General features: G+C 34.4%; 54 protein-coding genes (2 of these 54 cut by a window edge). 35 read left to right on the forward strand and 19 right to left on the reverse strand.

Features of this window, described 5'->3' with window-relative positions:
• On the reverse strand, window positions 1-755 hold the 5' portion of the coding sequence (locus tag AAEO57_RS03975; protein WP_341689707.1) for a polyprenyl synthetase family protein. 220 nt of this gene lie to the left of the window's left edge; the window shows 755 of its 975 coding nt (coding positions 1-755); it begins with the start codon at window positions 753-755; the stop codon falls past the left edge of the window.
• A gap of 247 nt (window positions 756-1002) precedes the next feature.
• Here AAEO57_RS03975 and AAEO57_RS03980 point away from each other — a divergent pair, with 247 nt between their 5' ends.
• The 8 genes from AAEO57_RS03980 (at window position 1003) to AAEO57_RS04015 (ending at window position 10302) form a co-directional block, all read left to right on the forward strand.
• The gene (locus tag AAEO57_RS03980; RefSeq protein WP_341689709.1) at window positions 1003-1524 is read left to right on the forward strand and encodes a YceI family protein; all 522 of its coding nucleotides are present in this window, start codon (window positions 1003-1005) and stop codon (window positions 1522-1524) included.
• A gap of 108 nt (window positions 1525-1632) precedes the next feature.
• Entirely contained in the window at window positions 1633-2232 is a 600-nt protein-coding gene (locus AAEO57_RS03985) for a TetR/AcrR family transcriptional regulator (protein ID WP_341689711.1), read from the forward strand.
• Between the two features lie 19 nt (window positions 2233-2251).
• Window positions 2252-3586: a TolC family protein gene (locus tag AAEO57_RS03990; RefSeq protein ID WP_341689713.1), complete on the forward strand. Its 1335-nt coding sequence runs from the start codon at window positions 2252-2254 to the stop codon at window positions 3584-3586.
• 8 nt (window positions 3587-3594) lie between these two features.
• Window positions 3595-4662: an efflux RND transporter periplasmic adaptor subunit gene (locus AAEO57_RS03995; protein ID WP_341689715.1), complete on the forward strand. Its 1068-nt coding sequence runs from the start codon at window positions 3595-3597 to the stop codon at window positions 4660-4662.
• A 112-nt stretch (window positions 4663-4774) separates the two neighbouring features.
• A complete protein-coding gene (locus tag AAEO57_RS04000; protein ID WP_341689717.1) occupies window positions 4775-7951 on the forward strand; it encodes an efflux RND transporter permease subunit in 3177 nt (1058 codons plus the stop codon).
• A 161-nt stretch (window positions 7952-8112) separates the two neighbouring features.
• Window positions 8113-8445 carry a hypothetical protein gene (locus tag AAEO57_RS04005; RefSeq protein ID WP_341689719.1) on the forward strand — a complete coding sequence of 111 codons (333 nt, stop codon included), beginning with the start codon at window positions 8113-8115 and terminating at the stop codon, window positions 8443-8445.
• Window positions 8446-8448: 3 nt separating this feature from the next.
• Window positions 8449-8751 carry a hypothetical protein gene (locus AAEO57_RS04010; protein WP_341689721.1) on the forward strand — a complete coding sequence of 101 codons (303 nt, stop codon included), beginning with the start codon at window positions 8449-8451 and terminating at the stop codon, window positions 8749-8751.
• A gap of 3 nt (window positions 8752-8754) precedes the next feature.
• Window positions 8755-10302 (forward strand): PepSY-associated TM helix domain-containing protein, encoded by a 1548-nt coding sequence (locus tag AAEO57_RS04015; protein ID WP_341689723.1) that lies wholly within the window; start codon window positions 8755-8757, stop codon window positions 10300-10302.
• A 68-nt stretch (window positions 10303-10370) separates the two neighbouring features.
• Here AAEO57_RS04015 and AAEO57_RS04020 read toward each other — a convergent pair whose 3' ends face one another.
• Window positions 10371-10718, reverse strand: coding sequence for a toxin-antitoxin system YwqK family antitoxin (locus tag AAEO57_RS04020; protein WP_341689725.1), 348 nt, complete (start codon window positions 10716-10718; stop codon window positions 10371-10373).
• Window positions 10719-10928: 210 nt separating this feature from the next.
• Window positions 10929-11924, reverse strand: a complete 996-nt coding sequence (locus tag AAEO57_RS04025; protein WP_341689727.1) for a TlpA family protein disulfide reductase — start codon at window positions 11922-11924, stop codon at window positions 10929-10931.
• 167 nt (window positions 11925-12091) lie between these two features.
• On the opposite strand from AAEO57_RS04025, the gene aspS reads away from it, so the two are divergent.
• From aspS to AAEO57_RS04110, 17 genes are all read left to right on the forward strand, one after another.
• Entirely contained in the window at window positions 12092-13843 is a 1752-nt protein-coding gene (aspS, locus tag AAEO57_RS04030; protein ID WP_341689729.1) for an aspartate--tRNA ligase, read from the forward strand.
• 305 nt (window positions 13844-14148) lie between these two features.
• Window positions 14149-14343 carry a cold-shock protein gene (locus tag AAEO57_RS04035; protein ID WP_007137066.1) on the forward strand — a complete coding sequence of 65 codons (195 nt, stop codon included), beginning with the start codon at window positions 14149-14151 and terminating at the stop codon, window positions 14341-14343.
• A gap of 238 nt (window positions 14344-14581) precedes the next feature.
• Window positions 14582-14947, forward strand: a complete 366-nt coding sequence (locus tag AAEO57_RS04040; RefSeq protein WP_341689760.1) for an NADH-quinone oxidoreductase subunit A — start codon at window positions 14582-14584, stop codon at window positions 14945-14947.
• 83 nt (window positions 14948-15030) lie between these two features.
• On the forward strand, window positions 15031-15579 hold the full coding sequence (locus tag AAEO57_RS04045; RefSeq protein WP_163391742.1) for an NADH-quinone oxidoreductase subunit B: 549 nt from the start codon (window positions 15031-15033) through the stop codon (window positions 15577-15579).
• A gap of 1 nt (window position 15580) precedes the next feature.
• Window positions 15581-16102 (forward strand): NADH-quinone oxidoreductase subunit C, encoded by a 522-nt coding sequence (locus tag AAEO57_RS04050; RefSeq protein ID WP_341689764.1) that lies wholly within the window; start codon window positions 15581-15583, stop codon window positions 16100-16102.
• A 25-nt stretch (window positions 16103-16127) separates the two neighbouring features.
• Window positions 16128-17366 (forward strand): NADH-quinone oxidoreductase subunit D, encoded by a 1239-nt coding sequence (locus tag AAEO57_RS04055; protein WP_341689766.1) that lies wholly within the window; start codon window positions 16128-16130, stop codon window positions 17364-17366.
• 52 nt (window positions 17367-17418) lie between these two features.
• A complete protein-coding gene (locus AAEO57_RS04060; protein ID WP_341689768.1) occupies window positions 17419-17949 on the forward strand; it encodes a complex I 24 kDa subunit family protein in 531 nt (176 codons plus the stop codon).
• Window position 17950: 1 nt separating this feature from the next.
• Entirely contained in the window at window positions 17951-19321 is a 1371-nt protein-coding gene (gene nuoF / locus AAEO57_RS04065) for an NADH-quinone oxidoreductase subunit NuoF (protein ID WP_341689770.1), read from the forward strand.
• Between the two features lie 159 nt (window positions 19322-19480).
• On the forward strand, window positions 19481-20512 hold the full coding sequence (locus tag AAEO57_RS04070; protein ID WP_341689772.1) for an NADH-quinone oxidoreductase subunit G: 1032 nt from the start codon (window positions 19481-19483) through the stop codon (window positions 20510-20512).
• Window positions 20513-20514: 2 nt separating this feature from the next.
• Window positions 20515-21570 carry an NADH-quinone oxidoreductase subunit NuoH gene (nuoH, locus tag AAEO57_RS04075; protein ID WP_341689774.1) on the forward strand — a complete coding sequence of 352 codons (1056 nt, stop codon included), beginning with the start codon at window positions 20515-20517 and terminating at the stop codon, window positions 21568-21570.
• Between the two features lie 155 nt (window positions 21571-21725).
• Window positions 21726-22271 carry a NuoI/complex I 23 kDa subunit family protein gene (locus AAEO57_RS04080; protein WP_341689776.1) on the forward strand — a complete coding sequence of 182 codons (546 nt, stop codon included), beginning with the start codon at window positions 21726-21728 and terminating at the stop codon, window positions 22269-22271.
• Window positions 22272-22811 (forward strand): NADH-quinone oxidoreductase subunit J family protein, encoded by a 540-nt coding sequence (locus AAEO57_RS04085; protein WP_341689778.1) that lies wholly within the window; start codon window positions 22272-22274, stop codon window positions 22809-22811.
• Window positions 22811-23131 (forward strand): NADH-quinone oxidoreductase subunit NuoK, encoded by a 321-nt coding sequence (nuoK, locus tag AAEO57_RS04090; RefSeq protein ID WP_110346628.1) that lies wholly within the window; start codon window positions 22811-22813, stop codon window positions 23129-23131. Before AAEO57_RS04085 ends, nuoK begins: the two co-directional genes overlap by 1 nt.
• 6 nt (window positions 23132-23137) lie before the next feature.
• The gene (gene nuoL, locus AAEO57_RS04095) at window positions 23138-25021 is read left to right on the forward strand and encodes an NADH-quinone oxidoreductase subunit L (RefSeq protein ID WP_341689779.1); all 1884 of its coding nucleotides are present in this window, start codon (window positions 23138-23140) and stop codon (window positions 25019-25021) included.
• A gap of 10 nt (window positions 25022-25031) precedes the next feature.
• A complete protein-coding gene (locus tag AAEO57_RS04100) occupies window positions 25032-26474 on the forward strand; it encodes a complex I subunit 4 family protein (RefSeq protein WP_341689780.1) in 1443 nt (480 codons plus the stop codon).
• 56 nt (window positions 26475-26530) lie between these two features.
• Window positions 26531-27922, forward strand: a complete 1392-nt coding sequence (locus AAEO57_RS04105; RefSeq protein ID WP_341689781.1) for an NADH-quinone oxidoreductase subunit N — start codon at window positions 26531-26533, stop codon at window positions 27920-27922.
• Window positions 27923-28085: 163 nt separating this feature from the next.
• On the forward strand, window positions 28086-28859 hold the full coding sequence (locus AAEO57_RS04110; protein WP_341689782.1) for a Bax inhibitor-1/YccA family protein: 774 nt from the start codon (window positions 28086-28088) through the stop codon (window positions 28857-28859).
• 77 nt (window positions 28860-28936) lie between these two features.
• Here the strand turns inward: AAEO57_RS04110 and dinB are convergent, their stop codons facing one another.
• From dinB to AAEO57_RS04125, 3 genes are all read right to left on the reverse strand, one after another.
• On the reverse strand, window positions 28937-30022 hold the full coding sequence (gene dinB / locus AAEO57_RS04115; protein WP_341689783.1) for a DNA polymerase IV: 1086 nt from the start codon (window positions 30020-30022) through the stop codon (window positions 28937-28939).
• 78 nt (window positions 30023-30100) lie between these two features.
• Complete coding sequence (mfd, locus tag AAEO57_RS04120; RefSeq protein ID WP_341689784.1) at window positions 30101-33466, reverse strand: transcription-repair coupling factor; 3366 nt, start codon at window positions 33464-33466, stop codon at window positions 30101-30103.
• Window positions 33459-34061, reverse strand: a complete 603-nt coding sequence (locus AAEO57_RS04125) for a hypothetical protein (protein ID WP_341689785.1) — start codon at window positions 34059-34061, stop codon at window positions 33459-33461. The genes mfd and AAEO57_RS04125 overlap by 8 nt, the downstream gene beginning before the upstream one ends.
• 296 nt (window positions 34062-34357) lie before the next feature.
• Between AAEO57_RS04125 and AAEO57_RS04130 the strand changes: the two genes are divergently transcribed.
• Complete coding sequence (locus tag AAEO57_RS04130; RefSeq protein WP_341689786.1) at window positions 34358-35296, forward strand: L-threonine 3-dehydrogenase; 939 nt, start codon at window positions 34358-34360, stop codon at window positions 35294-35296.
• Window positions 35297-35357: 61 nt separating this feature from the next.
• Here the strand turns inward: AAEO57_RS04130 and AAEO57_RS04135 are convergent, their stop codons facing one another.
• The 6 genes from AAEO57_RS04135 to AAEO57_RS04160 all read right to left on the reverse strand — a co-directional run bounded on the left by AAEO57_RS04135 (window position 35358) and on the right by AAEO57_RS04160 (window position 42378).
• Window positions 35358-38186 (reverse strand): VIT domain-containing protein, encoded by a 2829-nt coding sequence (locus AAEO57_RS04135; protein WP_341689787.1) that lies wholly within the window; start codon window positions 38184-38186, stop codon window positions 35358-35360.
• A 65-nt stretch (window positions 38187-38251) separates the two neighbouring features.
• Window positions 38252-39397, reverse strand: a complete 1146-nt coding sequence (locus AAEO57_RS04140; protein ID WP_341689788.1) for a S1 family peptidase — start codon at window positions 39395-39397, stop codon at window positions 38252-38254.
• A 308-nt stretch (window positions 39398-39705) separates the two neighbouring features.
• Window positions 39706-40362 carry a hypothetical protein gene (locus AAEO57_RS04145; RefSeq protein ID WP_007808595.1) on the reverse strand — a complete coding sequence of 219 codons (657 nt, stop codon included), beginning with the start codon at window positions 40360-40362 and terminating at the stop codon, window positions 39706-39708.
• Between the two features lie 120 nt (window positions 40363-40482).
• Window positions 40483-40854 (reverse strand): YraN family protein, encoded by a 372-nt coding sequence (locus AAEO57_RS04150; RefSeq protein WP_341689789.1) that lies wholly within the window; start codon window positions 40852-40854, stop codon window positions 40483-40485.
• An 86-nt stretch (window positions 40855-40940) separates the two neighbouring features.
• Window positions 40941-41225 (reverse strand): hypothetical protein, encoded by a 285-nt coding sequence (locus AAEO57_RS04155; protein ID WP_341689790.1) that lies wholly within the window; start codon window positions 41223-41225, stop codon window positions 40941-40943.
• Between the two features lie 256 nt (window positions 41226-41481).
• Entirely contained in the window at window positions 41482-42378 is an 897-nt protein-coding gene (locus AAEO57_RS04160) for a S66 peptidase family protein (RefSeq protein ID WP_341689791.1), read from the reverse strand.
• Window positions 42379-42603: 225 nt separating this feature from the next.
• Here AAEO57_RS04160 and AAEO57_RS04165 point away from each other — a divergent pair, with 225 nt between their 5' ends.
• Together AAEO57_RS04165 and AAEO57_RS04170 are read left to right on the forward strand one after the other, a co-directional pair.
• Entirely contained in the window at window positions 42604-43695 is a 1092-nt protein-coding gene (locus tag AAEO57_RS04165) for an endonuclease/exonuclease/phosphatase family protein (RefSeq protein WP_341689792.1), read from the forward strand.
• A gap of 134 nt (window positions 43696-43829) precedes the next feature.
• On the forward strand, window positions 43830-44369 hold the full coding sequence (locus tag AAEO57_RS04170) for a 3-hydroxyanthranilate 3,4-dioxygenase (RefSeq protein WP_341689793.1): 540 nt from the start codon (window positions 43830-43832) through the stop codon (window positions 44367-44369).
• Between the two features lie 57 nt (window positions 44370-44426).
• Here AAEO57_RS04170 and AAEO57_RS04175 read toward each other — a convergent pair whose 3' ends face one another.
• The 3 genes from AAEO57_RS04175 to AAEO57_RS04185 all read right to left on the reverse strand — a co-directional run bounded on the left by AAEO57_RS04175 (window position 44427) and on the right by AAEO57_RS04185 (window position 47389).
• Window positions 44427-44861 carry a type II toxin-antitoxin system death-on-curing family toxin gene (locus AAEO57_RS04175; RefSeq protein ID WP_341689794.1) on the reverse strand — a complete coding sequence of 145 codons (435 nt, stop codon included), beginning with the start codon at window positions 44859-44861 and terminating at the stop codon, window positions 44427-44429.
• Between the two features lies 1 nt (window position 44862).
• Window positions 44863-45876: a DNA-binding protein gene (locus tag AAEO57_RS04180; RefSeq protein WP_341689795.1), complete on the reverse strand. Its 1014-nt coding sequence runs from the start codon at window positions 45874-45876 to the stop codon at window positions 44863-44865.
• Between the two features lie 172 nt (window positions 45877-46048).
• Entirely contained in the window at window positions 46049-47389 is a 1341-nt protein-coding gene (locus AAEO57_RS04185; RefSeq protein WP_341689796.1) for a serine hydrolase domain-containing protein, read from the reverse strand.
• A gap of 377 nt (window positions 47390-47766) precedes the next feature.
• Here AAEO57_RS04185 and AAEO57_RS04190 point away from each other — a divergent pair, with 377 nt between their 5' ends.
• From AAEO57_RS04190 to AAEO57_RS04215, 6 genes are all read left to right on the forward strand, one after another.
• Complete coding sequence (locus AAEO57_RS04190; RefSeq protein WP_341689797.1) at window positions 47767-48981, forward strand: aminotransferase class V-fold PLP-dependent enzyme; 1215 nt, start codon at window positions 47767-47769, stop codon at window positions 48979-48981.
• Window positions 48982-48992: 11 nt separating this feature from the next.
• Window positions 48993-49418 (forward strand): hypothetical protein, encoded by a 426-nt coding sequence (locus AAEO57_RS04195; protein WP_341689798.1) that lies wholly within the window; start codon window positions 48993-48995, stop codon window positions 49416-49418.
• Window positions 49419-49420: 2 nt separating this feature from the next.
• Window positions 49421-49846 (forward strand): SufE family protein, encoded by a 426-nt coding sequence (locus AAEO57_RS04200; RefSeq protein WP_341689799.1) that lies wholly within the window; start codon window positions 49421-49423, stop codon window positions 49844-49846.
• A gap of 144 nt (window positions 49847-49990) precedes the next feature.
• Entirely contained in the window at window positions 49991-50314 is a 324-nt protein-coding gene (locus AAEO57_RS04205; protein ID WP_341689800.1) for an SUF system Fe-S cluster assembly protein, read from the forward strand.
• A gap of 83 nt (window positions 50315-50397) precedes the next feature.
• Complete coding sequence (locus tag AAEO57_RS04210) at window positions 50398-50907, forward strand: DUF2480 family protein (RefSeq protein WP_341689801.1); 510 nt, start codon at window positions 50398-50400, stop codon at window positions 50905-50907.
• A 79-nt stretch (window positions 50908-50986) separates the two neighbouring features.
• Window positions 50987-51919: a DUF3078 domain-containing protein gene (locus tag AAEO57_RS04215; RefSeq protein ID WP_341689802.1), complete on the forward strand. Its 933-nt coding sequence runs from the start codon at window positions 50987-50989 to the stop codon at window positions 51917-51919.
• Between the two features lie 192 nt (window positions 51920-52111).
• Here the strand turns inward: AAEO57_RS04215 and AAEO57_RS04220 are convergent, their stop codons facing one another.
• On the reverse strand, window positions 52112-53233 hold the full coding sequence (locus AAEO57_RS04220) for a hypothetical protein (RefSeq protein ID WP_341689803.1): 1122 nt from the start codon (window positions 53231-53233) through the stop codon (window positions 52112-52114).
• Between the two features lie 110 nt (window positions 53234-53343).
• Here AAEO57_RS04220 and AAEO57_RS04225 point away from each other — a divergent pair, with 110 nt between their 5' ends.
• Window positions 53344-54618, forward strand: coding sequence for a hypothetical protein (locus tag AAEO57_RS04225; RefSeq protein WP_341689804.1), 1275 nt, complete (start codon window positions 53344-53346; stop codon window positions 54616-54618).
• A gap of 180 nt (window positions 54619-54798) precedes the next feature.
• Here the strand turns inward: AAEO57_RS04225 and AAEO57_RS04230 are convergent, their stop codons facing one another.
• The 3 genes from AAEO57_RS04230 to AAEO57_RS04240 all read right to left on the reverse strand — a co-directional run.
• The gene (locus AAEO57_RS04230) at window positions 54799-55128 is read right to left on the reverse strand and encodes a DUF4870 domain-containing protein (protein WP_341689805.1); all 330 of its coding nucleotides are present in this window, start codon (window positions 55126-55128) and stop codon (window positions 54799-54801) included.
• A gap of 122 nt (window positions 55129-55250) precedes the next feature.
• Complete coding sequence (locus tag AAEO57_RS04235) at window positions 55251-55991, reverse strand: LytR/AlgR family response regulator transcription factor (protein WP_341689807.1); 741 nt, start codon at window positions 55989-55991, stop codon at window positions 55251-55253.
• Window positions 55992-55995: 4 nt separating this feature from the next.
• Window positions 55996-57671, reverse strand: partial view of a histidine kinase gene (locus tag AAEO57_RS04240; RefSeq protein ID WP_341689809.1) — the 3' portion only. Its footprint extends 268 nt past the window's final position; only the last 1676 of its 1944 coding nucleotides appear in the window; the start codon falls outside the window, past its right edge — the gene reads right to left on this strand; its stop codon occupies window positions 55996-55998.

The following is a 57671-nucleotide window of genomic DNA, read 5'->3' on the forward strand; positions in this document are numbered from 1 at the left end:
TCTGCCACTTTTTCAGGAGTCGAAAACTCAACAGCTTTTAAGTACAAATAGGTTTTTTTGTTTTCGATAATATCTCCTCCTACTTGTTTTCCGAAAGTTTCAGGATCTCCAAAAGCATCTAAATAATCATCCTGCAACTGAAAAGCCAATCCCAAATTAAGTCCGAAATTATAAATCAAATCTGCTTCTTTTTCAGATGTTTTTGCTACGATGGCGCCCATTTTCATGGCTGCAGCAACCAAAACAGCTGTTTTGTATTCAATCATTTTCAGATATTCAGGAATCGTAACATCTGTACGGGATTCAAAATCAACATCCCATTGCTGGCCTTCGCAGACTTCGAGTGCCGTTTTACTGAAAAGTTTCGCTAAATCCCTAAAAATCTCGGGTTCATATTGTTCAAAATATTGATACGCCAAGATAAGCATTGCATCTCCGGATAGAATTCCGGTATTTAAATTCCATTTTTCATGAACAGTAACCTGACCTCTTCTTAAAGGCGCATCATCCATAATATCATCATGAACCAAAGAGAAATTATGAAAAACTTCTACCGCCATCGCAGCCGGAAGCGCTTTTTTATAATCGGCATCAAAAACTTCTGCCGCCATTAAAGTTAGTACCGGACGCATCCGTTTGCCGCCAAGTCCTAAAATATATTCAATAGGTTCATAAAGGTTTTTAGGCTCTTTGCTTATGTTTTGGCTTTTTAGATAATTAATAAAAAAATCCTGGTACTGGCTAATATCGTGCATAAAATGAATTTCTGATTTGCGAGGCTCAAAGATACAATTCAAATATTAATTATATCCTAAAATTTAAATCCCAAACAGACTTTAAGAATTACCCTCGTTATGACTCCTTTTTAACCTGTTAAAATTATTCCAAAAAAAACATGGAAACTTTTTTGGTATTTTGAGTTTCCTGTCTATATTTGCACACGGAAACTAGAAACACTAAAAAAGTTTCCAAAAGAATTTAAGCGATATAAATCAAATATTTATGAGAACAACATGGACTTTAGATTCAAGCCAGTCGGATGTTTTAATTAAAATGAGACATTCGATTATTGCTTATTTAGGAGGAACCACAAATAAATTTGATGGTTATGTAAACATTGAAGACAATGAAATTGAGGATGCTTCTGTCGAATTTTCTTTAGACATAAACAATAAAAATGATAGTTTTCAGCAAATCGATTCACATTTACAGCTAAATGATTTGTTTAATGTTAGCGAACATCCTATCATCAGTTTCAAATCAACTTCTTTTCAAAAAGTAAACAATAACATCAATTTCTTTAAAGGTGATTTAACGATAAAAGATGTTACTAAAGTGGTAGAACTGGATGCCGAATTTATTGGAGTCAACACTTACAATGGGGAGAAAAAAGTAGCCTTTGAAATTAAAGGAGATATCAAACGTCAGGATTTTGGACTGGATTATAATTCATTTAATCATAATGGAGGACTGGCACTTGGAAAAGATATCAAGCTTATTGCAAATTTAGAATTTAGCATATAAATCTTACGTGATGAATAAATTAATGTAAAATTATTACAATTATGACGGAAACTTTTTCGTTAAATTTAGTTTCCTTGGTATATTTGTAATACAATTTTAAAATGAGAGATGAAAGATAAAATTATATCAAAAGCAAGTGATTTGTTTTTAAAACTGGGGTTTAAGAGTGTTACAATGGATGATATTGCAGGAGAAATGTGTATTTCGAAAAAAACGATATACAAATATTTCTGTAACAAAGAAGTTTTAATTGAAGAAAGCACAGCAACGGTTCACAAACAGGTTCATGATTTAATTGACACCATTGTAGCCAAAGATTATAATTCGATTCAGGAAAATTTTGAAATCAGAGAAATGTTTCGTGATATGTTTAAAAATAACATTGACACCTCTCCTATTTATCAGCTAAAAAAGCATTATCCTGAAATCTATCAGACGGTACTAACAAAAGAAATCGACCAGTGTACACAATATTTTAGAGCCAATATTGAAAAAGGAATCCGTGAAGGGTTTTATCGCAAAGACCTGAATATAGATGTTTACGTAAAATTTTATTACACCCTGGTTTTTCACATTAACGAGACAACGATTTCTGAAAGAGAAGCCCAAAAAATGGAATTAGAAGCTTTAGAATATCATACCAGAGCCATGGCAACCGAAAAAGGAATACAGGAACTGGAAAAACAACTTAAAAAATTTACAATTTAATCGTCAATCTATAAACTATATGAAAAGAATAATTCTAATATTTTTGTGCTCCGCTGGCCTTTCAGCCAATGCGCAAGTCACGACACTTACCTTAAAAGACGCACTTAATTATGCGCTTCAAAACAAAGCAGAAGCCAAAAAGTCCAAATTGCAGATTGAAAACAGCGAATATCAAATTCAGGAAATTCGTTCAAGAGCATTGCCACAAATTTCGGCTAATGGTAATTTGACATACAATCCAGTCATTCAGACAACCGTTATTGACGGAGCAGGATTTGGTCAGCCGGGAACTACAATTCAGGCTGCGTTTGGTCAGAAATGGACATCAACTGCAGGGGTTTCTTTAACTCAGGCAATCTTTGATCAGGCTGTTTTTACAGGATTGAGAGCCGCACAAACTACACGTGAATTTTACCAAATAAACGATCAGTTAACAGAAGAACAAGTCATAGAAAGAGTAGCAAACAATTATTATTCTGTTTATGTACAACGTGAAAGATTAATCCTTTTAGACAGTACTTATGCCAATACTACAAAAGTTCATGATATTGTAAAAGGACAATTTGAAAACGGCTTAGCCAAAAAAATTGATCTGGATCGAATTGTTGTAAAATTATCAAATATTGACACAGACCGCCAACAGGTTAAAAATCAGGTTGAATTACAGGAAAATGCTTTAAAGTTTTACATGGGTATGCCTATCGAAACTCAGATAGAAATTCCGAAAAAAGAATTTGAAGCTGTACCTGCAGCTTTGACAGAAGTCCCAAATGTAGAAAACAGAACAGAATATCAGCTTTTGAAAAAACAGGAAGAATTATTAGTATTTCAAAAGAAAGCAGTACAGGCCGAGTATTATCCGACACTTTCATTAAGTGCAGGCTATAACTATATTGGTCAGGGGCCTGAAATGCCCTGGTTTGCAAAACCTGAAAAAGGGGTTTACTGGTCAGACTTCTCAGCAATTGGCTTAAACCTGCACATCCCTATTTTTACAGGATTTGGAACCCGCGCAAGAGTAAGACAGGCTGATGTTGAAATCAGATCAATTCAGGAAGACATGAAAGACACGAAATTGTCGCTGGATCTGGATTACAGAAATGCAATGACTCAAATCAATAATAATATGGTTACTATTGAGAATCAAAGAGAAAATATGCGCTTAGCCCGTGAGATTTTAAGCAATACAAAAAACAATTATCTTCAGGGATTAGCATCTTTAACCGATTTACTGGATGCAGAAAATGCACATCAGGAAGCTCAAAACAATTTTACCAGAGCAGTTTTAAATTATAAAATTGCCGAAATATCTCTAATCAAATCAAAAGGCGAACTAAAAACTCTTATTAAATAACTGAACAAATGAAAAAAATTATTATAACAATTGTAGTCATAGTTGGAGCATTAGCACTAATTGGATTCGTATTAACAAAAAACAAAGCCGAGAACAAAGCTAAAACTGATATCGTTGCCGAGAAAAATGCTGCTGTTTCTGTTAAAGTGGCAACTGTAAAAACAGAAGATGTTAATCTTGGTTTTACTGCAAACGGAAACTTTGCACCAATTCAGGAATTGACTTTCTCTGCTGAAAAATCTGGAAAAGTAATTAGTGTTTTAGTAAAAGAAGGTGATTATGTAAGAGTTGGACAAACTCTTTTAACAGTAAGAGGAGATGTTATCAATGTAAATGCACAACAAGCTCAGGCAGTGTATCAAAATGCAAAATCGGATTATGCTAGATACGAAAATGCTTTTAAAACTGGCGGTGTAACAAAACAACAATTAGATCAGGCAAAATTGGCTTTGACAAACGCACAATCTAACTTGACACAAGCTAATATCAATGTTGGAGATACTAAAGTAAAAGCTCCAATTAACGGATATATCAACAAAAAATATGTTGAGCCAGGATCTATTTTAGCTGGAATGCCTGCAACTGCTTTGTTTGATATCGTAAATGTATCTAAATTAAAATTAACTGTTACAGTAAACGAAAGCCAAGTAGCAAGCTTAAAATTAGGAAACACAGTAAACATTACTGCAAGTGTTTATCCTGACAAAACTTTCTCTGGAAAAATTACTTTTATTGCTGCAAAAGCAGATGCTTCTTTGAACTTCCCTGTTGAGATCGAAATTACAAACAATGCGAATAACGATTTAAAAGCGGGTATGTACGGAACTGCAAACTTTGGTTCTAATAACCAAAAACAAAACTTGAAAGTGGTTCCTAGAAATGCGTTTGTTGGTAGTGTAAGCAGTAACGAAATTTTCGTAGTTGAAAATAATATTGCAAAATTGAAAAAAGTCGTTGCTGGAAGAATCTTAGGAGATAAAGTTGAAATAATTAGTGGTTTGAATGATGGGGATGTAGTAATTACTACAGGTCAAATCAACTTACAAGACGGAAATACAGTAGAAATTATTAAATAAAAGTAATTAGTGATTAAGAGATTAGTCCTTAGTTTTTGCGCATAGCATTAAAAACGAGGAATTAAAAACTAAGGACTAGGAACTAAAAACTAAGAACTTAATAAAAAAACATATGAAATTAGCCGAAATATCCATAAAACGTCCGTCGTTAGTAATTGTATTGTTTACAATTCTAATTTTAGGTGGATTGTTCAGCTACAGCCAGTTAGGCTACGAGCTGATTCCAAAATTCGAAACCAACGTTATTACGGTTTCTACTGTTTATCCTGGAGCTTCTCCAAGTGAGGTTGAAAATACGGTAACAAAGAAAATTGAGGATGCGATTGCGTCTTTGGAAAATATCAAAAAAATTGACTCAAAATCTTATGAGAGTTTATCTGTAGTATCAATTACATTGCTTTCTACTGCAAATGTTGATATTTCGATGAACGATGCACAACGAAAAATCAATGCAATTTTGAGTGATTTACCAGATGATGCTGATCCGCCGTCATTAACAAAATTCTCTTTGAGTGATTTACCAATTATGACGCTTGGTGCAAATGGTAAAATGGATGAAGCAGAATTTTACGATTTGATCGATAAAAAGATTGCGCCAGTTTTATCTCGTGTACAAGGGGTTGCTCAGGTAAATATTATTGGTGGGCAGGAACGTGAGATTCAGGTAAATCTTGACGCTGTAAAAATGCAGGGTTACGGACTTTCAGTTCCTCAGGTGCAGCAGACTATTTTAACTTCGAATCTGGATTTCCCAACGGGTAACATCCAAACTCGTAATCAAAAAATATTAATCCGTTTAGCGGGTAAATATAAAAACGTTGAAGAATTAAGAAACTTAGTGGTTTCTTCACAAGACGGAATCCAAGTTCGTTTAGGAGATATCGCTGACGTTCAGGATACACAAAAAATCGCGGAAAAAATTGCGCGTGTTGACCAAAAAAGTGCAATCGTACTTCAAATTGTAAAACAATCAGATGCAAATGCCGTTGCGGTAAGTGAGCAGTTAATTAAAACAATCAAAACATTAGAGACAGATTACAAATCGGCTCAATTGAAATTGGATGTAGCAAAAGACAGTACTGTATTTACGCTTGAAGCAGCAGACTCTGTTGTACATGACTTGTTAATTGCAGTTATTCTGGTAGCCTTTGTAATGTTGTTCTTCTTACACAGTATTAGAAACTCATTGATTGTAATGGTTTCTATTCCTGCCTCTTTGATTGCAACATTTATTGGAATTTATTTATTAGGTTACACGCTTAACTTAATGTCTTTACTTGGTTTATCTCTTGTTGTTGGTATTCTTGTGGATGATGCCATCGTTGTATTAGAGAATATTTACCGACATATGGAGATGGGTAAAAGCCGAATCCGTGCGTCTTATGATGGAACTGCCGAAATTGGAGGTACAGTAACTTCGATTACTTTAGTAATTGTGGTGGTGTTCCTGCCTATCGCAATGAGTACAGGATTGGTATCGAACATTATTACACAATTCTGTGTTACGGTAATTATTTCTACGATGTTCTCATTATTAGCTTCATTTACTATTATTCCGTGGTTGTCTTCACGTTTTGGAAAATTAGAGCATATAGAAGGTAAAAATCTATTCGGAAAAGTTATCCTTGGATTCGAAAGCTATTTGACTCGTTTTACAAACTGGGTATCTAACTTACTAAACTGGTGTTTAGATCACTATATTAAAACTATAGTAATTGTATTAGTAATGTTCTTTGGATCGATCTTCTGGTTAATGGGAGGTGGTTATATTGGAGGAGAGTTCTTCGCATCATCTGATAGTGGTGAATTCTTAGTTCAAATTGAGATGCCGAAAGATGCTTCTTTGGAACAAACCAACTTTATGACGCAAAAAGCAGAAGCTTTCTTAAAAGGAGAGAAATATGTTTTCAGCCAAATTACAACTGTAGGACAAACCAGTGAAGGTTTAGGAGCAGCACAGGCTACTGCTTACAAAGCGGAGATTGACGTTAAAATGATCGAGCAAAAAGATCGTACAGATGACGCAAACGTTTATGCAGCAAAAACAAAACGTAAATTAGAGAAAATATTAGTTGGTGCCAAAGTAAAAACCGTTCCTGTAGGTATCTTAGGAACAGCAGAAGATGCAACTTTAGGTTTGATCGTAACAGGTCCGAACGTAGAAAGTGCTATGAAATTTGCAAAATTAGCCGAAGCTGAATTACGCACTATTCCTGGAACAACTGAGATTAAATTAACAGTTGAAGACGGAAATCCAGAGATCAACGTTCAGGTTGACAGAGATAAAATGGCTGCTTTAGGATTGACACTGCAAACAGTTGGTTTAACTATGCAGACAGCTTACAGCGGTAATACTGACGGTAAATTTAGAGCTGGTGAATACGAATACGACATCAACATCAAATACAACGAATTTGATAGAAAAAACATTACCGATGTTAGTAATTTGATTTTCATCAACAATGCTGGTCAGCAGATTAAATTAAACCAATTCGCAACTATTACAGAAGGTTCTGGACCAAGTAAATTAGAGCGTAGAGATAAAACAGCTTCTGTAACCGTACAAGGTCAGAACGTTGGGGTGCCAGCAGGAACAATTGTTACGCAATGGCAGGAAAAATTAGATAAATTACAAAAACCAACTGGAGTAAACTATATCTGGGGAGGTGACCAGGAAAACCAATCAGAAGGTTTTGGTACTTTAGGAATTGCATTATTAGCCGCTATTATTTTGGTTTACCTTGTAATGGTAGGTTTATATGACAGTTTTGTTCACCCGTTTGTGGTATTGTTCGCGATTCCGCTTTCGTTCATTGGAGTTTTATTTGCACTAGCATTAACAAACAATACTTTAAATATCTTTACCATTTTGGGAGTCATCATGTTGATTGGTCTGGTGTGTAAGAATGCGATCATGCTTGTCGATTATACCAATCAGCGAAGAGCGGCTGGAGAATCAATCAGAACAGCATTAATTCAGGCAAACCACGCTCGTTTACGTCCGATCTTGATGACAACAATTGCGATGGTATTTGGTATGTTCCCAATTGCATTAGCAGCTGGAGCGGGAGCAGAATGGAAAAACGGATTGGCTTGGGTAATTATTGGAGGTTTGATCTCTTCACTATTCCTAACGTTAATTGTGGTTCCGGTAATCTATGACATCATGGAGAAAATCATTAGAAAGTTCTCTAAAGGAGAAAAAATCGATTATGAAGCTGAAATGGTGGCTGATTATGAGCCAACTGAAGTAAGCGAAGACGGTTTTAATCCTAAACATACGCATTAATTAATTGTTGATTTTAATTTAAATTGGAAAACCTGTTCATTAATTTGAACAGGTTTTTTTGTTTAATTTACTTTTAAATCGCACTTCTTATTTGGAACAAATAAAAATAATTTGTTTTGTGTTAATTCAAAAACTAAATTTGCAGTATAAAATTTCAGATTATGATAACAATAGCAAGTCTTATCGTTTTTTTTGCCTTTTACACTTTGTATTACACTTCTAAAAAAGCTGTTTTATCTTATGATTTAGGTTTTGAAAAATGGATGCAGAAAAATCCGAAACAAACCAAATTGACAGGATTAGCTTTACTCATAACTGCTTACGGATTTTGGCTTTTTACACAATCACTGGGCTGCGGAACTTTACTTTTTTTCATTCAGTTAATGGCTGTCGGAAGCTTAATTGTTTTGCTGACACCACTAAAAAAAATAAGCCCCATAACATTATTCATACTTTTTATAATTATAGCTTCATTAGAATTTTATTACGCTTAATTCATGCCTGCAAATCCAAAATACTTAACACAGTCCAAATGGCAACGATTTGCCAAAATTACAGCTGCTATTCTGGGCGGTTATTTTGTTTCCGTTACGTTTCATTTGGCTTTAGCATCATGGTTTGATCGCGCAAACATTCTTATCACCATGGCTTTTAGCGGTTTTATCCTTTGGGTAGCGCTTATGGTTGTCGCTTTTTTAGCTAAAAACGGATGGAAAATCTGGATGGTTTACATATTCATTTCACTCCTTTTCTCTCTTTTAATATATTTAGGACAAATCTATAATTCAACAGCGCAATAACAAATGACTAATCGTAATTATAATATCTATTTTCATACACATACTGTTAGTGGCATTGTTATCAGCGTCGTTCTTTTTGTAATTTTCTTTGCAGGTTCTTTTTCCTTTTTCAGGGATGAAATCATCAATTGGGAAAGAAATGAATCAGCTCCTATTTCAAAAGAAATTGATTTAGATTATGATGCGGCTTTCAAAAAACTGGACAAAGAATATACTCTTTACGGAAGAAACATTACGATTTCCAAACACAGTAACGAGAGAAAAGTTAACGTTAATATAGAAGGAACAAAAGATACTCTGGCTCCTGCCAAACAAAAGGAAGGAAGTTTTTTTTATTTAGATACCAAAAACCATAAAACATCAACCTACGAAGAATCGTATTCTCTTGGAGAGTTTTTATATCGTTTGCATTTCCTTGCTCAGATTCCTTATCCTGTCGGATACTATCTTTCGGGTTTTATAGCGCTGTTTTTCTTATTTGCAATAGTAACAGGCGTTTTATTACACTGGAAAAAAATTGTATCTAATTTTTATGTTTTCCGCCCGAAAGAAAAACTTAAAACTTTATGGACAGATGCACATACTGCATTAGGAATGATTGGTTTGCCTTTTCAGTTTGTATATGCGGTAACCGGTGCTTTTTTTATGATTAAACTTTTAATCGTTGCCCCGGCTGTAATGGCGCTTTACAAAGGCGATCAAAATAAATTATATAAAGAACTGGAATACACTGATCCTGATTTTAAATTTGATAACAAAAAATTAGCAGCAACATTTAGCATCAATCAACTAGTTTCAAAAGCAAAAAACAACTGGGAGGATTTTGAAATTAACCGTGTCATGATTCAAAATTACGGTGACACCAATATGCATCTCTTGATTGAAGGGGAATTGGTTAGCACCAAAAAATTTACCGGAATCGGAAAAGTGGTTTACCGCATTTCTGACGGAAAAGAAGTTGCAAGGAAAAATCCTGAAACAGAAAACTATTATTTAGATATAGTAAAAAATGTTTTGTACCGTATTCACTTTGGAGATTATGGCGGATATCCCTTAAAAATCGTAAGCTTTGTCCTTGGAATCATAACCTGCTTTGTGATTATTTCGGGAGTAATGATTTGGTTAATCGCAAGGGATAAGAAAAACATGCCGGAAAAGAAACGTCGTTTCAACGAAGATGTTGTTCGTATTTATCTGGCTATTTGTTTAAGTATGTACCCAATTACGGCATTAGCATTTATTGCAGCCAAATTGTTTTATCCATTAACACAAGCTAATATATACAGCATTTATTTTATTGGATGGTTGGTTCTTGCCCTCTTTTTTATTATCAAAAAGAATAATGCATTTACCAATAAATGGTGTCTGATTTCAGGAAGCATTTTAGGCTTTTTGGTTCCGGTGATCAATGGACTCGTTTCAGGAAACTGGTTCTGGAGTTCATTTCTTCAAAACCAGATTCAGATTTTCTTTATTGATGTCTTTTGGATTGTTTTGGCTTTAATTACACTTTACACCGCTTTTTCATTAAAACAAAAAGAATCAGAATAGCGATTTATAAAAAACAAAAAGGAGAAAATTTCATGAAATTTTCTCCTTTTTAATTAACTGAATTCATCTTAATTTGTATCTGCGACAACTTTTTCTTCTAAGTTTTTAACCGAATTAATTTTGCTGTTTGAATAATCTACCTGACAAATATTTTTATCGTTGAAATAAATCCACTTTCCGGTTTTCAATCCGTCTTTGTATTCTGCAATTGCTTTTTTATTTCCGTTCTCGTCATAAGATACCCAAACACCGTCTAATTTACCTTCTTTAAAAAAACCTTCCTGCTGTACTTTACCATTTTCATAGTAATAAGTAGCTCTAACTTTATTTCCAACAGCTTCCAATTCAGGTTTTGTTTCTTGAGCAGCTAAGATTCCTGAGAATAATACAGCAGCTAAAATTACACACTTTTTCATATCTTTAGGTATTAATGTTATCAAATCTTTATCAAAGATAATTAATTGTTTACATTAAAAAAACTTTTGCTTAACAATTTGGTAACATTGAATAAAAACTTAACATTGGAAATCAGCCTGATATAAAAAAACCAATGCTCAGGCACTGGTTTTACTGGTTTTTTAGAAAAAATATAAAATTACGATAACGTTGTAAATTTTATAAATAAACTAGTTCAATAATGAATCTAATTGTTTTTGAAGGTCTGGTGAAGATGGTCTTTCTGCATCCGGATTTACAACATTCCCTTTTGGATCAATTAGGATAAATCTTGGAATTCCGGTTACACCATAACTTGTTACAAAATCAGAACCCCAATCTTTATCTGCAAATAACTGAACGCCTCCTAAATTTTTATCCGCAACAAATTTTTTCCATTTTTCATGATCTTTTGCCTGATCTATAGAAATACTCACAAATTCAATATTTTTTCCGTGATATTTCTCTTCAATTTTTTGCAAAAATGGAATTTCTGCCCTGCAAGGCCCACACCAGGTTGCCCAAAGATCAATGTAAACATATTTACCTTTAAGATCAGAAAGCTTTGTTTTCCCTCCTTTATAATTCTCATAATCGAAATCCGGAGATGGTTTTCCTTTAAGTTTGTTTGTTTTTACATTACTTGCATAAGCCTCGCCTGCATATTGATGAAATTGAGCGAATGCATTTTTTAAAGCAGTTTGAAATTCTGCATCGTATTTACCACTTGCAAGGGTTTCGTTATCCCACTTTTTCTTTGCTTCCAAAAGTGTAGCAAACTCTTTTTCATCTTTAGAAAAAGCTTCATTTTGAAATTTCTCATTGCTTAAAGAATAAAGTGCCAGAAAATTACTTTCGTCAACACCTTTTCCTTTGTAAACAATAGTTTCATCAAATTGTTTTGCATCCATAGTCAGATTTATTTCTGAATCAGGCTTTAAATACAAACTCGAAACTTCATGCCCGTCAGAAAATTGATAAAACCCTTTTGGAGCTTCAAAAGTAGCAGCAAAAATTCCTTTTTTATCAATAGGAATAACTTGTTTAAAATCATTAGCGCCACGAATAACCAAGGTATCACTGTTTCTGTTGGCAATTTTGGCCGTAAATTTAATTTGATTCTTGGTCTGCCCATTAACGCCAAAAACGCTAAGCACAATCAAACCCAAAAGAATAATTTTTTTCATATGTGTGAAATTTATTTATTACTTGTTTCAGCAGATCAAATCTAAAGAAATTCTATGTTAGAAAATTAAGCATTAACAAAATATTTCAAATTTATAAGCATCAACTTATCACTTTACTATATTAATTTGAATTTTGTGTTTACTTTTGCAGTCTAAAATTTTGATCAATGTATAGAAGTCATAATTGTGGCGAATTAAATGCCTCAAATATTAATACCGAAGTTACACTTGCGGGCTGGGTTCAAAAATCACGCGATAAAGGATTTATGAATTGGGTTGATTTACGTGACCGTTACGGAATTACACAACTTATTTTCGACGAAAGCCGTACCGATAAAACTGTTTTTGAATTGGCAAAAACACTTGGAAGAGAATTTGTAATTCAGGTAAAAGGATCTGTGATTGAGCGTGAAGCCAAAAACAAAAATATTCCAACAGGTGAAATCGAAATTTTAGTTTCTGAATTGACTATTCTAAATTCGGCACTGACTCCTCCATTTACAATCGAAGATGACACAGACGGTGGTGAAGATATCAGAATGAAATACCGTTATTTGGATATCAGAAGAAATCCTGTAAAAAACAGCTTGTTATTCCGTCACAAAGTGGCAATGGAAGTTCGTAAATATTTGTCTGATTTGGATTTCTGCGAAGTTGAAACTCCTTACTTAATCAAATCTACTCCTGAGGGAGCGAGAGATTTCGTTGTACCTAGCCGTATGAACGAGGGGCAGTTTTATGCTTTACCACAATCTCCTCAAACTTTCAAACAGCTTTTGATGGTTGGGGGAATGGACAAATATTTCCAAATCGTAAAATGTTTCCGTGACGAAGATTTACGTGCAGACCGTCAGCCTGAGTTTACTCAGATTGACTGCGAAATGGCATTTGTGGAGCAAGAAGACATTTTGAATATTTTTGAAGGATTGACAAGACACTTATTAAAAGAAATTAAAGGTATTGAAGTAGATAAATTCCCAAGAATTACCTACGATTATGCCATGAAAACATACGGAAACGACAAACCGGATATTCGTTTTGGGATGAAATTTGGTGAATTGAACGAATTTGCACAACACAAAGAATTCCCTGTTTTTAATTCAGCAGAATTAGTGGTCGGAATTGCGGTTCCTGGCGCCGGAAATTATACCCGTAAAGAAATCGACGGATTAATTGACTGGGTGAAACGTCCGCAAGTTGGCGCTTCCGGAATGGTTTATGTAAAATGCAATGAAGATGGAACCTATAAATCATCTGTGGACAAATTCTACGATCAGGATGATTTGACAAACTGGGCAAAAGCAACAGAAGCAAATCCCGGAGATATGATTTTTGTACTTTCTGGTCCAGCAAACAAAACACGTGCTCAACTTTCTGCTTTACGTATGGAACTGGCTACACGTTTAGGATTACGTAATCCTGATGAATTTGCTCCATTATGGGTTGTAGACTTCCCATTATTGGAACTTGACGAAGAAAGCGGTCGTTACCACGCCATGCACCACCCATTTACTTCTCCAAAACCAGAAGATATGGCTTTATTAGAAACAGAACCTGGAAAAGTGCGCGCAAACGCTTATGATATGGTTTTAAACGGAAACGAAATTGGAGGTGGATCGATTCGTATTCACGATAAAGCAACGCAACAGTTAATGTTCAAATATTTAGGATTTACCGAAGAAGAAGCAAAAGCCCAATTCGGATTCTTAATGGATGCCTTCCAGTTTGGAGCACCACCACACGGAGGACTTGCTTTTGGTTTAGACCGTTTGGTCGCAATTTTAGGCGGACAGGAAACTATTAGAGATTTTATTGCTTTTCCTAAAAACAATTCGGGACGTGACGTAATGATAGATGCTCCTGCTGCTATTGATGATGTACAATTGAAGGAATTACATATTAAAATTGACACTGTTTAATTTTAAAAAAAGTTTTACACCAAAAATGCAGCTGAAATTTCAGCTGCATTTTATTTTTTATCAAAAAATCATAATTTTTCTCTGATATTGATTTTTTCCAAATATTAAATTCTTACAATTTGTTGTTTTTTATATTCTTACAATTAATGATTCTCAAATAAGGGCATTTCATATAAAAAAACTTGCAATAAACAACGTAAAAACACTGGAAATCAATAATTTTTACAAAAAATTAACACGTACATGTCTTTTGTATTAGTTAATATATTACATTTGCTTTATTATAAATTATTATTACAATTACAATGCGTACAGGTACAGTAAAATTTTTCAATGAATCTAAAGGTTATGGATTCATTACAGACGAAGAAACAGGAAAGGACATCTTCGTTCACGCTTCAGGAATTAACGCGGAAGAATTACGCGAAGGTGACCGTGTAAGCTACGAAGAAGAAGAAGGAAGAAAAGGGAAAGTTGCTGCTAAAGTAGCAGTAATCTAAGAAAAATATAGCAATTTATTTTTTTTGCCTGAATGGTTTAAAACGTTTCGATTTATTTCGAAACGTTTTTTTTTGCTTTCTTGTTAAAAAAATGTAAAAGTTTAATTTGTTATTTATAATGAATAAAAATTACACTCAAACCCTGTCCGGCACTATACTTAAATCATTTTTTAGCTTGTGATTTACAGAGTTGAAAGCTATCTTTGTGGCTTATTTTTTAAGTAAAAAACCTAAGTTTATGCAATCTGACCAATACAGCTATCTTCCGATTTTAATGCAGCTAATATTAGCTGTGGGTTTTGTAGCAGGAACAATCATTATTTCTGGGAAATTAGGCCCTAAAAGAACTTCTGAAACTAAAGATAAAAATTTCGAATGCGGTATTGAATCTGTGGGTAATGCGCGTATTCCGTTTTCAGTAAAATATTTCCTTGTGGCCATTTTATTTGTTCTCTTTGACGTAGAGGTTATTTTTCTTTATCCATGGGCTGTGAATTTCAAAGAACTTGGAATGGAAGGGATGCTGAAAATGATTGTTTTTATGGCTTTGCTTTTAGTTGGTTTTTTCTACATCATCAAAAAGAGAGCTTTAGACTGGGAATAAAAAAATATTCGTTTTAAATTATAAATGCTGAATTATAAATTATTTGAACATTCAAAATTTATAACTCAAAATAACAATACAAAATGAGCGATTCAAATGTAAATATGGTTGCCCCTCCGGAAGGTGTTGTTGGTGAAGGTTTTTTTGCCACAAAACTAAATGACGTTGTAGGTCTGGCACGAGCGAATTCTCTTTGGCCATTGCCTTTTGCAACTTCATGCTGCGGAATCGAATTTATGGCAACTATGGCTTCACATTACGATTTGGCACGATTTGGTTCTGAACGTGTGAGTTTTTCTCCACGTCAGGCTGATATGTTGATGGTAATGGGAACCATCTCTAAAAAAATGGCGCCAATTTTAAGACAGGTTTACGAACAAATGTCTGAACCACGATGGGTAATTGCTGTTGGAGCCTGCGCATCATCAGGAGGTATTTTTGACACTTACTCTGTTTTACAAGGAATTGACAAAGTTATTCCGGTTGATGTCTACGTTCCTGGATGCCCTCCAAGACCTGAACAAATTGTTGACGGCGTAATGAAACTTCAAGAATTGGTAAAAAACGAATCTGTGAGACGAAGAAGCTCTCCGGAATACCAAGAATTATTAGCTTCCTATAACATTTCATAAGATGGCTTTAGAAAACAACCTGATTCAGGACAAACTTACAGAAACATTTAATGAAAGTGTTTTTAACTTTCAACAAGAAAGAGATATTTTTTCATTTGAAACTTCTGCTGATAAAATTACAGCCCTGATTCTTTTTTTAAAAAATGATACTGATTTACGTTTTCATTTTTTAACTGATTTATGCGGTATTCACTATCCGGATAATGAATCAGAACGCCAGTTTGCCATTGTATACCATCTTCACAACTGGTACGACAACAAACGTATCAGAATTAAAGTGTATCTTAATGGTGAAAAACCTGAAATTAAAACGATTTCAAATATCTTCTTAAGCTCTAACTGGATGGAAAGAGAAACATACGATTTCTTTGGGATAAACTTTATTGGTCATCCGCAATTGAAACGTATTTTGAATATGGATGAAATGGTCTCTTTTCCTATGAGAAAGGAATTCCCAATGGAAGACAGCGGAAGAACAGATAAGGATGACAGATTCTTTGGAAGAACAACAACAAATTGCTAAAAAATAAATAATTCAACATTATAAAATGTCAGAACTATTATTATCACCAGAGCATCGATATGCTAAAATAATAAAGGAAAAACTAAACGAAGACGGAAGCGAGCTTTCAGTACTAAATTTAGGTCCTACTCACCCTGCAACTCACGGTATTTTTCAGAATATCCTGTTGATGGACGGTGAAAGAATTCTTGAGGCAGAACCAACTATTGGTTACATTCACAGAGCATTCGAAAAAATTGCCGAAAATCGTCCTTTTTACCAAATTACTCCTCTGACAGACCGAATGAACTATTGCTCCTCTCCTATAAACAATATGGGGTGGTGGATGACTTTAGAGAAATTACTTGGAATCGAAGTTCCAAAAAGAGCTCAATATTTGCGAGTGATTGTAATGGAATTAGCTCGTATTACTGACCACTTAATATGTAATTCGATTTTGGGTGTTGATACTGGCGCTTATACCGGTTTCTTATATGTTTTTCAATTTAGAGAAAAGATCTACGAAATCTACGAAGAAATTTGTGGTGCCCGTTTGACTACCAATATGGGAAGGATAGGCGGATTTGAAAGAGACTGGTCTCCAGCCGCTTTTGCAAAACTTGACAAATTCCTTGAAGAATTTCCAGTTGCATGGAAAGAATTCGAAAACTTATTCGAAAGAAACAGAATTTTTATTGACAGAACTGTAAACGTAGGAGCAATCTCAGCAGAGAAAGCAATGGCTTACGGATTTACAGGGCCAAACTTACGTGCTGCAGGAGTGGATTATGACGTTCGTGTGGCACAGCCTTACTCCTCTTACGAAGATTTTGATTTTATTGTTCCTGTTGGAAAATCAGGTGACACTTATGATCGTTTCTGTGTTCGTAATGCCGAGGTTTGGGAAAGTTTAAGCATTATTCGTCAGGCATTGGACAAAATGCCTCCAGGAAACGAATATCATGCAGAAGTACCTGATTATTATTTGCCTCCGAAAGAAGATGTATATAATTCAATGGAATCGTTGATTTATCACTTTAAAATTGTAATGGGAGAAGTGCCTGTACCAGTTGCAGAAATTTATCACCCTGTTGAAGGTGGAAATGGAGAAATCGGATTTTACTTAGTGACAGACGGAAGCAGAACGCCGTACAGATTACATTTCAGAAGACCTTGTTTCATTTATTATCAGGCATATCCTGAAATGATTAAAGGTGCTTTACTATCGGATGCAATTGTTATTTTGTCAAGTTTAAATGTAATTGCAGGAGAATTAGACGCATAAAAAGATTTCAAATTGTTGATTAACGATTTTAGATTTCAGATTTAAAAGAAAAATGGAAAGAAAACAGTACAAACAAGAAATAAATATGACTGAAGCATTGATGTCCCGCATCAATGAACTGATTAGTCATTATCCTGAAGGAAAACAAAAATCGGCATTATTGCCTGTTTTACATGAAGTTCAGGATGCGCATAACAACTGGCTTAGTATTGAACTACAGGATAAAGTGGCTGAAATCCTTCAGATCAAACCAATTGAGGTTTACGAAGTGGTTACTTTTTACACTATGTTCAACCAGAAACCAATTGGGAAATACATGTTTGAGTTTTGCCAGACTTCTTGTTGTTGTTTAAATGGTGCCGAAAATTTAATGGATTATACTTCTGAAAAATTAGGCATCAAAATGGGTGAAACAACTCCAGACGGGATGTTTACTATTGCCGGTGTAGAATGTTTAGGTGCCTGCGGATACGCTCCAATGATGCAGTTGGGCGATTTCTACAAAGAAAAACTGACAGAAGAAAAAATCGATCAGTTAATTGCTGATTGTAAAGAAGATAAAATAATATTACACGATAAATAAGATGTCCAAAAAAATATTATTAGACAAAATCAACATTCCAGGTATTAAGACCTACGAAGTATATCGTCAAAACGGCGGTTATGCATCTGTAGAAAAAGCCTTAAAAACACTTACGCCTGACGAAGTTGTTGAAGAAGTAAAAAAATCAGGAATCAGAGGTCGTGGTGGAGCAGGTTTCCCGGCGGGAATGAAATGGAGTTTTATTGACAAAAAATCAGGAAAACCAAGACATTTAGTTTGCAACGCTGATGAATCTGAGCCAGGGACTTTCAAAGACCGTTATTTGATGGAATTTATTCCTCACTTATTGATCGAAGGAATGATTACTTCTAGTTTTGCTCTTGGCGCAAACCTATCCTACATCTACATTCGTGGAGAATACATGTGGGTTTTCAAAATTTTAGAAAAAGCAATCAACGAAGCAAGAGCTGCAGGTTGGTTAGGAAAAAATATATTAGGTACAGGGTACGATTTAGATTTATATGTTCACTGCGGAGCAGGAGCTTATATTTGTGGAGAAGAAACTGCACTTATTGAATCACTGGAAGGTAAAAGAGGAAATCCTCGTATTAAACCACCTTTCCCAGCCGTATCAGGTCTTTGGGCAAATCCAACGGTGGTAAACAATGTGGAAACCATTGCTGCAGTGCCGTGGATTATCAACAATTCTGGTGATGAGTATGCTAAAATTGGAATTGGCCGTTCTACAGGAACTAAATTAATCTCCGCTTCTGGACATATTAAAAACCCGGGAGTTTACGAAATTGAATTAGGATTATCTGTAGATGAATTCATGAATTCTGATGAGTATTTAGGAGGAATGTCTTCAAACAGACCGTTGAAAGCTTTAGTACCGGGAGGATCTTCTGTACCAATTTTACCAGCTGAATTGATCTTCAAAACAGCTAATGGTGAAGACCGATTAATGTCTTATGAATCTTTGAGTGATGGTGGTTTTGCTACCGGATCGATGTTAGGTTCAGGAGGGTTTATTGTGTATAACGACACATCATGTATAGTGAGAAATACATGGAATTTTGCTCGTTTTTACCACCATGAATCCTGTGGACAATGTACACCATGTCGTGAAGGAACCGGCTGGTTAGAAAAAATATTGCATCGTATTGAAAACGGTCACGGCCGTGAAGAGGATATCGAATTATTATGGAGTATTCAAAGCAAAATCGAAGGAAACACGATTTGTCCGCTTGGTGATGCGGCTTCATGGCCTGTCGCAGCTGCTATTCGTCATTTTAAAGATGAATTTGAGTACCATGTTCGTTTCCCTGAAAAAATAAAACACAGAGATCATTTTGTTGCTGAACCATTTTCGCAAGTGAAACATTTGGTAGGCGGCAAGGTAATCGTATAAAATAAATTAAAAAGTTAATAATATTAAAAGGACAGCAAACTCTTTTAAATATTCCGACTTTCAACAAAAATTTAAGATAGTTTCAAGTTTCAAGTTATTTAGTTTCAAGTTCAATACCCTGAAACATTAAACCTGAAACTAAAAAAACAAAATAAAGAGATGAAAGTAACCATAGACGGTCAAAGTATTGACGTAGAACCAGGAACTACCATCCTGCAGGCTGCACGTATGATTGGAGGAGATCTAGTTCCACCAGCCATGTGTTATTACTCAAAATTAAAAGGGAGCGGTGGAAAATGCCGTTGCTGTTTAGTTGAAGTTTCAAAAGGAAGTGAAGCCGACCCAAGACCAATGCCAAAATTAATGGCATCTTGTGTGACAGGCTGTATGGACGGAATGGAAGTAAACAGTAAATCGTCTGCCAGAGTAACTGAAGCCCGTAAATCTGTAACGGAATTTTTATTAATCAACCACCCACTGGACTGTCCGATTTGTGATCAGGCTGGAGAATGTGATTTGCAGAATTTAAGTTTCGAACACGGGAATCCAAAATCACGTTATATCGAAGAAAAAAGAACATTCGAACCTGAAGATATCGGTCCGAATATTCAACTGCATATGAACCGTTGTATTTTATGCCAAAGATGTGTACAGGTTGCAGATCAATTGACAGATAACAGAGTTCACGGCGTATTAGACCGTGGAGACCACGCTAATATTTCAACAGGAATCTCAAAAGCAATCGACAATGAATTCTCCGGAAACATGATTGACGTTTGCCCTGTTGGCGCTTTAACAGATAAAACTTTCCGTTTTAAATCAAGAGTCTGGTTTAACAAACCTTATAACGCACACAGAGAATGTACTACTCCTGGATGTTGCGGTAAAACAACCGTTTGGATGTTTGGAGGCGAAATTCAACGTGTAACGGGTCGTAAAGATGAGTATCATGAAGTAGAAGAATTTATCTGCAACAGCTGTCGTTTTGACCATAAAGATGTTAATGACTGGGTTATTGAAGGACCAAGAGAATTTGAAAAAGATTCTGTTATCAACCAAAACAACTACACTCAAAAATTAGAGAAAGTGCAAATCGACACCGAAAAGAATATTCTTTTGGGTAGAGATGTTGACCGTAAAAAAATTAGTATGGCTGAAATTCCGTTGAACACTAACAACAAAAATTCTTAAACATGGTAGATAGTGCATTTATTATAGAGAAAAGCGTTGTTATTGTAGTGGTTTTTGCCGTAACTATGATTATGGCCATGTATTCTACCTGGGCAGAGCGTAAAGTTGCTGCTTTTTTACAGGATCGTGTAGGACCAAACCGCGCCGGATGGGGAGGATTGTTACAGCCTCTTGCAGATGGTTTGAAATTATTTTCGAAGGAAGAATTTTTCCCGAATACGCCAAATAGATTTTTATTCGTTGTAGGGCCGGCAATTGCCATGAGTACTGCTTTGATGACAAGTGCTGTTATTCCGTGGGGAGACAGATTGCATCTTTTTGGAAGGGATATTTTATTACAGGCTACTGACATTAACATTGCGTTGTTATACTTCTTTGGAGTTGTTTCAGTGGGAGTTTACGGAATCATGATTGGCGGATGGGCTTCAAACAATAAGTTCTCTTTGATGGGAGCAGTTCGTGCTGCTTCGCAAATGGTTTCTTATGAAGTTGCGATGGGATTATCGATGATTGCTTTGTTGATGATGACCGGAACTTTAAGTTTAAAAGAAATCTCTGAGCAACAGGCCGGAATGAACTGGAATGTTTTTTATCAGCCTTTATCTTTCCTTATTTTCCTTATTTGTGCTTTTGCAGAAACCAACAGAACACCTTTTGATTTGGCAGAATGTGAATCGGAGTTGATTGGTGGTTACCATACTGAATATTCATCTATGAAAATGGGATTCTATTTATTTGCTGAATATGCCAATATGTTTATCTCTGCAACTATTATTTCTGTATTGTTTTTTGGAGGTTACAACTATCCGGGAATGCAGTGGATGGTTGAAAATGTTGGAGTAAATACAGCGAACCTATTAGGAATAGCAGTTTTATTTGCCAAAATATGTTTCTGGATCTTTTTCTACATGTGGGTTCGCTGGACGATTCCAAGATTCAGATATGACCAGTTGATGAATTTGGGATGGCGAATTTTGATTCCGCTTTCTATTATTAATATCATGATTACGGGTGCTGTTATTTTAAGACACGATATTGCAGCCGCTTTAGGATTCTAAGAACCGTAACGCCATAGCCCTGATAGAAGCGGCATCCTTTTATGGTGGGGTTCACCATAAAAGATACAGCGGATAGCAGGATTAGCTACTAAATAAAAAAACGAATAGATTGGATTTGGTCTAATCATCAAATTGAATCACAAATTATACTTTAAATGTCAATAGAAACTATATCATTATCGGGTAGAAAAAAGCTGGTCTCTAACAAGGAGATGACTTTTTGGGAGCGATTGTATCTTGTAGCGATTGTAAAAGGTTTATTGATTACTATCAAACACTTTTTCAAGAAAAAAGCTACTATTCATTACCCGGAACAAGTTCGTGAAATGAGTCCTGTTTACCGTGGTCAGCACATGCTGAAACGTGACGAACAAGGCCGTGAAAACTGTACTGCCTGTGGTTTATGTGCTTTATCATGCCCTGCAGAAGCGATTACAATGAAAGCTGCCGAGCGTAAGGCTGATGAAAAGCATTTGTACAGAGAGGAAAAATATGCTGAGATTTATGAAATCAATATGCTTCGTTGTATTTTTTGTGGTCTTTGTGAAGAAGCTTGTCCAAAAGATGCTATTTATTTGACAACTTCAAAAGTATTGGTGCCTTCAAGCTACGAAAGAGAAGATTTCATTTTTGGAAAGGACAAATTAGTGATGCCGCTGGAAATGGCGATCAAAAATGCTCAACTTAATAATGCTAACTAAATGATACATATTCCTGATTTTGCACACGCAACTACTGTACAAGTTATATTTTGTTTCTTAGCGTTTATCACGGTAATTACTGCCTTTTTGACCATTTTTAGCCGAAATCCAATTCACAGTGCTATTTATTTAGTGATTTGTTTCTTCTCGATTGCAGGTCATTATTTGTTACTAAATGCCCAGTTTTTAGCTATTGTACATATAATAGTCTACTCGGGGGCGATTATGATTTTGTTCCTCTTTACGATCATGCTTATGAATCTGAATGAGCAACGAGATGTACACCGTCCAAGGATTACCCGTTTGGGTGCGATTGTTTCTTTTTGTTTGATTGTTATTGTACTGATTACAATTTTCATTAACTCAAAACCAATTGTTGGCGAATACGATTCAAGCGGAGAAGACTTTCAATCAATTAAAGTTTTAGGTAAAATATTATTGAACGAATATATGGTTCCGTTCGAATTTGCCTCAATTTTGCTTTTAGTGGCAATGATTGGAACAGTATTATTGTCTAAAAAAGAAAAATTAAATAAATAATGGATAATATATTAAATCAAATAGGTATAGAAAACTACATCTTTTTAAGTGTTGTACTTTTTTGTATTGGTATTTTTGGTGTATTGTACAGACGAAATGCTATTATCGTTTTCATGTCTATCGAAATCATGCTAAATGCAGTAAACCTTTTATTTGTGGCTTTTTCAACATATCATCAGGATGCACAGGGACAGGTTTTTGTGTTCTTTTCGATGGCGGTTGCAGCGGCTGAAGTTGCTGTAGGATTGGCTATTTTAGTTTCGATCTTTAGAAATTTAGGTTCGATTAGTATCGATAATTTAAAAAATTTAAAAGGATAAATGGAAATGGATACCAATTTAGCTTTACTATTAGTACTTACTCCTTTTTTAGGATTTTTAATTAATGTTTTCTTTGGAAAAAACTTAGGCAAAACAGTTTCTGGAGCAATCGGAACCATAGCTGTAGCAATTTCTTTCATCGTTACTCTTATACTTTTTAATCAAATAACTTCAACCGGAAAAGGAATCGAAGTTACTTTATTTGACTGGATTCAGATTAGTAACTTAAAAATCAATCTTGGATTTTTATTAGATCAGTTATCTGTTCTTTGGTTATTGTTCGTAACCGGAATCGGATCATTGATTCACTTATACTCTATCAGTTACATGCACGATGATGAGAATATGCATAAATTCTTTGCATATTTAAATCTATTCGTATTCTTTATGATTACACTTGTAATTGGAAGTAACTTATTAGTATTATTTATCGGTTGGGAAGGTGTTGGACTTTGTTCTTACCTGTTAATTGGATTCTGGCATAAAAACCAGGATTACAATGATGCTGCGAAAAAGGCTTTCATCATGAACAGAATTGGAGATTTAGGTCTTTTAATTGGTATGTTCATCATTGGTTCAATGTTCTCTACGTTAGATTATGCAACTTTAAAAACGGCAATTGCGGGAGCTTCAAACTTAAATTTGCCATTACTTTCTTTAGCTGCTTTATGCTTGTTCATTGGAGCTTGTGGTAAATCTGCTCAAATTCCGTTATATACCTGGTTACCTGATGCGATGGCCGGACCAACTCCGGTTTCTGCATTGATTCACGCAGCTACGATGGTTACAGCTGGTATCTTCATGGTAACGAGATTAAACTTTGTTTTTGACCTTGCTACAGATGTTCAAACTGTTATTGCGGTTATTGGAGCTATCACTTCATTAGTTGCTGCAACAATTGGTTTAGTTCAAACTGACATCAAAAAAGTATTGGCCTACTCTACCGTTTCTCAATTAGGATTAATGTTTTTAGCATTAGGATTTGGTGCTTATGAAGTAGCTGTTTTCCACGTAATTACTCACGCTTTCTTTAAAGCTTGTTTGTTCTTAGGATCAGGATCTGTAATTCACGGATTACACGGAGAGCAGGATATGCGTAAAATGGGAGGGTTGCGTAAAGCAATGCCAATCACATTCTGGACCATGTTGATTTCTTCATTAGCGATTTCAGGAGTTCCATTCTTCTCTGGATTCTTTTCTAAAGATGAAATTTTATTGACGGCTTTCGAACACAGTAAAACATTATACGTTATTGGATCAATTGCTTCAATCATGACAGCTTTCTATATGTTCCGTTTAATGTTCTTGACTTTCTTCAAAGAATTTAGAGGAACTGAAGAACAAAAACACCATTTACATGAAAGTGGTTCATTAATTACTATTCCACTTATCATCTTAGCTATTTTAGCAACTTTTGGAGGATTGATAAGTTTACCTAGACACAGTTGGCTAAATGAATATCTTGCTCCGCTTTTCACGAAAGTGGCCGGCGAAGAACATCATTTAGGCGCAACTGAATATACTCTTATGGGAGTTGCTGTTTTAGGCGGATTACTAGGAATTTTAATTGCTTACATTAAATATTTTAAACAAGATAATGTTCCTGAATCTGATGAAAACATTACAGGTTTGAGCAAAGTTTTATATAACAAATATTATGTAGATGAAATCTATGATGCCATATTTGTTCGTTCTGTAAACGGATTGTCAAAATTCTTTAGAGACTATATCGAAACTGGCTTATCGACACTTGTTTTCGGATTAGGAAAAATAACAAATGAATTAGCTTTTCAGGGTAAAAAAATACAAACCGGAAGTATTGGATTATATCTTTTTATTTTCGTGTTAGGTCTTTGCGCCATTGTATCCTATATCTTTTTAGCTCAATAATATTATTACTATGAACGTTTCTACTATATTAATTATACTTTTAATTGGTGCATTTGCCACTTATTTTTCTGGTGACAAACTAGCTTCAAAAGTTGCTTTGCTATTTAGTTTAGCAGCTTTAGGATGTTCAATTGTATTATTGAATAATTATAATGCAGGCGAAAATATCAGCGTAATCAACAGCTGGATTACACAACCTAAAATTTCTTTCGCTTTAAATGCAGACGGACTTGGACTTGCAATGGTTTTATTAACTCTGGCATTAACTCCGATTATCATATTTTCTTCTTTTGGAAATGAATATAAAAATGCGAAAAGTTTTTATGGACTGATTTTGTTCATGGCATTTGCAATGACAGGAACTTTCTTAGCTGCTGATGGTCTTTTATATTATATTTTCTGGGAGTTAGCGTTAATTCCAATTTACTTCATTGCTTTGATTTGGGGTAACGGAGATGCTGATGAACGCAGAAAAGCAGTGGTTAAATTCTTTATTTACACACTTGCAGGTTCCCTATTCATGCTAACTGCTTTTATATATTTATCTCAAAAAGCAAACGGAAGTTTCTTAATTGAAGATTTATATAAATTAGAACTATCTGCCTGTGAGCAATTCTGGATTTTCTTAGCTTTCTTCTTAGCTTATGCTATTAAAATTCCAATTATTCCTTTCCACACCTGGCAGGCAAATGTGTACCAAAAAGCACCAACAGTTGGAACCATGCTTTTATCCGGTATCATGCTTAAAATGGGATTGTACAGTGTAATTCGCTGGCAATTGCCAATCGCTCCGCTTGCTGCAAAAGAATACCTTGCTATTTTTATTGCTCTGGGAATTGCCGGAGTTATCTACGGATCAATCGTGGCTTTAAGACAAAAAAATTTAAAGAAATTATTAGCATACTCCTCTCTTGCACACGTGGGATTAATTGCTGCGGGATCTTACACTCTAACTCTTGATGGTTTACGCGGAGCAGTTCTGCAAATGATTGCGCACGGTTTTGTTGTGGTAGGTTTATTCTACGCTGCCGAAGTAATTTTCAGAAGATTTGAGACAAGAAACATTTCAGAATTGGGCGGAATCCGTACCCAGTCTCCTAAATTTACATCCATGTTTTTAATTTTGGTTTTAGCTTCTGTGGCTTTGCCTGGTACTTTTAACTTTGTTGGAGAATTTACAGTTTTATACAGTCTTTCTCAAATCAATATCTGGTTTGCTGTTCTTGGTGGAACTACTATTATTTTGGGAGCTTATTATATGTTAAGAATGTTCCAGCATGTTATGTTAGGCGAAACCAATTCTAAGACTTTTACAGATGTTACGCTTAACGAAGGAATTTCATTTGCTGTAATTATTGCTGTTTTATTATTCTTTGGTTTCTATCCAAAACCAATTACAGATTTGATTACACCAAGTTTAGAAACGATTTTAAACGTTATCAATAAAAATTAATATTTTAAATAAAATAAATTAGGGCGTTTTAGATTTCCTAAATCAAAAAAACAAAAATGAATACATTAATAGCTATAACAGGATTAGGTGTTTTCTGCCTATTGTTTGAAATTCTAAATTTTAGAAAAGGCATCGTTCCGTTTACCATTTTAGGCTTATTGGGTGTCTTGGCGCTTAATTTTTATGAATTTGGATCAACAGAAAGTTACTACCACAATATGATAACAGTGAGTAAATTCTCAACTGCATTTTCATCATTGTTTGTCATCTTAACTATATTTCTTGTAGCTTTAAGTCATAATTTTTATGAAAATCATCAGACAAAAATTTCAGATTTTGTTGCTATAAAAGTATTTTTATTAGCAGGAGCCGTAGCTATGGTTTCTTTTGGGAACTTAGCGATGTTTTTCCTTGGAATTGAAATTCTGTCTATTGCACTTTATATCCTTGCCGCAAGTGATCGTCTGAATATAAAAAGTAACGAAGCAGGTATGAAATACTTTTTGATGGGATCATTCGCTTCAGGAATTATTTTATTCGGAATTTGTCTGATCTACGGAGCAATGGGAAGTTTTGATGTAGTTGAAATCAGCGAATTTTCTTTATCTGCCGAATTGCCAATCTGGTTCCCTATCGGAATGATTTTATTAACAATCGGAATGCTATTTAAGATAGCCGCAGTTCCTTTTCATTTTTGGGCTCCGGATGTTTATGAAGGTTCTCCTGCCTTAACCACTGCCTTAATGAGTACTTTGGCAAAAGTAGTGGCCATTGCAACGCTATTCAAATTAATTTCAGGTTTGAATTTAATTCCGTCATTAGAAAATCAGGATCATTTAAATACTTTCGAGAATATCATCGTAATTATTTCAATTGCTTCAATGACCGTTGGTAACATCATGGCTCTGCGTCAGGTAAATGTAAAACGTATGCTGGCTTTCTCAGGAATTTCTCACGCTGGTTTTATGTTAATGACTTTCTTAACTGTTGCCACTTCTGCAGGAGTTTTATTGTACTATACTGCAGCTTATGCTTTAGCGGGAATTGCTGCTTTCAGCGTTATTTTATATGTATGTAAAAATCAGGACAACGAAGATATTACCAACTTTCACGGTTTAGGAAAAACAAATCCTTTATTGGCGGCTATATTAACCGGATCGTTATTATCTATGGCCGGAATTCCGATTTTCTCAGGATTTTTTGCGAAATTATTTTTATTCAACCAGACAATTCAGGCGGGTCATATTGCTTTAGTAATTGTAGCCGTAATCAACTCAATTATTAGTGTTGGATATTATTTCAAACTGATATTGGCAATGTACTCAAAAGAACCAAATCAGGAGCGTACCGGAAAACCTTTCCTTATTTATGCTGTTGCCATCATTTCTATTGCTTTGAATATAGCTTTAGGCTTATTCCCGTCATTAGTTTTAGATTTATTGAATTAAAAAATTCAACCTTTATAACACAAATCCATCAAGAGTTTCTTTTGATGGATTTTTTATTTGAAACCTTTTTTATGCAAGAAAAAATCATGTTAAAAATTTTGCTTAAATAATTCCACTTCGAAAAAACTACTTATATTTGAGTACAATTAAAAGTATTAGAACTATGAACTTCAATTCAAAAAATCCATTTTTAAACAGCAAACGTTTTTCATCAAATGCTGTTTCTAAAGCTGAGGAAGTACACGAAGCAAAAATTATTGATTATGATCAGGAAATGAGCATCTCGGGTACAATCAATAAAACAGCTATCTTATTTTTAATTTTATGTGGTGCTGCTATGGTAACATGGTGGATGGCATTTAATGAAATAAATCCAATGTTGCCAACAATTGGAGGTGCTATTGTTGCCCTTATCTTAGTTATAATTTCGGCATTCAAACCACAGGCTTCTCCTTATTTAGCTCCGGGATATGCTTTGTTTGAAGGTTTATTTATTGGAGGTATTTCTGCAATATTCGAAATAAAATTTCCGGGAATTGTAATCAATGCAGTTGCTGCAACCCTTGTTACTTTTTTAGTATGCCTTGGGTTATATAAATTTAGAATTGTAAAAGTTAATGAACAGTTCAAATCAGTAGTTATTGCTGCTACTTTGGCCATTGCGACTTACTATTTGTTGTCCTGGTTAGCCTCTTTAATATTTAATTTCACTCCTGTTCATTATGGAAACGGAATGATGAGCATCGGAATCAGTGTTTTTGTAATTATTGTTGCTGCTCTAAACTTATTTTTAGACTTTGACCAGATTGAAAAAGGAGTTCAGGAAAGAATGCCAAAATTCATGGAATGGTACGGAGCTATGGGATTAATGATAACGCTTGTTTGGCTGTATATCGAATTCTTAAGATTGTTAGCCAAAATATCAAGTAAAGATTAATTTCTTTTTCACATAAAATAGGAAAGCCTTTTTGAAAATTCAAAAAGGCTTTTTTTGTTGTGCAAAAGTGTCATTCTTTAAAAAGCAAATTTTAACTGAACGACTACTGCTTTTTTTTCTTCTGTATTTAAGTTACTCAAAGAGATTCCCAACAACCTGACAGAATCTTTCATACGTTCCTGATACAACAATTCTTCTACAGTTTCGAGAATTAAACTTTTATCCGAAATAAAATAAGGCAGTGTTTTGCTTCTGGTTTGTTGTGTAAAATCGCTGTATTTAATTTTGAGCGTGACCGTTTTTCCTGAAACATTATATCTTTTCAGCCTTTTTTCTAACGAAGCAGCTATTTTTTCAAGCTGTTCCAGCATAAAAATTTCCGAAGTAAGATTTACATCAAAAGTATGTTCTGACGCTACCGATTTTGTATTTCTTGAAGGTTTTACTTCGCTATTATGAATTCCTCTCACAACGTAAAAATAAAATTTTCCGGATTTACCAAAATGCTTTTCTAAAAATTCAATGGATTTATTTTTTAAATCTAATCCTGTAAAAATTCCCAACTGATACATTTTTTCGGTAGTGACCTTCCCCACACCATAAAATTTTCGGATTGGTAATTCTTCCAAAAAAGGAATAACCTCGTCCGGATTAACCGTTTTCTGGCCGTTAGGTTTATTGTAATCACTGGCAATTTTAGCAACAAATTTATTTACAGAAATACCTGCCGAAGCAGTAAGCCCAACTTCATTCAAAATTCGTAATCTGATTTCCTGAGCTAATAATGACGCACTGGGATTTCCTTTTTTATTCTGCGTTACATCAAGATAGGCTTCGTCAAGTGAAAGTGGTTCTACCAAATCTGTATACTCATGAAAAATTTTATGAATTTTAGATGAAATCTCTTTGTAACGATCAAAACGAGGCCGGACAAAAATAATTTCAGGGCAGTATTTTTTGGCCAAAACACCGCTTATAGCACTGCGGACACCAAATTTTCTAGCTTCATAGCTTGCTGCCGACACCACTCCACGGTTTTCTGAACCTCCCACAGCAATTGGTTTTCCTCTTAAAGCAGGATTATCCATTTGCTCTACCGAAGCATAAAAAGCATCCATATCGATATGGATTATTTTTCGATAAATTGGAGTTTCTTCTGACATGATGCAAATTTAAATCTAAAAAACATAATGGCAGAAAAAAAGGACTTCGTTTTCTAAACCAAATCCTTTTATAAATTTTTACTCGTCAAACAATTCCATTAACTCCAAAGCACGTTTTATCGACTTCACATTTTCAAAAGTCAATAATAAACGTAGCCCGTTTACGGTTTGTTTTTCTTTCATCTTGCAGAGCGAACCTTGTTTTTGAACGAAGTTTAAAACTTTTCTAAACTTAGCCGATTGATAATAATCCGACTGTTGGTCCGAAACGAAATAACCAATCATTTTGCCTTGTTTCAGAACCAGTTTTTCGATTCCGACTTTCGTTGCAATCCATTTTATTCTGATACTGTTTAACAAAGCAATAGCTTGTTTTGGCAAAGGTCCAAAACGGTCGATTAGTTTGTTTTCGAATTCCTGTAAACCGGCTTCGTCTTTTATAGCTCCTAACTCGTTGTATAAAACCAAACGTTCTGAAACGTTATTGATATATTCATCCGGGAATAATAATTCGAAATCAGCATCGATTTGAATGTCTTTTACGTATTCTTTAGTATCGATATCATTTTCCTCAGGATATAAATCTTTGAATTCGTTTTCCTTCAATTCTTCAATCGCTTCGTTCATGATTTTTTGGTACGTATCAAAACCAATTTCATTAATGAAACCGCTTTGTTCGCCACCTAATAAATCTCCCGCACCACGAATCTCCAAATCTTTCATGGCAATGTTTAAACCGCTTCCCAATTCGCTGAATTGTTCCAACGCCTGAATACGTTTTCTGGCATCTTCGGTCATTGAAGAATACGGCGGACAAATGAAATAACAGAATGCTTTTTTATTGCTTCGCCCTACTCGACCGCGCATTTGATGCAAATCTGATAATCCGAAATTATTGGCATTATTGATAAAAATCGTGTTGGCATTTGGAACGTCCAATCCGCTTTCGATAATTGTGGTTGCCACCAAAACATCAAAATCTCCGTTCATGAAACCTAACATCAATTCTTCGAGTTTGGCGCCGTCCATTTGCCCGTGACCAATTCCGACTCTTGCGTTTGGAACCAAACGCTGAATCATTCCAGCCACTTCTTTTATATTTTCGATTCGGTTATTAATGAAGAAAACCTGTCCGTTTCTCTGAATTTCATACGAAATTGCGTCACGAATAATTTCTTCATTAAAACCGACAACATTCGTTTCAATAGGATAACGGTTTGGCGGAGGCGTCGTAATTACCGATAAATCTCGTGCCGCCATTAACGAAAACTGAAGCGTTCTCGGAATTGGCGTTGCCGTCAATGTCAACGTATCAACATTGGCAGCAATAGTTTTCAATTTATCTTTTACGTTTACTCCAAACTTTTGTTCCTCATCAACAATCAATAAACCTAAGTCTTTAAAAACCACATTTTTGTTGACCAATTGATGTGTTCCAATAACAATATCAAGTTTTCCTTCGGCTAAATCTTTTAAAGTCTGCGTTTTCTGTTTTGCAGTTCTAAATCGGTTTAAATAACCAATTGAAACCGGCATATCTTTCAAACGTTCTGAAAAAGTTCTGTAATGTTGGTATGCCAAAATTGTCGTCGGAACTAAAACAGCAACTTGTTTGCTATTATCTACTGCCTTAAAAGCAGCACGAATCGCAACCTCTGTCTTACCAAAACCAACATCACCACAAACCAAACGATCCATTGGACGATCGCTTTCCATATCGGCTTTCACTTCGGCCGTCGATTTCGTTTGATCTGGAGTATCTTCGTAAATAAACGAACTTTCCAATTCGTTTTGCAGATAACTATCTGGCGCAAATTGAAAACCTTTTTCTAAACGTCGTTTTGCATAAAGCTGAATCAAGTTGAATGCAATATGTTTGACACGCGCTTTGGTTTTCTGTTTTAAAACTTTCCAGGCGTTCGATCCTAACTTATAAATCTTAGGCGGGGTTCCGTCTTTTCCGTTGTATTTGGAGATTTTATGCAACGAGTGAATGCTCACATACACAATATCATTATCGGCATAAACCAATTTTATGGCTTCCTGCGTTTTTCCTTCAACCTGAATTTTCTGCAGTCCTCCAAACTTACCAATTCCGTGATCGATATGCGTTACATAATCGCCAACCGAAAGTGCCGTTAATTCTTTTAAAGTAATATTCTGTTTTTTAGAATATCCGTTTTTAATATTGAATTTATGATAACGCTCAAAAATCTGGTGATCGGTATAAGCTGTTATTTGGTTTTCTTCATCAATAAAACCTTGATACAACGGCAATACAATCGTATGATATTGCTTTCTGATATTTTCAGAATTTGCTTCATCTAAACTTTCAAAAATATCATGGAAACGTTTTGCCTGAGTATCATTCGAACAGAACAAATAATTTACATATCCGTTAAAATGATTTTCGCTCAGATTATTCAGCAACAAATCAAATTGTTTATTGAATGACGGCTGAGGCTGAATATGAAATTCGAATTTTTTAGTGGTTTTATAAACGGGTCTTGAAGCCAATTCTACAACTGAAAAGTCCAAAGATCTTTTTATAAATGACGCCTGATTTAAAAATAATTGTTCTGGCGTGGCGTGTTTTATTTCTTTCGAAAGTTTCTCAAAAGCTTCTTCTGCTCTTGCGAATTGCTTGTCCAGCTGACTAAAAAGCCCTTCTGTATTTTGAATAAAAAGAACGGTTCTTTCAGCAATATAATCTAAAAAGCTTTCGCGATTTTCCTGAAAAAGCTTGTTTTCAACATTCGGGATAATCGTGATTTTTTTATGTGTCTGAACTGATAATTGTGTTTCAACATCAAAAGTTCTGATGCTGTCTACTTCGTTTCCGAAAAATTCAATTCTATACGGATGATCATTTGAAAAAGAGAATACATCGACAATTCCCCCACGAACCGAAAATTCGCCAGGTTCTGTAATGAAATCTACTCTTTTGAATTCATATTCGAACAAAACTTCATTGATAAAATCGATCGAAATTTTATCATTCAATGCGACTTTTAAAGTATTTTTATCGAGTTCTCTTCTTGTAACTACTTTTTCAAAAAGAGCTTCTGGATAGGTAACAATTACGGCTGGTTTTTTTCTTGAATTGATTCGGTTTAAAACCTCAGCACGAAGCAAAACATTTGCATTGTCGGTTTCTTCAATTTGGTACGGACGACGAAATGAAGCAGGATAAAACAATACGTCTTGTTCGCCTATCATCTGTTCCAGATCATTTAAATAATAGGCCGCTTCCTCTTTATTGTCTAAAACAATCAAAAAAGGCAGTTCGGTTTTCTTGAAAACAGAACGAATTATAAATGAAACGGCAGAACCAAGTAATCCTGAAAGGTTCATTTTTACCTGATTCCCTTCCAGTAAACTTGCTGCAATCTGCTCTGCTTTTGGCAGATTATCGTATGTTGTATATAAGGCGTTTTTACTCAACTTTAGGTAAATTTGGATCTACAATAGTGTTCGGGATAGCGCGTGCCGTGTCCAGCATTCGTAGAAAATCCGATTCACCTTCTTCTTGCGGAATTTTGCTTTTTTCGACAATTTTATCCATCTGTCTTTCTAATGAAACCAATTCTTTGTTGATTTCTCCAATTAAAAAAGTAACTTTTTCATCCGGAATTTTATCTAAATGAATAAATAAATCCATCATTTTTACTTTGGTAATCAAAATAGAAATTCGGCTTCTGATTTGTGGCTGATTGAATTGTGGCGGAATATTATTGTTTAATGCCATTGCTTTTTTTGCAATTGCAGAAGATTTTTTCTGAAAAGCACCGATTGTTTTCTTTGGTTTTCCGTCAAGTTCTTTTAAAAATTCACGCCATTCTTTCCATGAAGCCTCATTTTGTTCAGAAACTTCATTGATAGGTTCGTCAATAAACGACCAGCCTTTGTTGATATTATTAAAAATGATTTCCTTCTTTTTTGCTTCTTTTTGATTTTCAGCCAGACGTTTTTCGTTTTCGTTCTGACATGAATTCAATAGAAATAATATAAGCAGAAAAAGAGATATTTTGTATTTCATATAGGTAAAAATTTATTTTTTAATGGTCATATATGTTATCGCCTTTTATTTATTGGGTTTGTCTGAACAAACTTTTCTAATGGCGATTTCATCTGATAAAACATTAAGCTACAAAGTTACAAGTAAATTTTACAATTATGAATTTTGAATTACAACCATTTCATTAAGTTTAATATAAGCACGCTGAAACGAATTTTATAAAAATAAATATTATTTGTTATTAAATTCATAATTTAACATTCTAAAAAGCACTATAATTTACGAATACATTATATTTGTTCTTTAAAATCTATCCAATGAATCCAAAAATATTAATTATTGGCGCTTGTGGTCAAATCGGAACAGAGCTGACTCAGAAACTTCGTAAATTATACGGAACTGATAATGTAATTGCTTCTGATATCCGAAAATTAAATACAGATGTGGTTAATTCGGGTCCGTTTGAAGTAATTAATGCTTTGGATTTTAACCAAATTGAACATCTTGTAGAAGTCCATCATATTACTGACATTTATTTAATGGCAGCACTTTTATCGGCTACTGCTGAAAAAAATCCTGCTTTTGCCTGGGATTTGAATATGAATTCCTTATTTCATGTTTTGAATCTGGCGAAAGCTAAAAAGATAAAAAAGATATTCTGGCCATCAAGTATCGCTGTTTTTGGGCCAACAACGCCAAAAGAAAACACACCTCAATATACAATCATGGAACCTTCAACGGTTTACGGAATTAGTAAACAAGCTGGTGAAAGATGGTGCGAATATTATCATAATGTTTACGGAGTTGATGTAAGAAGTATACGTTACCCTGGCTTAATCAGCTGGTCGACTCCTCCTGGCGGCGGAACTACAGATTATGCTGTAGATATTTTCTATAAAGCTATTGCCGATAAAAAATACGAGTGCTTTTTGTCATCAGAAACCAAAATGCCAATGATGTATATGGATGATGCCATTGATGCTACGATCAATATTATGAAAGCTCCTGCTGAAGAAATCAAAATACATTCGTCTTATAATTTAGCAGCGATGAGTTTCACACCAACTGAAATAGCTGCCGAAATCAAAAAACATATTCCGGAATTTGAAATCACTTATAATCCGGATTTCCGCCAGAAAATTGCGGACAGCTGGCCTGCAAGCATCGATGATTCAGATGCCAGAAAAGACTGGGGCTGGAATCACAAATTTGATCTGGAATCTATGACCAAAGATATGCTGGAGCATTTGGGTTAATTTCAAAATAAAACAAAAAAATACCGAAGTTAAACGCTTCGGTATTTTTATATGGTTTTTTCTAAAACTCAAATTCTCCAATCAGAATTTTACTGTCGCTTTCGCGCTTATTTTCTTTCTGACTCTGGAAAACAGCAATTTTGCGTTCTTGCCTTCCATCAGAATAGTACAAATATACTTCTGCCATCACAGTTGTTGGTCCGGAAAGAATATTCTGTCTCTCTCCGAAAAAATTGGTTTTGATTTTATATTTCCCCTTTATGGCTTTTTTTAGTAAAAATTGTTCAGGACCAAAACCCTGAGTAAAATCATTACTTAATCTGCCTCCAATTTCTGTAGATTTATGAGAATAGGAACAATCTTCTCCTCTCGGATCTGTAACCCAAAGATCTATATCTGTATTGTCTTTATTCCAGTTGATTACAACACGAATGTCAACTGGAAGATTTGCTTTCAGACGATTATCTATTTTACTGGCATCAACATTTTTATTCTGGCTCAGAATATTATTGATTTCCATAATCAAAATCTCTTCAATTCCGTTGTCTCTTATAGAAATTTCATCAGTATATTCCTGATACAGCATGGATTTATAGACATTCAGCGCTTCCTGAGGTTTTTTATTGTCGATTAAAGCCAATGCGTAATCTCTGTGACTTTGAGAATCGAACGGTCTCCATTCCAGAATTTTCTCGGTAATCCACAATTCTTTTTCATAATTGCCTCTCTGTTTTAGCAGATAATATATCGTTTTGTATAATTCTTCATTTTCCAGATCGAGCTCTGCCAATGTACTCAAAACCTTTAGAGAAAGCGCTTTGTCTCCTTTTTTGAATAGCAATTTTGAGATGTCAAAATAATACGTTACCTGCTTTTCATATTTTGAACGGTTTTCAAGATATTTTTGGTAAATCAGCTCAGAGGACTCCAGATTTTGAAAATCTTTCATATACTCTTCTTTGCTTTCTACATCTACTAAAGTTATTTTACCTTTGGATTTTTCTAGTGCTTCCGCTGGCGCAGCAACTCTTTCTACAACACTTTCAGCATTATTGCCGGAAGCAATCTCTGATGATTGATTTTTGTTAGCAGATTCACTTACCATTTGTTTAGAAATTTTAGGATACTGCTTTTTTTCGACAGGTTTATATTCGGTATTCCACCATGCTACCAATTCTCGGGTTATATCAAAAGATTTGGACAGAAGGTTTTTTCTTTTTTCTAAAATCTCTTTTTTATTTCTTGAAACAATTTTGTTGTATTCAGCTAATAATTCCTGAGGCGGTGTGATTTTGTAGCGCACATAATCATACACATCATCCAATACAATAAGACTGGTGTTCTTGCTTACCACCACAAACTGTTCGCTCAGATTTCTAATCTCATCACGGTTTTGAGTCGAATTGAGTTCCAGATCATTGATTTTTCTTTGTGCCCAAAATTGTGCAATTGGCCAGTTTTCTACCTGAACAGCTGTATTAAAGTCTACAGATATTTCAAAGTTTTTATTTCCTACAGAAAAAAGAGCGGTCAGCTTACCCAAATTTGGCGACGAAATTCCAAATATATTGACTGGCTCATTTACTGCTGTTCCAATATTAGGATACAGCTCCTGAACATTCGTATTTTCTTTAAATCCTAAAAATTTAACCGGAAGTTTTTTGTAGGTTTTCAGCGCCGATTGAGTGTCTAATTCATTAAGATTAATGAAATTTCCTCCTGATTGCGATGCTAAAAGTTTAAGCAGATTAAAATCGGAAGTAGGCGTACTTACGATACTGTTAAGCGGTTTCTTGAATTTTAAAGTCAAATCACCAAAATTTGAAATTCCGTCAGAAAATAAAAGGTATTCTTCTACTCCTGAAATTTCTTTTAATGCCCCAAAGTCAGTTCCACCATCGTATTTCAGGTCAGCAATTCTGTTTTTTAATGCACTCCAGTTCCCACCAGAAACAGTAAATTCTTCTGTCTTTTCCAGAATATTATTCAATAGAACAAATGATACCGAAACATCTTTGTTATCGGAAAAAAAGGCAGTCAGAAAGTCAAACTCTTTTTGATGGTTTCTTTTCGAACCACTAAATGAATTATCCCAAATAATGGCAATTTTATTAGATTTCGGCTTTTCTTTCACAGGGAAATCCATAGAAATACTGGCTGCAAAATAAAATTTGTCATCAGAAGCTTTCTGCAGCAAAACACTGGAAGATTGATTTGCTTTTGGAATGGCTACTTTAAGACTTTCATTTGGAGTAAAGTTTTCTTTACTAATCTCAGCAACCCATTGATTTCCTTGTTTCTGAAAAGCAAAACTTCCATCCGGTTTCTCCGTGATTTTGGGAGTTGTCAGACTTTCATTAACCAACACTTTCAGACTAAATTTTGGAATACTGACTGCATTGGCAAAACTTAAAAAATAGTGATAATCCGAAGCAGAATTTTTTAATTCCTGATGATAAGTAATCTTAATAGTTCTGCTGCCTTGCGCAGGAATCGGATAAATTCTTGTACGGAAATTATTTCCGGCTACTTTTTCAATAATCCCGGGATCTATATTTCTTTTTTCAATACTTTCAAATACTTCTTTAGCTCGTTCTTTAGGAACCGGAACTGCGTCTCTTAATTTTCCGTTGATATCTAAAGCGTAGCCGCTTATGCTTACTCCTTCAGGTAACGGAATGGTCAGTTTTCCTTCTAAAATTCTGTTGCCCGGATTGTAAAATGTATAAATAGCTGTTGTTGTGGCAAGATTTCCTAAAATTTTGGTCTCAATTTTTGCTTCCTGCAGAATGACCGGATGTTTTTTTAGATTTTCTACATCCAGAGTTGGAATCTGAGAAAAAGCTGCAGTAAATATCATTAATGCACAAATAGTAAAAACTTTATTCATATTAAAAAGTGACTTTTTATTTAATTAAAAAGGAGAAAAACTAATAAATTCTTAAGAGGTTCTGATTAGAAACTACGAATATGTTTAGCAACAATTCCGAAATTAAAACCCTGTACCTCATCTACTCCGCTGAAATTGACCGCAATCAACTGACCACATTCATTAAATACCGGTGCGCCGCTGGCGCCATGTGTAGAAGTGATACTATATTGAATTTTATTCCCGTCTGATTCTTTACTTATTTTACCATCATAAAGCTGCACTTTTATACCTGAATTTGTCTTTGCCAAATCCATTCCTAAAGGATAGCCCACCATTATTGCTTTTTGTCCCGGATTTAAAGAAGCGTCATCCTCAACTGCATTGTCAAGATTGATGATGTTTACAACACTTTCCGGGGTTTTATGATCTGTTAGTATTACAGTACCTAAATCAATATTAGCATCTTCTGAAATTTTTTCGATCTCGCAATTAAGCCATTGGTCATCCGAATCATGAAGTGCTACTGCAATATTTACCGTTTTTACATATACCTCAATATCTTCTTTCGATACATATTCTTTAACCGGAATAGCTGCTGCAATATCTGTATTGGTTGTATCGGCTTCTGTATCATTTGAACTGACAAATTCTTCACCCGCTGGTTCTTGGCTTGTTTCTTCACTTTCGCCTTCACCTTCATAGTCGCCTTCGCCTTCACTTTCGTCATAAGCAGATGCAACTTTCCAGTTTGTTTCTATAAAACTTTGATACTCCTCTTCAGAAACATCGGTTGTAAGAATTGAAGCAATTTTCAATCCTAGATTTCTTATAGTAGTATTTGTTTTTTCCTGCTCTTCATTTGATGAATTCCATGGCTGTAAAACATGGCTGTTGGTCAATATTTTTCCATCTCTGTCTACAAAAAAGCCTGTTCCGAAAACCGTTTCTTCTTTTGCATCCTCATTAGTAAGCTGAATTTCTTTTCCTTTAATTTTTGCAAAATAACCATAACTGTGTTTTATCAGCACTACTGCTTCTTTGTACTCGTCGTAGATTTTTGTATCTGATTCTAAACAAATAGCAGCAGGTGGTTTTTTAAAATATTTAAAACCAAAAAAAGTGGCTGTTGAGAGAATGATTACAGCAAACAGGATAATTTTGTACACCTTTTTTTTGTTATTTTTAGATTCATGTACATCATTGTTAGGTCCGATTTTTCTAATTTTCATTTGTAAAGTAGGTCATTTATTAATATTGATTCCAGAGTGTCAATTCATAAAATTATTGATACTTGCTATTTTTAGCGGCTCGAAGGTAGTAATTTAATCATTGGATTTGACAGATAAATACTGTTATATTGTTATTTTTTTGATGTAAAGACTATTACTGTCTGTAAAAAATTTCAGGCACTTTGGCTGTTAAACAATTAGATAAAAAATTACCAAATGATGCATAAAAAAAGGGACTGTCGTGAAACAGTCCCTTCTATATATTGTGTTTTTTCTTTTTTTTTGATTTAGGGTTTTCTCGAAAGAAATTAATTTTTTAAGTCTTTTATTACTTTAAAAGCAACATCAACCTGCTCTTCTCCTACAAGGATTGTAAATTCGTTTGAAGTCGAAATTACCTCATTGATAATGATTCCTTCCCAGGCTAAACGCTGAAAAATGAAATAATAAATTCCCGGAACCACGATATTTTCTTTTGGTAACTTTACGGTGATTGAAGCCAGATTATCCAGTTTCTGAATCAGTTTTTCACGTAAAAAATGTTTTTCTACCAAATGATTGATACTGCTGCTTACCACGATATTGGTTTCGTTTACCCCTCTTGATGAAGTATAAAAGATATCAGATAAAACATTAATATCCGAAATCAAATCAGCCTGTTTGTTTAATACAGTATCAGAAGCTGCAAAAGTGTAATCTGTCAGCTCAGAACGAACCGTAATTTCACCAATGTTTTTAATGACTTTGTTGATTTTGTGGTTCAGTTTAAAATCTAGTTCTTCTGTTAGTCGCTTTAACGACATTACTACAGCTCCTTGTTTTACTTCTTTACCAAATTCACTTTCTAATTCCGTCATAATGTTTCGGGATAAAGAAGTCAAATTGATAATGCCAAGGGATAATGCATTTAACAAAAAGGGTTTTGTTTTGATGTAATTTTCTACAATCGAAGAAACGGTTTTCATAATCTTTTAATTGTTTTTTGGTAACGTAATTGTGTTAGTTTGGTTGTTTTTGATGTTATAAATCTTTGCAAAGATAAATTAAAAAACAATTTGTTACAAATATAACAATAAAAAAATATGTTAAAAATGATAAAAAGCGTCAGTAAGATGCTCAATAGCAAATGTTTCCTCGGTTTTATGAATGGCAATAATGTCAAAACGGATTTCTAAATCATCCTCAAAATCCTTTTCCCTATCGTTTATGTAGGCATTTACTGCTTTTATGAGCAGCTGAATCTTTTTTGGTTTCACAAAATCCTGTGGCAAACCGAAATCTAAACTTGATCTTGTTTTAACTTCGATAACAGTTACGATATTTTCTTTTTTGGCAATAATATCAATTTCGGCTTTTTGAAAAGTCCAGTTTCTTTCTAAAATTGTATAGTCGTTTTGAAGTAGAAATTCTACGGCAAGATCTTCACCTTTTTTTCCTAGTTCGTTGTGTTCTGCCATTTTTTGGGGTTAGATTTTTAGAGTTGAAGAAATTTCACTTTTGAAAAATAGTATGCAAAAAGTAATTCTACTAACTCAAACAGCCATTAGAATTTATGGTAATTTGTTTTTAAGATTTGATGTCCAAAAACAGGACTGTCATATTCAATTCTGTCTTGAAACTCTTGAACTTCCCATGGAGGATCAATAGGAATATTATCAATTTTATCACCGTTGAGTTTACATGATTCTGCATATAATTCATCCTCAACTAAAATAAAATTTTGTTTATGTTCAATAAACGGAAAATTAAAAGCATCTTCATGTCTTTTCAAAGTTTTGGTTTCTATCTCAATTGCTCCCCATTGATGAACTGATCGAAAAAAAATCATTTTTGTTTCTGGAATAAACACAAAGTTTATTTCATTTAAATTTTCAGCTTTTTCTTTCCATTCAAATTTGACTTTCAATAGACTTTTAAAAGTTTTAAAGTACACAATTGAACAAGCTATAATATTTTCTGAATTGCCTTTTTTTTCAGTGCAGGTAATATCACAGTCATCAACAATTATATTGTTTTTAAAATTCTGGATAGAAATCTCCATATATAATTAATTGTTAGTGCTAAAGTCCTATATGTATAATTTTTTACTTAAAAACAACAGTACTTCCTGAAGCATTCACATTAATAGAGATCGTACTTCCCATAATCAAAGCACGATTATCCTGAATATGACCCGCCGGAAAATTAAAAATCACCGGAATATTGTATTTTTTAGTCACGTCATCAATAATTTCAAGGGCATTTTTTCCCCATGGGACTTCATTGTCTTTCATTTTGGTCATACCGCCAATAATGATTCCTTTCAGGTTTTCGATACAGCCATTTCGACGTAAATTCATCATCATACGATCAATATGATAGAGGTATTCGTCTAAATCTTCAATAAATAAAATCTTGTCCCTGCAGTCAATCGCAGATGGTGATCCCAATAGACTGTATAAGATAGAAAGATTTCCACCCACCAATTCACCTGTTCCCTGACCAAAACGGTTCATAGGATGCGGTGCTACTGAGTAAGACAAAGGCTCGCCAAATAAAGCTGATTTCATCGAACTGATAGCAGCAGGAGTCGCACGCGGAATCGTAACAGGCATTACGCCGTGAATCGATTTGTAGCCCATCGTATTCAAATGATTGTGCAAAACCGTCACATCGCTAAAACCAACAACCCATTTTGGATGTTGCTTAAATTTCGTAAAATCCAGTAAATCCAGCATTCGGACAGTTCCATAACCACCTCTCACACACCAAATCGCTTTTATATTCGGATTATCCAGCTGTTTTTGAAAATCGGCAGCGCGCTGTTCGTCTGTTCCGGCCAATTGATGGTAATCCAGACCAATTGAACTTCCAATTACGGCTTCTAGGCCCCAGCTTTTCAGTAAATCTATGGTAGGTTTTAAATTATCGTCGATGTTTTTTCGGGCTGTTGCCAAAAGAGCTACAGTATCTCCTTTTTGTAAATAAGGTGGTGTTATCATATTTTGTTGGGATTGACAGGTAAAGGATTGTAAAGCAAAAATAAGGAATACGAATTTACAAAAAGCAAAAGGGCTATTTATAGGGAGGAATCTGCTTGTATTCATTTTCTTTTTGGCTTTTGATTTATTGATTAACAAAGATAGAGATTTAAAAAAATAAAATTAATTGAAATTTCTTACAAATATAAAATTTCATTAATTTCAGCAATTCAAAAGATCATTTTTATGCGAACAATTATACTTAGAATTTATTTTATTCTCTTCCTCCCGATTACTGCTTTTGGTCAGACCAAAAAATACAGCATTCACACTGTAGCCTTTTACAATTTCGAAAATCTTTTTGACACAGTTGATGATATTTATACAAATGATGATGAATGGACACCCAACGGAGTACAAAACTGGACAAAAGAAAAATACAATCAAAAACTGATCAATCTTTCCAAAGTTATATCTGAAATCGGAAAACCCGAAAATCCAAATCCGCCTGTTTTGGTTGGAGGTTCAGAAATTGAAAACAGAGGCGTTTTAGAAGATTTGATTAAGCAACCAAAACTACTTTCTTTTGATTACGGAATTATCCATTTTGATTCGCCTGACAAACGCGGAATAGATGTGGCGTTATTGTATCAGAAGAAGTATTTTAAACCTGTGACTTTTTCAAATATACCTTTATATATATTGAAAAACAAAAATGTAGAAGAAGAGGAAAAAGAAGAATCACAGGATGAAGAAACAACGAAGGCAGTTCAAAATAACAGGGTTTTTACACGAGATCAGCTTTTGATAACCGGTTTTCTGGAAGGAGAAGAAATCAGTATCATTGTCAATCACTGGCCGTCACGTTCAGGTGGAGAAAAAGCAACAAGCGAATATCGGGAAGCTGCAGGAAAATTAAACCGCAAAATAATCGACTCGTTACAGCAAATTAATCCAAATGCAAAAGTGATTACGATGGGCGATTTCAACGACGGTCCGTATAATAAAAGTATAAAAACTGCCTTGGGGGCAAAAGCCAAAAAAGCGGAAGTTCCGGAATTTGGCACTTATAATCCGTTTGAAGAAATGGCGAAACACGGTATGGGAACAACAGCTTTTCGGGATTCCTGGGATATTTTTGATCAAATTATTATAACGGAATCGCTTATAAAACCTGATTTTTCATCGTTTAAATTCTGGAAAGCCGGAATTTTCAATAAACCGTATCTAATTCAAAATACAGGAAAATACAAAGGATATCCGTTGCGGCACAGTACAAACGAAGTGGGTTTTAGCGACCATTTTCCGGTATATATTTATCTGATAAAAGAAATGTAACCGTAAAAGCGCACAGCAGTGCGTCTTTTGGTTTCAATTAATTTTATCATATCATGCAGACGCACAGCGGTGCGTCTCTACAAATTTCCTTAACTTAGCAACTCATAAACTTAGCAACTCAGAATTTCAAAAAAATGGCTATAGCAAAACCTTTCAACCTCACTAAATGGATAGACGAAAATCGTCATTTATTAAAACCGCCTGTTGGAAATAAAAATTTATATGTTGACTCCGGTGATTATATTGTGATGATCGTAGCGGGTCCAAATGCCAGAAAAGATTATCATTATAATGAAACCGAAGAGCTTTTTTACCAATTGGAAGGCAATATAAAAGTAGTCATTCAGGAAGAAGGCGAGCGTAAAGAAATGATTCTGAATCCAGGCGATATGTATCTGAATCCTGCAAAAGTACCACATTCTCCCGTTCGTTCTGAGGGTTCTATTGGTTTGGTTATCGAGCGAAAACGCGCAGGATTGGGCTACACAGACGGTTTGCTTTGGCATTGCGACAACTGTAACCATAAATTATATGAAGTGTTTTTTGAACTGCACAATATCGAAAAAGATTTCCTCCCTCATTTTGAACATTTCTACAATTCAGAAGAATTAAGAACCTGCGATAATTGCGGAACCGTTATGGAATCTGATCCGAGGTTTGTGGCTAAGAAATAATTATACACAAAATCTATAAATAAAAAACCGATAGACTTTTATTAGTTTATCGGTTTTTTAATTCAACTTTGCAAAAATGATTTTCAATTTAAGGTCTTCGCTATAATCTAGTTCATATAACAGAGAAAATATTATTTCAGATAATAATTCCTTATTGATTTTATTGTCTGCAACGTCTACGGCAATGTTCTCCATCTGTGCAATAAATCTTGGCACTATAAAACTACAATTATTTATCTCCAAAAAATATGCTGAAAGTGCAATTGAAGCTCTCTTGTTTCCATCTTGAAAACAATGGTTTTTATTAACTGAAAAAAATAAATGAGTCAACTTATCTTCTAAATTAGGATAGTAAAAATCATTTTTTAAATGTTCAATTGAACTCTCTAGCAATCCTTTATTGAGCATTCCTAAAATTCCACCTGAGTTAATAATTATTTGATCGTGTACATAAATAGCGTGTTCAGTATCAAAATAAGAGTATTCAAACATATTATCGGTCTTTTAATCTTTTAAAAATTTCTAATAGCTGCTCATCTTCCATTACCCTTTCGATTAAACTTTTGCTTTTATCTCCTAAAAAACGATTATATTCATCACTATTTAAAGTAGTTATATACGGCTTAAGTCTTTCATGAATAATATTCCTAAGACCATAATCCCTACAAGCCATTTTTGTTCTTACATCTTCTAGTTGAGGTCCCCAAAAACGTTGATTAGCAAAATCTAATATTAACTTGTCCAATTCTTTTGGGAGCAATTTTCTTCCTATTTGATTGAATTTATTTTTCATTTCATCGGCTATTCCTATTTCAAAAGAAGCGATTAATTTTAACACTTCAGAATACATAGTGTCACGAGGGTTTTCTTTTTCTTCTAATTGAAGTATTTGTTTATATTCTTTCGAATTTTCATGAAATATTGCTTCATATATACTATCTGTATATGCTGCATATTTATAATTTCCCATCTCAAGATAAAGATTTAACGCATTCGTAAACTCTTTACGATAAATAGGTTCTCTTGTTATAGCAACTAGAAAATCTTCATCTCTTTGATTAATATATTTTGTTGAGCCACCTACTTTCTGATTTAAAGTATCTATTACTATGTCTAACATGACACTTCTTAGTGCTTTAGCTTTTTCACTCTCGGTCAAAAGCATTCCTAAATTTAGAAAAGCCCTAAAATTAAAAACCCCCAGTTGTGGAGCTTTTGCACCTTCTTGCAACATCCATCCAAATTCTGCTTTGAATTCTTTTAGCAGTTTGCCTTTCAGATTAACATATCCATTATGCCTTAATTCTTCTTCATTATTAGATAAATAACGATCAATAGTTGAGTTGTCTATTCCATAAAAATCTGATAAATCTGACTTTGTGAATCGATATTCTCCATTAAAATACATTCCAATAACACCAATATGTTCTTGTATGTTTTCTAGAACAATTTTATTATTTAAAATATTCTGTCTATCGACAGAAGACATAGTTAAATCTTTTTTCATAACCAAAAATTGTTAATAACTTTAAATTGTTTACCTCATCAATAAGGGAAACATTTCATAAAAGCTTGATTTTATTGGGTTTTTCTAAAATGAAAACTATTAACAATTTGAATAAGATTCATTTTTTACAAAAGTATAATTTTTAAATTAAAACATTTAAATGCTAAAACTACTATTTCACACTCCCAACAATCCCTTTCAAAAACCCATTAAAATCAAAAGCAGGATCTTCCTTCAATCCCATTCTCACAATCACCATATCTTTTGATGGAATAATAGCCACCATTTGTCCCTGATAACCGCTGCAATAAAACATGTCACGCGGTACATCCGGGAATTTTCCTCCTGCGTTGAGCCAAAATTGAGCACCGTATTTTCCTTCAGAAGTATTGGTTGGAGTTGCGGTGTATTTTACCCAGCTTTCATCAAGAATCTGTTCACCGTTCCAATTGCCTTTATTTAGGTAAAGTAATCCAAATTTTGACCAGTCACGCGCTGTCGCCCATCCGTATGAAGAACCTACAAAAGTTCCACTCATATCCTGTTCTGTAATCATCGAACTCATTCCGATTTTATCGATTACGGCACTGTACCAAAAATCAAGATATTCCTGTTGTGTTTTAAATTGCCTTCTTAATATTAAGGATAATAAATTGGTCGTTCCCGAAGAGTAATTCCAATGTGTGTTAGGTTTAAATTCAGCGGGTTTTTCCAGTTGGACTTTCCCCATATCTTCTGCCTGAAAAAGCATTTTGGTGGCATCACAAATGGTGTTGTAATTTTCTTCCCATTCCAAACCTGAATTCATGTGGAGAAGGTCGTTAATAGTAATGTTTTTACGTTCGTCATTTTGCCATTCTGCGACAGGAGCTGGTTTATAAATATCTATTTTTCCTTGTTTCGCCAAAACCCCAAAAGCCGAACTGGTAATACTTTTTGTCATCGACCAGCCTAAAATTTTACTGTCTTTCGTAAAACCGGTATCGTATTTTTCGGCAATCAGTTTGTTTTTGTACAAGACAACTACGGCACGGGTTCGTTTTAACTTTCCACCCGATTTATCGAATGCGTTGTCAATTGTTTTTTGTAATTGCTTATAATCAATATTCGCAAAAATGGTGTCTTTCGGGTCGATGCTTCCATAAGGAAAAGGCAATGTTTTCGATTTAGCTCTTTTGGGAATAAAATAAGGTTTCGAAACATCAAAATCATCGTTAATTAATGTCGCTCCTAAACCTTCCCGGTAAATTGCTTTTCGTTCTTTCAGTCCGTAAACTGATGAAGTTGCAAATTTTCCGGCCTCATCAATGGTATTGGTGGCCAGATCGATCAGATTAATATCGTTGTCGGTCTTTTCGATTAATTCTTTCGAACGGTTATCCAAAAAATGTCCCGAAGCAATGCTTTTGGCTGAAAAGCCTGAAATCAGATCCAGCTTCGGATAAGTCGTAAATCCGAAATAGAGAACTACTAAAAGAAGAAGGATGCCAAGTAATTTGAAGATTTTTTTCATATTTCGATACAGCTATTTTTATGCAAGATAAATAATTTAAGGTCATGATTTTAACAGATGTTTTAGGTTATCTGAATAATTCAAACTCTTAAATTAAAATCATATAGGCTAATTTAAACACATAAATACATAGGTTTTTCTTCTTTTAAAAAGGATATAAAAGAGAAACGCATTTCTCAACACATAGAGCTATGTGTTTTTTAGAATAAGTGAAACGCCTTTTTTAATTTTACAAAACCTATGTTTCTATCTGTTAAAAAATGATTGTTTAAGTTATTAAAATATGGAATATAGTACCATAAAAGGAAATTATAGAATTGGCGGATAAAACAATTTAGTTTTAGTACTTTTGTAAATAGAATTTTTCTAAATAAATTATGCTGGATATTCAAAAAATAAGAGCTGATTTTCCGATACTTTCTGAAAAAGTAAACGGAAAACCCTTAATATATTTCGACAATGGGGCAACTTCGCAAAAACCACAGGTTGTGATTGATGCCGAAGCGAAATACTATCAGGAAATAAACGCCAATATTCACCGTGGAGTTCATACTTTGAGCCAGTTAGCGACTGACGCTTATGAGATTTCACGTGTAAAGTTGCAACATCATATTAATGCCAAATTTTCTCATGAGGTTTTATTTACTTCGGGAACCACACACGGAATCAATCTAGTAGCCAATGGTTTTGCTTCTATTTTAAAACCGGGAGACGAAGTTTTGGTTTCTTCTTTGGAGCATCACAGTAATATAGTACCGTGGCAAATGTTATGCGAAAAAACAGGAGCTGTACTTAAAGTGATCCCGATAAATGAAGAAGGCGAGCTAATCATTAGCGAATATGAATCATTATTATCTGAGAAAACAAAAATTGTTACGGTAAATCATATTTCGAATGCTTTGGGTGTAATCAATCCTGTAAAAGAGATGATTGCCAAAGCACATGCCGTTGGAGCTGCCGTTTTAATTGACGGAGCGCAGGCTGTTCCACATTTAAAACCGGACGTTCAGGATTTGGATTGTGACTTTTACGCTTTTTCAGGACATAAAATGTGCGGGCCAACCGGAACCGGAATTTTATACGGAAAAGAAGCATGGCTAAACAAACTTCCTCCTTATCAGGGCGGAGGCGAAATGATTAAAGAAGTAACTTTCGAAAAGACAACTTACGCCGACCTGCCTCATAAATTTGAAGCCGGAACTCCAAATATCGCAGGCGGAATCGTATTAGGAACTGCTGTTGATTATATGAATGAAGTTGGTTTTGGAAATATTCAGCTTCAGGAAAAAAAATTACTGGAACACGCTACAAAACGTTTGCTTGAAATTGAAGGTCTGAGAATTTACGGAAACGGAAAAAATAAAGCTTCAGTAGTTTCGTTTAATATTGACGGGATTCACCCATATGATATTGGTTCGATCATCGATAAATTAGGAATTGCAGTTCGTACAGGACATCATTGCGCGCAGCCGATCATGAATTTCTTCTGTATTCCGGGAACCATTCGTGCTTCGTTTTCTTTTTACAACACCAAAGAAGAAATTGATGTAATGGTTGAAGCTGTTAAAAAGGCCAAAACCATGTTAAGCTAAAATTTCATTTTATGAGAATTCTATCTTTTTTATTCCTGACGATTTTTATGATAACAGGCTGTTCAAGCCAGAAAAAAGCAGATATGGCATCAACTGTGATTGAATATTCGGCTATGTCGAGAGGTTATTATAAAAAGATAGTGGTGCAAAATCAAACGGTTTTAGTAACCAATAAAAGAGATACGCAAGCCGTAGAAAATAAAATTGAAAAAGCGAATTGGGATAAAATTGTAGCCGAATTCGAAAAAATAAATGTAGAAAGCATTCCTACCTTAAAAGCACCAACCGAAAAACGTTTTTACGACGGTGCCGCAATTGGGAATCTAAAAATAACTCAAAATCAGAAAACCTACGAAACACCAGGTTTTGACAATGGTTTCCCTCCAAAAGAAATTGAAAAACTCGTAAATTTGCTGACTGATTTTGCTAAAGAATAATTATGACTATTAAAGAAATACAAGACGAAATAATAGATGAATTCTCAATGTTTGATGACTGGATGCAGCGTTACGAATACATCATCGAATTAGGAAAAAGTCTTCCGTTAATTAAAGAAGAATACAAAACCGACGAAAATTTAATCAAAGGATGCCAGTCGAAAGTATGGCTTCAGGGAGAACAAAAAGACGATAAAATTGTATTCACAGCAGACAGCGATGCGATTTTGACAAAAGGAATAATCGCTATTTTAATTCGCGCTTTCTCCAATCAAAAAGCATCAGATATTATAAATGCCGATACACAATTTATAGACGAAATTGGTTTAAAAGAACATTTATCAGCAACCCGTGCCAACGGTTTGGTTTCAATGATAAAAAACATCAAAATGTACGCTTTGGCTTTTGATGCAAAGAATAAAAATTAAAAAATTTCAAACCATTAAGGCATTAAGTTTCATAAAGCACTGTGCTTAATTTCTCTTAAATGATTATAAGAAATTAAGCTATTGTTTTTAAGACGTAAAACTTAATTTTCTTAATATCTTAATGGTAAAAATCAAATAATAAAAATGGAACAAGAAATAGACACAAACGAATTAGGAGAATCAATCGTAAGAGTTTTAAAAACAATTTACGATCCTGAGATTCCTGTTGATATTTATGAGTTAGGATTGATTTACGATGTAATGGTAAATACGGATTACGAAGTAAAAATCCTGATGACCTTAACCTCTCCAAACTGTCCGGTAGCAGAAAGTTTGCCAAGAGAAGTGGAAGAAAAAGTAAAAACAATCGAAAACATAAAAGATGTAGATGTTGAGATTACTTTTGATCCGCCATGGAGTAAAGATTTAATGAGTGAAGAAGCAAAATTAGAATTAGGAATGCTTTAAAAAATAGTCATAAAGTTGAAAGTCATAAAGTCTGAAAGTAAAAAGACTTTATGACTTTCGACCTTCGACTTTCAGACTAAAAAATGGAAGAAATTATCAATAAAGTTGCCAATAGTGCTTTAGAAGTTTTTGATTTAGAGGATTATTACCCAAAAGGAATGCGTGTGCAGATTGACATTTCGCAGTGGCTTTTGGAAGGTTTTTTATTGAAGGAAAAAGACTTTAGAGAGCATCTTAAAAATCATGACTGGTCGCAATATCAGGATCAATATGTAGCGGTACATTGCAGTACAGATGCTATTATTCCGGCTTGGGCTTTAATTTTAGTAGCGGTACAATTAGCGCCATTTGCTAAAAAAGTTGTCAATGGAACCATAGAAGATCTTGACGGAAGCTTGTACGAAGAAATCTTACCAACAATTGATTATTCGGCATACAAAAACAAACCTGTTATTGTAAAAGGCTGTTCCAAAAAACCGGTACCAATGCGCGCTTATATTTTGGCAACAACTTATTTGCAGCCTTTTGCCAGAAGTATTATGTACGGAGAGGCATGTTCTGCGGTACCTTTATACAAAGAATCTAAGAAATAACTTTCTTTATAACCCAATAAGCTTCAGGGTTTAGCGTTTTTAGTATTATATTTGTTAATATACTTAAAACTAAACAACCATGAGAAAGATAGCTTTATTACTCTTCGTTTTAGCGAACTTTACTTTTGTTCAGGCTCAAAATACCGAAAAGGAATTAATTCAGAATACCGAAAAAGCGGTAAAAAAAATAAACGATACCATTGAAGGCGAAGGCTGGAAAACCAAAGGGAACCTTTCTTTATTATTAAATCAGTCGAGTTTTAATAACTGGATTGCAGGAGGTGAAGACAGTTTCTCAGGAACGTTGGGAATCAACTATGATTTCAATTATAAAAAAGACGACCTTACCTGGGATAACAAACTTCTGGCCTCTTATGGTTTACTGCAGACCAAAAATGCCGATTTCGAAAAAAAGACTGATGACCGATTCGAGTTTAATTCTATAGTAGGAAAAAGAGCTTTCGGGCAATGGTACTACTCTTACTTCGTGAATTTCAGAACACAGTTTACAACCGGCTATATCTACGGTCAGGATGAAAACGGAAAAGAAATCAGGACAGAAAATACCAAATTCATGTCTCCTGGATATTTCACAACCGGTCCCGGTATCTATTGGACAAAAGATGCCAATCTAAAAATCAACTTTGCACCATTGACCTCAAAATTCACTTTTGTAGACAATACTTACACTTCCGGGATTGGGTACGTTGACGGCTCTTATTTTGGTGTAGATCAGGGTAAAAGCATGCGTTATGAATTAGGTTTTTACGCTTCGGTTTATTACAAACTGGCCATTATGACTAATGTAACGGCAGAAAACACGTTGAACCTCTACTCCAATTATTTAGAAGATCCTCAAAATGTCGATATAGATTACTCGCTAAATATTATCATGAAAGTAAACAAATATCTGTCGGCGAACTTTTCATTCCAGGCTATTTATGATGACAATGCTTTTGAAGGCTTCCAAACCAGACAAGTTTTCGGTTTAGGAGTTAATTTCGGATTTTAACATTAGAAGCAAAACAACAGGCTTCTATTAAATATTGTTCCTGCTGTCCACTATATCTTTTACTCGCTAAAGAAGCGAGCAAAAGGATGTCGTTGCCATCAGGGCTAATTATAAACATTCGGCTTTTTAAAATATTTAAAAGTTGTAAAAAAAGGGCTGCTGGAAATATTTTTTTACCAGCAGCCCTTTTTTTTATAATGAAGGATTATGTCTTGTCCTAATTTGCGATTTATTGAATTTTTCAATTAATTTTTTTGAACTTGCAATAATATCTTTTCCATCTCCTTTATCATAATCATTAGCAATTAAACCTTCACCTTCTATTATTGCTTTCTCAGGCTGATCTAAATACAAATAAATTTTCCCAAGATTGTAATATGCTGAATATCTTATTTTTTTACTTCCCTTGTTGTCTTCTTTATATTTTGTTTTCAAAGACTCAAAATATTCAATTAAAGGCTGTAAATCCTGAGTCAATTTATCAATTGACTGATCTGCTTTCATTGTAGCAAATTGAACTTTTACAGCTTCAATGGCTTCTTTTTGAATAGCCCCTTCTTCTTCTTTCGAATCTATAATCCATAATTGTTCCTGACGGCTTATTGGGGTAAATCCATAATTATAGTTTAATTCTAAATTGGCATTTCTGATGGCGCCATCAATAAAATCCCTTAAGCTTTTATTAAAATTAACGCGTCTGTTTTTAGCATGTTCTCTTTCTAAATAAGACTGATTGACATTCTCAGCAGATTTTATAGTTACGGTATTAGACAGGTTGTAATTTTTTTTACTTTCACCTGAAGCCTCTGCCGGTGCTTCCTGATTAGTGCTCTTCAAAAATCTGTTTGTAGGTTTAGCTGCTTCCTGTACAGGCGCTGCGGCTGGTTTTTCAATATTCGGTGCAATAACATTAGCGTATGCTTTTCCTTTATAAGTCGTAACAAGCGTGTACATTGGATAAGAGCGAATTACTTTTCCGTCTTTATCTTTTTCTTCTACGGTTCTTGTTTCCACTTTAGTTCCTTCTTCATAAAAATCAGCCAAATTAAGATTAACACTTACTGAGGCTCCTTCGGTTACTTTTTTCCACCCATAAATATGTAACTGATCATTAAGAACTCTTGCTCCGTCAAATTCATTTGATATTGGCCCATCTGTTATTACATTTGTCGAAAATGTTCTCTGTTCAAGCGGAACAATAGTAACAGGAATATCCTGATAATTTACATTAAAATAAAATCGGTCTAAGTCTACTTTTTGAGCAAAAGAAAAAAGGGAACAGAAAGAAAAACATAATAGGGTAATTTTTTTCATAAGTTTAAACGGTTGGTTAATTACTATTTTATTAAAATTTTGTTGACAAAAATAGGATATATTGTTTGTTAAATATTATTTTTATCCGATAAACCTTAAATATTTATATAATGATTAAAATCAAAGCAGTGGCGCTGTTTCTTCTTTTTTCTGTGACCATAAATGCACAAAAAGCAGATACCAAAACCAAGAGTTTTACCATTCCGGTTCCAAAATCTGATTTTTTTAACTCAATAAAAAAATACTCAATTATTGTGCAAGGTTCTGACAGATGGTCATATACTTCAGAACGTGTAAAAGATGCCACTTATGAAAAAGATATAACGCTAGACAAGTACAAAAACGATACACGTATTGACAATGTTAATCCGGACATAAAAGTTTTGGTTGGTTATTCCCCTACTAAATCACGATCTGTTAATGCAATGGGGCAAACAATTATTGAGGGCGATTTTAGTTTCTTATTTTTAACCAAAAACAATGAAATCATTCATCAAACTTCTATTAATAAAGCCTGCACTCTTGAAAAAAGTGCCAATAAAACAAATGAATCTGATTTAGCAAATACATTGTGCGGACAAGTTTATGAATTAATGGACAACTTATTAATTACTGCAAATGAATCCAAAACTACTTTTAATTATGGAAATTTTGAAAAATGTGAAGAGTTTCCGGAATTAGGTGTTTTTAATACCAAAACTGATGAAATGCTGACTAAATTAGAATCGCTTTCTTTTGAAGACGCTTATCTGGATGAAATGCAAACTTTTTACAAAAGCTACATCGGAAAACAATTCGGAAAAATGAAAGATAAGGACCTCAACAAGGTAATCTACCTTAATTTAAGCCTTATTGAAATTTTCAAAGTAAATTTTGCAAAAGCAAATGAATACTTAGCTGAAGCAAAACAAGGGGCCGGATTATTAAGTTTATGGCCAGACAATGCTAAAAAAACGATTGCTAAATTTGAATTCGTGAATCAGCCGGGAGGTTTCACAAATAAAATAGACCATTTGAACTCAGAGTCGGTTTACTATATTGCTACAACAGGAACCGCTTATTATAAAAAGAAAATATTTGTAGGAGACTTTTACGTTCCAAGATTCAAACCATCATCAAATAGTTCAGGAGGTATGATGAGTCTGGATTCGTATTCTCCAAATTTCATCATCTACGAAAACGGTAAAAAAGCTTATGATTATCCTAATGGAGACCAGTTTACTGTTAAAACAAAAGAAGGAAAAGAACTTTCATTCAAAAAATATAAAGGTGAAATCATAATGGTAGAAAAAAATGCCGATGGAACTTTTAAACCTTATGAAAGCCTTTCGTCAGAAATCTACACTTCTCCTGATGGGGAAAAACTAGAGCTAAAAAAAGCATAACTTAGTTTAAACATCGCAGAATCTATACAATTAATCGGTTTTTGAAAATTTCAAAAACCGATTTTTTTTGCTTATCAACAAAAAAGATTCCCAACCACTCTTAGCCTCAAAACCAAGATTGTTGAGAATCATTTTCTACTTCCAAAAATAAAAACGTCAGCTAAAAAAGATCATTTGATATTAGTCTATAAAACCAAATTTATCTTCAAAAATTTTTCCGATTACAGGAATTGGTTTTTTCTGTTCGTTGGCAGCGTTGATGATACCAAAAATCCATAAGATAAAAATGGCATAGCCAATATAACTAAGGAAATATAGCGAAGTCACTGTTGTAATAACCACAGAAAGAATAATGTTTACGGCAATAGAAACTAAAAAGATTCCGAATCCTTGTTTCAGATGGTACGTGACCAAATCGCTTTTTGGGGTTAAGTCTTTGCTTTTTACAAAAGCTACAATCCAGCCAATAATAGTGATGTAGCTTAAGATAGATAGGGTTTTTCTGTTCATCGTTATAGTTATTTACTGGGTCAAAAATAGCTGTAACTGCTGTAAGTCAAAACCCTGACTTTGTCTTCTGCTGTTTCGGGTTGGTATTTAGGTCCTTTAGACAGATATTACGTATTGAAACACTAAATTTCCTCTTTCATCAGTTTAAAAAATTGTTCTTTTTTCCCTCTTGAAATAGGCACAAAAGATTTATCATTCATCTGAACCATTCCTTCACGGGAATAGCTTACAATACAATTTAGATTTATCAAATGCGACTGATGAATGCGAAAAAAAGCAGGTGGTTCCAGTAAATCCTCATAATTTTTGAGTGGCTTGGAAACCATAATTTTTCTTCCGTCCGAGAGAAAAAAAGTAGTGTATGAACCGGAAGTTTCACATCTTATAATTTGCTCGAGTTTTACTACATACATCGCTTCCTGGGTGGGTAATATAATTCGGTCCGGTGTTTTAGAAAGGTTGATCTGTAGTTCACTTAGCTGTTGTTTTTCGAGAACCCTTTCCTGTAAAATTGCAATACGGTCTATTGCCACTTTCAGTTCTTCAGGATCGATGGGTTTTAAAAGGTAATCGATGGCGCTGTATTTAAAAGCACTAATGGCATGCTGTTCATAAGCGGTTGTAAAAATCAGGTGAAAGGAATTAAAAGTAATTTGCTGCAGCACCTCAAAACCGGTTCCGTCTTTCAGCATGATGTCCATAAAAACCAGGTCAGGTTTAAGGCGGTCGATCAGTTTTACAGCTTCCGTTACACTTTCGGCGTAAGCCACCACCTGAATTTTATCAGGAGCCGTCATTTCAAGCATTATAGACAATGCTTCTCTGATACGTTGTTCATCTTCAATAATAATAGTTTTGTACATTGTATTATAGTATTGGAATGTTTAAAATAATAATACAGCCCGGTCCGTCATCCGCATCGCGTTCCCGAACCTCAAATCCTGCATACGGATTTTCTTTCTGCATTTTGCTTAACCTCTCGTCTGTAATTTTGGTAGACAAAGATTCGTGATTGTCGTTCCGATTTAATTTTGCGGAAGCTGCCAGACCGATTCCGTTATCTTTAATTGCGCAAATGAGGTTTCGTTTGTCTATATGTTGTGTGAAATGAATTTCAATTAAACCTTTAATTTCTTTAACCTGAGGTTTTAAGCCATGTTCGACAGCATTTTCAATAAAAGGCTGAATCAAAAGTGGTGGAATAAGAACATCGGTTTCAACGGTTTCATCGCATTCAATCACATATTCAAAACCATTATTAAGACGCAGTTGCTGGAGTTCGATATAATTTTTTAAAGTACTGATTTCTTCTTCGAGAGAAATGGTTTCTTTGCGCGATTGTTCCAAAACCTGACGGGTAAGCTTGGCAAATTTATTCAGATAAGAAACCGCAGGAAGTGTATCTTTTTGCAAAATCATGCTCTGAATATTTCCCAAAGCATTAAAAATAAAATGCGGATCCATTTGAGAACGCAGTAATCTTCTCTCCAAAGCCAGTCGTGCAGACAGGTTTTCAATGGTTTCTTTTTCCATCAGCTGTACTTTAAGTTCGCTGTTGGCTTGTTCCTGTTTCATGAAATCTTCCCGGTTTTGGTAATAGCGCTGGCGATAATAGTAGGAACGGAACATAAACACCAGTCCAATGAGTAAAACACCTGCAATTCCGTAGCCCAGAAGCTTGTTTTTTTGCACCAGTTCGTTCTCAAGTTCCAGTTGTTTTATGCGTTCGAGCTTTTTAGAAGATTCATATCGTACATCAGCATTTTGCAATACTTTTTGAGTCGATTCATCATATTTCAACTGATTGTATTTGACATATTCTGCGTCATAATTATAATAGGCTTCAAAATCTTTCCTTTTTGCTGCAACATCTTTGAGACAATCGTAAAAAGTAGCCAAAAGATAATTATCTGTATAAGGAAGGCTTTTTTGGTATTTTATTCCTTCAATAAATAACAACTCTGCTTTGGCATAATCCCCTTTTTCGGTAAAATAAAATCCTTGTAGCCCAATAGCACTTCGGTAAATGATTCTGATATTATATTGTTTGGCTATAACTGTTGCTTTCTCCAGATTTTTCAAAAAAGCTTTCTCATCAATGGGTTTTGGGCCTTTCGAATAAAGATCGGCGAGATTGATATAGGCAATTCCAATGTTGCTCTTGCTTACTATTGAACCCGAATGCTTTTCAGCAAGACGAACCGTTTCTTTAAAAAAAGTTACGGCTTTCTGCCATTCTGCAGTGTTTGCGGTTTCCAGATTATCGGTTAAGTAACTTCCAAAAGCAAGGCGGGCATGCAGGATACTTTCAGGATCACTGGCTTTAGCGGCATGGAATAAAGCTTCACGGGCATATTTTTCAACTTTCGTTGGTGATGCCGGAGAAAAAAGATAGGATATATCCGAAGCAATTTTAGAACACTGATCGTGTGCCTGTACTTTTGCAAAAAGTTTATAAGAAGCCAGAAGATATTTTATAGCCTGCGGTTTTTCATCGATATACGATTTTAGTGTGCCCATGGCGAGAAATGCATAAGCCTTTG

Origin of the sequence: Flavobacterium calami, assembly GCF_038290035.1 — a bacterium.
Lineage (GTDB): Bacteria > Bacteroidota > Bacteroidia > Flavobacteriales > Flavobacteriaceae > Flavobacterium > Flavobacterium calami.

Excerpts from the sequence above, each read along its gene's own strand:
- AAEO57_RS03980 (WP_341689709.1), top strand. The coding sequence starts at position 1,003 with ATGAGAACAACATGGACTTTAGATTCAAGCCAGTCGGATGTTTTAATT.
- AAEO57_RS03985 (WP_341689711.1), top strand. The coding sequence starts at position 1,633 with ATGAAAGATAAAATTATATCAAAAGCAAGTGATTTGTTTTTAAAACTG.
- AAEO57_RS03990 (WP_341689713.1), top strand. The coding sequence starts at position 2,252 with ATGAAAAGAATAATTCTAATATTTTTGTGCTCCGCTGGCCTTTCAGCC.
- AAEO57_RS03995 (WP_341689715.1), top strand. The coding sequence starts at position 3,595 with ATGAAAAAAATTATTATAACAATTGTAGTCATAGTTGGAGCATTAGCA.
- AAEO57_RS04000 (WP_341689717.1), top strand. The coding sequence starts at position 4,775 with ATGAAATTAGCCGAAATATCCATAAAACGTCCGTCGTTAGTAATTGTA.
- AAEO57_RS04005 (WP_341689719.1), top strand. The coding sequence starts at position 8,113 with ATGATAACAATAGCAAGTCTTATCGTTTTTTTTGCCTTTTACACTTTG.
- AAEO57_RS04010 (WP_341689721.1), top strand. The coding sequence starts at position 8,449 with ATGCCTGCAAATCCAAAATACTTAACACAGTCCAAATGGCAACGATTT.
- AAEO57_RS04015 (WP_341689723.1), top strand. The coding sequence starts at position 8,755 with ATGACTAATCGTAATTATAATATCTATTTTCATACACATACTGTTAGT.
- AAEO57_RS04020 (WP_341689725.1), bottom strand. The coding sequence starts at position 10,718 with ATGAAAAAGTGTGTAATTTTAGCTGCTGTATTATTCTCAGGAATCTTA.
- AAEO57_RS04025 (WP_341689727.1), bottom strand. The coding sequence starts at position 11,924 with ATGAAAAAAATTATTCTTTTGGGTTTGATTGTGCTTAGCGTTTTTGGC.
- aspS (WP_341689729.1), top strand. The coding sequence starts at position 12,092 with ATGTATAGAAGTCATAATTGTGGCGAATTAAATGCCTCAAATATTAAT.
- AAEO57_RS04035 (WP_007137066.1), top strand. The coding sequence starts at position 14,149 with ATGCGTACAGGTACAGTAAAATTTTTCAATGAATCTAAAGGTTATGGA.
- AAEO57_RS04040 (WP_341689760.1), top strand. The coding sequence starts at position 14,582 with ATGCAATCTGACCAATACAGCTATCTTCCGATTTTAATGCAGCTAATA.
- AAEO57_RS04045 (WP_163391742.1), top strand. The coding sequence starts at position 15,031 with ATGAGCGATTCAAATGTAAATATGGTTGCCCCTCCGGAAGGTGTTGTT.
- AAEO57_RS04050 (WP_341689764.1), top strand. The coding sequence starts at position 15,581 with ATGGCTTTAGAAAACAACCTGATTCAGGACAAACTTACAGAAACATTT.
- AAEO57_RS04055 (WP_341689766.1), top strand. The coding sequence starts at position 16,128 with ATGTCAGAACTATTATTATCACCAGAGCATCGATATGCTAAAATAATA.
- AAEO57_RS04060 (WP_341689768.1), top strand. The coding sequence starts at position 17,419 with ATGGAAAGAAAACAGTACAAACAAGAAATAAATATGACTGAAGCATTG.
- nuoF (WP_341689770.1), top strand. The coding sequence starts at position 17,951 with ATGTCCAAAAAAATATTATTAGACAAAATCAACATTCCAGGTATTAAG.
- AAEO57_RS04070 (WP_341689772.1), top strand. The coding sequence starts at position 19,481 with ATGAAAGTAACCATAGACGGTCAAAGTATTGACGTAGAACCAGGAACT.
- nuoH (WP_341689774.1), top strand. The coding sequence starts at position 20,515 with ATGGTAGATAGTGCATTTATTATAGAGAAAAGCGTTGTTATTGTAGTG.
- AAEO57_RS04080 (WP_341689776.1), top strand. The coding sequence starts at position 21,726 with ATGTCAATAGAAACTATATCATTATCGGGTAGAAAAAAGCTGGTCTCT.
- AAEO57_RS04085 (WP_341689778.1), top strand. The coding sequence starts at position 22,272 with ATGATACATATTCCTGATTTTGCACACGCAACTACTGTACAAGTTATA.
- nuoK (WP_110346628.1), top strand. The coding sequence starts at position 22,811 with ATGGATAATATATTAAATCAAATAGGTATAGAAAACTACATCTTTTTA.
- nuoL (WP_341689779.1), top strand. The coding sequence starts at position 23,138 with ATGGATACCAATTTAGCTTTACTATTAGTACTTACTCCTTTTTTAGGA.
- AAEO57_RS04100 (WP_341689780.1), top strand. The coding sequence starts at position 25,032 with ATGAACGTTTCTACTATATTAATTATACTTTTAATTGGTGCATTTGCC.
- AAEO57_RS04105 (WP_341689781.1), top strand. The coding sequence starts at position 26,531 with ATGAATACATTAATAGCTATAACAGGATTAGGTGTTTTCTGCCTATTG.
- AAEO57_RS04110 (WP_341689782.1), top strand. The coding sequence starts at position 28,086 with ATGAACTTCAATTCAAAAAATCCATTTTTAAACAGCAAACGTTTTTCA.
- dinB (WP_341689783.1), bottom strand. The coding sequence starts at position 30,022 with ATGTCAGAAGAAACTCCAATTTATCGAAAAATAATCCATATCGATATG.
- AAEO57_RS04125 (WP_341689785.1), bottom strand. The coding sequence starts at position 34,061 with ATGAAATACAAAATATCTCTTTTTCTGCTTATATTATTTCTATTGAAT.
- AAEO57_RS04130 (WP_341689786.1), top strand. The coding sequence starts at position 34,358 with ATGAATCCAAAAATATTAATTATTGGCGCTTGTGGTCAAATCGGAACA.
- AAEO57_RS04135 (WP_341689787.1), bottom strand. The coding sequence starts at position 38,186 with ATGAATAAAGTTTTTACTATTTGTGCATTAATGATATTTACTGCAGCT.
- AAEO57_RS04140 (WP_341689788.1), bottom strand. The coding sequence starts at position 39,397 with ATGAAAATTAGAAAAATCGGACCTAACAATGATGTACATGAATCTAAA.
- AAEO57_RS04145 (WP_007808595.1), bottom strand. The coding sequence starts at position 40,362 with ATGAAAACCGTTTCTTCGATTGTAGAAAATTACATCAAAACAAAACCC.
- AAEO57_RS04150 (WP_341689789.1), bottom strand. The coding sequence starts at position 40,854 with ATGGCAGAACACAACGAACTAGGAAAAAAAGGTGAAGATCTTGCCGTA.
- AAEO57_RS04155 (WP_341689790.1), bottom strand. The coding sequence starts at position 41,225 with ATGATTTTTTTTCGATCAGTTCATCAATGGGGAGCAATTGAGATAGAA.
- AAEO57_RS04160 (WP_341689791.1), bottom strand. The coding sequence starts at position 42,378 with ATGATAACACCACCTTATTTACAAAAAGGAGATACTGTAGCTCTTTTG.
- AAEO57_RS04165 (WP_341689792.1), top strand. The coding sequence starts at position 42,604 with ATGCGAACAATTATACTTAGAATTTATTTTATTCTCTTCCTCCCGATT.
- AAEO57_RS04170 (WP_341689793.1), top strand. The coding sequence starts at position 43,830 with ATGGCTATAGCAAAACCTTTCAACCTCACTAAATGGATAGACGAAAAT.
- AAEO57_RS04175 (WP_341689794.1), bottom strand. The coding sequence starts at position 44,861 with ATGTTTGAATACTCTTATTTTGATACTGAACACGCTATTTATGTACAC.
- AAEO57_RS04180 (WP_341689795.1), bottom strand. The coding sequence starts at position 45,876 with ATGAAAAAAGATTTAACTATGTCTTCTGTCGATAGACAGAATATTTTA.
- AAEO57_RS04185 (WP_341689796.1), bottom strand. The coding sequence starts at position 47,389 with ATGAAAAAAATCTTCAAATTACTTGGCATCCTTCTTCTTTTAGTAGTT.
- AAEO57_RS04190 (WP_341689797.1), top strand. The coding sequence starts at position 47,767 with ATGCTGGATATTCAAAAAATAAGAGCTGATTTTCCGATACTTTCTGAA.
- AAEO57_RS04195 (WP_341689798.1), top strand. The coding sequence starts at position 48,993 with ATGAGAATTCTATCTTTTTTATTCCTGACGATTTTTATGATAACAGGC.
- AAEO57_RS04200 (WP_341689799.1), top strand. The coding sequence starts at position 49,421 with ATGACTATTAAAGAAATACAAGACGAAATAATAGATGAATTCTCAATG.
- AAEO57_RS04205 (WP_341689800.1), top strand. The coding sequence starts at position 49,991 with ATGGAACAAGAAATAGACACAAACGAATTAGGAGAATCAATCGTAAGA.
- AAEO57_RS04210 (WP_341689801.1), top strand. The coding sequence starts at position 50,398 with ATGGAAGAAATTATCAATAAAGTTGCCAATAGTGCTTTAGAAGTTTTT.
- AAEO57_RS04215 (WP_341689802.1), top strand. The coding sequence starts at position 50,987 with ATGAGAAAGATAGCTTTATTACTCTTCGTTTTAGCGAACTTTACTTTT.
- AAEO57_RS04220 (WP_341689803.1), bottom strand. The coding sequence starts at position 53,233 with ATGAAAAAAATTACCCTATTATGTTTTTCTTTCTGTTCCCTTTTTTCT.
- AAEO57_RS04225 (WP_341689804.1), top strand. The coding sequence starts at position 53,344 with ATGATTAAAATCAAAGCAGTGGCGCTGTTTCTTCTTTTTTCTGTGACC.
- AAEO57_RS04230 (WP_341689805.1), bottom strand. The coding sequence starts at position 55,128 with ATGAACAGAAAAACCCTATCTATCTTAAGCTACATCACTATTATTGGC.
- AAEO57_RS04235 (WP_341689807.1), bottom strand. The coding sequence starts at position 55,991 with ATGTACAAAACTATTATTATTGAAGATGAACAACGTATCAGAGAAGCA.